The sequence below is a fragment of the Kitasatospora sp. NPDC001095 genome (assembly GCF_053598615.1).
Window position 1 is genome coordinate 322,162 of record NZ_JBSFKQ010000001.1, and the last position, 57,671, is coordinate 379,832.

The following is a 57,671-nucleotide window of genomic DNA, read 5'->3' on the forward strand; positions in this document are numbered from 1 at the left end:
TGGTGATGCGTTCGGCGAGCCCGCGCCGCACCAGGTCGTCCACGATGACGGTGGTGTACGGCGGGTCGGCGGTCAGCCGCTCGGCCAGCTCCCGCAGGGTGATCGGGCCGGCGGCGAGCCGGCGCAGCGCCCTGACCCGGCTGAAGCTCATGCCCAGGGCGTCGGCGACGGTCTTGCGGCGGTCGTCGCGCTCCAGCACGAGCGCGTACATCCCCTGCCAGACCCGGGCCGCCGTGGCGGCGTCGGCCCCGCTCCCCTTGGGGTGCCCGCCGGTGTCAAGGCGCTCCATCAGGCGTCCACCGTCTCCTTCGTCTCCTCGGTTCCCTCGGCCGGCTCCTGCTCGGCGAGCCGTCGCGCCACGCGCTCGGCCGTCGTCCGGGCCCAGCGGCCGGAAGTGAGCGTACCGGTGACCAGCACGGCCGCCCCGCAGCCGGCGATGATCCACCAGGCCGTCCGCGCGGCCCCGGTGAAGTCCGCCGGGTCCGCCAGGGCGGTCCCGGCCATCAGGGCGCCGGTCACCGCGACGCCCAGGGACTGGCCGACCTGCCGGCTGGTGGAGGCCACGGCCGCCGCCACCCCGGCCTGAGAGCGGGGCATCCCGGAGACGGCGGTGTTGGTGATGGGCGCGTTGACCAGGCCGAAGCCGGTGCCGAAGAGCAGGAAGGCGACGACCAGCAGCCCGGTCGGCAGGTGCTCGGAGTAGCCGACCGCCTGGAGCACGGCGCTCGCGGTGAGCGTCGTCCCGGCCAGCAGCAGCGGCGTGCGCGGCCCCCGAGTGGCCACCATCCGGCCGGACAGCGGCGCGGTGAGCAGCGACATGACGGCCATCGGCAGCATGACCAGCCCGGCGTGCAGCGGGTCGAGACCGCGGACGTCCTGGAGGTACAGGGAGCTGAGGAACAGGAAGCCGCCGAGGCCGGCGAAGGCGGCGACCGCGATCACGGTGGCACCGGAGAACGGTGCGGAGCGGAAGAACCGCAGGTCGATCAGCGGGTCGGTGCGCCGGGGTTCGTACCAGAGCAGGCCCAGCAAGGCGGCTGGCGCGGCCGCGGCGCAGCCGAGCACCACGGGCGAGGTCCAGCCGAGCTCCGGCGACTCGATGATCGCGTAGGTGAGGGCGGCGAGCAGCACGATGACCAGCAGCTGTCCGATCGGGTCCACCCGGCGGGTGCGGGCCGCCCGCGACTCCGGCACGTAGCGGGTGGTGAGGAAGAGTGCGGCCAGGCCGATCGGGACGTTGATCCAGAAGATCGCCCGCCAGCCGGCCGACTCGACCAGCGCGCCGCCGATGATCGGCCCGGCGGCCATGCTGATGCCCACCACGCCGCTCCAGACGCCGATCGCGCGGGCGCGCTGCCGGGAGTCGGTGAAGGTGTTGCTGATGATCGACATGGCGACGGGGTTCAGCATCGAGCCGCCGACCGCCTGCAGCATCCGCGCGGCGATCAGCCAGCCGAGCCCGGGGGCGAGGCTGCACAGCAGGGAGGCCCCGGTGAACACCACCAGCCCGATCCGGAACACCCGGCGGCGGCCGATCCGGTCGGCGGTGGAGCCGGAGAGCATCAGCAGGCTCGCCAGTACCAGGGTGTAGGCGTCGACCGTCCATTGCAGTCCGGACACCGAGGTGTCCAGGTCGCGCCGGATGGCGGGCAGGGCCACGTTCAGGATGGTGTTGTCGAGGCTGACGATCAGCAGGCTCATGCAGCAGATGGCGAGCACGAGCCAGGGCCGCGGTCGAGCGGCATCGGGCATGACGAACGCTCCATGATTATTTGTGTTGTTGTAATCATTGTGAGCATATAACTAACTCGGGCGACGGCTCCACCCCCGCCCCCGGAGAGGCCCCGGACGACGAAACGGCCGCGCCCCGCCGATCTCCTCGGCGGGGCGCGGCCGTTCAGGCGCGCGGGTCAGGCCTTCTTGACCACGCTGGACTTGAGCTGCATCGCGCCGAAGCCCTCGATCCGGCAGTCGATGTCGTGCCCGTCGACACCGTCCACCAGCCGGATGTTGCGCACCTTGGTGCCGGCCTTGATGCCGGAGACGCTGCCCTTGACCTTCAGCGCCTTGACCACCGTGACGGTGTCGCCGTCGTTCAGCACGTTGCCGACGGCGTCCTTGATCACACGCTCGCCGGCCGGCGCTCCGGCCTGGTCGCCACCGCCGGGCACCCACTCGTGGGCGCACTCGGGGCAGACCATGAGGGCGTTCATCTCATAGGTGTACTCGCTGGAGCACTGCGGGCACGGGGGGAGGTTGTCGCTCATGAGTTCAGATTATCCAGGGGTGTTCGAGGGTGGCCTGAGGGACGGGTGAGGAGGTCAGCGGGGGTGCCGGTGCCGGTGGGCACCGGCCCCGGCGGCCGTGCGGCCGTGGTCGGCGGGGGCCGTGCGGCCGTGGTCGGCGGGGGCCGACCGCTCGCGCAGGTGGGTGCGGGCGTGGGCGATGGCCTCGGGGGTCGTGGCGAAGACGTGCCCGTGGGCGCGCAGCCCGTCCAGCACGCCGAGGGCGTCCAGCGGGCGGTGGTGTTCGTCCCGCAGGCCGGAGACCAGCACCAGGGTGCCGCGCCGTCGGAGCGCGGAGATGGCGTCGCCGAGGACGGTCGCGCCGCTGGCGTCGATCGCGCTGACCCGCGACATCCGCAGGATCGCGACCTCGACCTCGGCGGACTCGGTGAGTTCGAGCAGGAAGCGGTGGGCGGCCGCGAACAGCAGCGGCCCGTCGATCCGGTAGGCGACGATGTGCTCGGCGAGCAGCGCCCGCTCCTCCTCGCCGTGGTCGCCGCGGTCGGGCCGGGGCCCGGGAACCTCCCGGCCGGAGGCCTCGGGAACCTCGGCGAGCAGCGGGACCTGTTCCACCCGGGCCGCCCGGGCGACGGCGGCGAGCGCCAGGACGCCGGAGACCAGCACACCGACCACCACGGCGGTGACCAGGTCGAAGGCCAGCGTGGCGACGGCCGTCAGGGCCAGCACGGCGGCCTCGCCGCGCCCGGTGCGGGCCAGCGCCCGCAGCGAGCCGACCTCGACCATCCGGACGGCGGTGGCGATCAGCACCCCGGCCAGCGCCGCCAACGGGATCCCCGCGACCACCGGCGCGGCGGCGAAGACGATCACCGCGAGCACCCCGGCGTGCACCAGGGCGGCGAGCCGGGAGGCGGCACCCGACCGTACGTTGACGGCGGTGCGCGCGATCGCGCCGGTCGCGGCGACGCCGCCGAACAGCGGGGCCGCAAGGTTCGCCAGCCCCTGGCCGAACAGCTCGCGGTCGCCGTCGTGCCGGCCCGACACGCTCATCGCGTCGGCGGCCGTCGCGGACATCAGGGACTCCAGCGCGGCCAGCGCGGCGACGGCGAACGCGGAGGGCAGCAGCGCGGGGACGGCGGAGAGGTCCAGGAAGCCGAGCGAGGGCGCCGGCAGCCCGCTGGGCAGGTGGCCGATGGTGGCGACGGGCAGGCCGGCCAGGTCGGCGGTGACGGTCGCGGCGACGACGGCGATCAGCGAGAACGGCAGCGCGGGCCGCAGTCGTACGCCGACCAGCATCACGGCGGCGACGGCGAGCGCCACGCCGACGGAGGCCCAGTGGGGCGCGGCGGCGAAGTCGCGCACCGCCCGGGCCGCGACCACGGCCGGGTTGTCGCCCTCGGGCTTGCGCACCCCGAGCGCGCCGGGCACCTGCTGGAGGGCGATGACCCCGGCGATGCCGACGGTGAAGCCCTCCACCACGGGCACCGGCACGTACGTCATCCAGCGCCCGGCACGGACCAGGGCGAGGACCACCAGGAGCACCCCGGCGAGCAGGCCGACGGTCAGCACGCCGTCGGTGCCGTAGCGGGCGACGATCGGGACGAGGACCACGGTCATGGCGCCGGTCGGCCCGGACACCTGGAGGTCGGAGCCGCCGAAGACGGCGGCCAGCGCCCCGGCCACGACGGCGGTGGCCAGTCCGGCCTCGGCGCCCGCACCGGAGGAGATGCCGAAGCCCAGGGCCAGCGGCAGTGCCACGATCGCCACCGTGAGGCCGGCGGGCAGGTCCCTGCGCGGGGCGCGGCCCATGGTGGCGAGGATCGCCCGGGTGGGCAGGACGGCCCGCACCCGGTCGCCCACGACGGTGGCGAGGCTCATTCCGCGCCCGCCCCCGACCGCCGGGCGGGCGGCCACTGTTCGCCGATTGCCGCGGTCACGACCGCCCCTTCCTGCGTCCGACGGCGCCCGGACGCGCCTTCCACCGGTTCAACGGCACGACAGCATGTATGAACTTGAAGAATTTTTCAAATCACTTGTTTCGCATGTGATGGATTCCGACAGTAGTGGCGTCCTGCGGTCGGTGGTGGCCACGGGAACGGCCGGCCCCGGTTGCCCGGGCGCTGCTGCTGCTCGCCCTGGCCTCCGGGGCCGGTCCGGCCGCCAGGTCCGGCCCGGCGGCGGTGAGCCGCGCTACGGCGCGTAGGTGAACACCACCGGGCCACTGGTGCCGCCCGCCGTGGTGACCGTGACGTCCACCGGCCCCGGCTGGTCGGCCGCCGGTGCGGTGGCGGTGCACAGCCGCGGGCCGCAGGAGTGCCGGGTGGCGGGCCGGCCGCCGAAGGAGACCGTGCCGCCGGCCAGGTCGTCGCCGGTCACGATGACCGCGGTGCCGCCGCCGACCGGGCCCGAGGGCGTGTTCAGGCCGGAGAGCGAGGGAGCCGGCGGGGGCGGCGGCGGGGCACCGGTGTAGTCGAAGGCCGCCGGGGCCGTGGTCTTCCCACCCGGTCCGACCACCGTGACGGCGGCGCTGCCCGAGCCGCCGGGCGTGGTCACCGTGCAGGCGGTGTCGGTGCAGGTGCCGGGCGCCGGGACGCCGCCGACCAGCACCATCGCGCCCTCCAGGCCGACGCCGGTGACGGTCACGGGGGTGCCGCCCGTGCCCGGTCCCCTGGTGGCGCTGACATCGTCGATCCGCGGCTGCGAGCCGATCAGCGGCGGCAGCAGGCCGATGCCGAGCAGGTAGGTGGAGACGTGCCCGGTCGGGATCGTGTCGTTGGCGTTGGCCACCCGCGCGGTGATCGCGCCGGTGACCGGTCCGGTCCCCTCCGCGACGACCGGGATCTTCATGAACTCCTCCGTCCCGGAGCGGCGGTTGCCGTACAGGACGGCCTCCAGGTGGCGGCCGTCGGGCGAGACGGTCTCGGTGAAGGTGTAGTCGTTCGGCGTGGAGTAGAACATCGCGCCGCCGGTGGTCACGCCCGGCGGCAGGTCGACGGTGAAGTGGGTCGGCCCGGCGAGGTCCTCGGTGCCGAACGCGTGCCAGGACACCGAGAAGACGCCGTACCGGTTCTGCTCGGTGGGGTAGTTCCCGGCCTGGGTGAGGACCACCCGCTGGGTGATGACGGTGGCGGTGCGCGCTTCGCCGGGCAGGTCGGTCGCCCCCGCCGGAGTCGCGGCGGCGGTCAGGGACAGGGCTGCGGCAAAACCGGCTCCCGCCAGTCTGATGATCGTAGGCATACGGAAATCCTCCCGGGCGCCCGGCAGTTCGGCGGCCGCTTTCCCGAATTGCCCGGAGCGGCAGCGCATTTGGCGCGATCCCGCACCCACCCGCGCTCCCGGCCCTTTCCGTCACCGGCCCTGCCGTCACTCGCCCTGCCGTCACTCGCCCTGCCGTCACCCTCCCAACGGCGCGGGCAGCGGCCGGGCGTGCAGGACGTCCAGCCGGGAGACCGCCCTGGTCACCACCACGTACAGCCGGTGCAGACCGCGCGGCTCGGCCTCCACGATGGCGGCCGGCTCCAGCACCACCACGTGGTCGTACTCCAGCCCCTTCACCAGGGAGGCCGGCAGCACCGTCACCCGCGCCGTGGTGCCGACCTGTTCGGCCGCCCCGGTCGGGATGCCCGCGGCGAGCAGCGCCTCGGCGGTCCGCGCCGCCGCGCCGTCGGCCGCGATCACCGCGATCGAGCCCTCGCGCTCCAGCGCGGCCCGCACCGCCGCGACGGCCGCCGCGTCCAGGCCGCCGTCGGCCACCCGCCGCACCGTCAGCTCACCGTCCCGGCGCAGCGACACGGCCGGCGGCACGTCCACGTCCAGCGCGCCCAGCAGGGTGTTGGCGAGCTCCGTCACGGCGGCCGGGACGCGGAAGCCGGTGGTCAGCGGCACCACCGCGGCCTGCGGCTTGCCCAGGTGGGCGAGCTGCTCGGACCAGCTGCGGGCGGCCCACGGGGCGGTCGCCTGGGCGAGGTCGCCGAGGACGGTCAGGGAGCCGAAGGCGCTCCTGCGGGCGATCGCCCGGCACTGCATCGGGGAGAGGTCCTGGGCCTCGTCCACCACGACGTGGCCGAAGCCGGCCGGGCGCTCGATCAGACCGGCCACCTCGTCCAGGAGCATCAGGTCGTGCTCGGACCACGCGGCGCTCCGCTCCGAGCGCGGCGGCCGGCGCCACAGGATCGCCGCCTGCTCCCCGGGGTGGAGCACCCCGTCGGCGGCCTCGGCCAGCACCGCGGGGTCGCCCAGCAGGGCGGCGACCACGGTCTCCGGCCGCAGCCGGGGCCAGGCGGCCTCCAGGAAGGCCGCGACCGGCTTGCAGCGGCCGACCTTCCGCGTCCAGGCGCCGGACCGCACGCCCGTCCGGCGCTCAGCCTGGTCCTGGAGCATCGCCACCACCCGGGTGCGCAGGCTCTCCCGGCCGACGGCGTACGGCGGCGCCTGCTCGCGCAGTTCGGCGACGACCCGGTCGAGCCGCTCCGGGGACACCCGCCACCGGTAGGAGCCGTCCGGCACGACCAGCGGCTCCGCGGCCGCCGCCCGGATCCGGCCGTACAGCGCCCGGCGCAGCACCGTCGCCATCCGCCCGTCCTGTTTGACGGCGGCGGCCCGCTCGTCGTCCACCGAGGTGACCGGCCGGGTGGCGACCAGGTCCTCCACGGTGCACTGGCCCACGTCGATCTCGCCGAGCGCGGGGAGCACCTCGGCGATGTAGCGCAGGAAGGTCCGGTTGGGGCCGATGACCAGCAGGCCGCCGCGCTGGATCCGCTGCGGGAAGGTGTAGAGCAGGTACGCGGCGCGGTGCAGCCCGACGGCGGTCTTGCCACTGCCGGGCGCGCCCTGTACGCACACCGACTCGCCCAGCCCGCCCCGCACCAGCGCGTCCTGCTCGGGCTGGATGGTGGCGACGATGTCCCGCATCGGGCCGGTCCGGGGCCGTTCGATCTCGGTGGCCAGGATGCCGTCCGCACCGCCCTCCCGGATCCCCGGCGCGCCGCCGTCCGCCGAGCCGACTCCGCCCGACCCGCCGGGCCCACCGGGCCCACCGAGGGGTTCGTCCTCCAGCCCGGTCAGCTCCTCCGGTGCGCCCAGGCTCCAGGGCGCCCAGCCGAACCGGCGGCGGCGCGCCAGCCCGAGCGGGGCGTGGGCGCTCGCCTGGTAGAACACCCGGGACACCGGGGCCCGCCAGTCGACCACCAGTGGCGGCACCGTCGGGTCCTCGGAGATCCTCCGGCGGCCGACGTAGTAGCGCTGCCGCCGGTGGTCCCCGGCCTCCGCGGTGTCGGCGAAGTCCAGGCGGCCGAAGAACGACGGGCTCTCCGGCAGCTCCTTCATCCGCTTGGCGCGGGTGCGCAGGTACCGGCCGAGCGCCTCCGCGCTGGCGCCGTCGCCGGAGACGTCCTCCGCGGCGACGACCTGGAGGTCCGCGTCCTCGACCTGCCGGGCCATCGCCGCCCGGCAGACCTCGACGCAGGCCCGCTCCCGCTCCAGTTCGCCGCCGAGGTTCCCGGCTTCCGAGGTCATCGTTCGCGTCCCTTCCTGCACCACGGGGCCCATCCGCCGCTCGACGTCCAGCATAACTTAACCAAATAAAAATACTGACTTGGTTAACGAGTGGGAGCGGGTCCGGCCCTGACACCTCAGGACACCAGGGGCGCCTCCTCCAGCTCGGTCAGCGTCACCGTGCACAGACCGCCGCGCTCGACCCGGACGTCCGTGACCTCCAGCTGCGTGCCGGGCAGCAGGATGAACTCCTCCTCACCGGTGAACGCCGAGAAGTTCTGGATGCCGGCGGCCCGCACCGGGCGCACCTCGAAGAGCGTCCGCTTGCCCCGGCTCCCCAGGAAGGACTGCGCCACCCCGAGCTTGGAGGTGCAGGAGGACACGCCCCACCACGTCACCGTCCTGCCGAGCGGGTACTGCCGCCGCAGGTCCAGCGACACCCCTCGCCACAGCGGCGCCGTCCGGACGGGCAGCCGCGACACCGCCGCGAACAGCAGCCGCAGGTACGGCAGGTACGGCACCAGCCGGCTGCGGTCCGGCGAGCGCAGCACCGCGTTGATCTCCCGGTAGAACGCGGACTCGCAGGTGTAGAGGTAGAGCGCGGCGATCTCGTCGGCGGACAGGCCCGTGGCCCCCTCGTCCGCCCGCCGCTTGCCGAAGTCGTGCGACAGCGAGACGTGCCGGTCCAGGCCGCGCAGCAGCTCGGCGACCGGCGACACCGCCTCCCGGAAGCCCGTCGGCGGGGCGTCGAACACCCCGGTGATGGCGGGCAGGACGAGGCCCTCGTCCTTCACTCCGGCGAGCCGGTCCAAGTAGAGCTGGTGCAGCTCCATGGTGGAGGCGATGAAGGCGCCCATCCGCTCGGCGACCCCGTCGCCCGCCCCGCCGCCCTGCGCCGACGCGGCGTTCCACCCGGTGCTGGGCAGCCAGTCGACCTCGTCGGCGCCGAGCGAGGCGAGCGCGGCGTTCACCGTGGCGAAGTGCTCGCCGTCGCAGAAGATGTCGCCCTGGGCCGCCGGGTTGGCGTGGTCGATGTGCCGGACCTCGACCTCGGGGTACTTCTTCTGCAGCCGCAGCACGACGTTCTTCAGGCTGCGCGCGTGCGCGCCCCACCAGGCGAAGACCACGTAGCGGTCCTCCTCGGCGGCCTGCTGCTTGGCACGGAGGATCTCCTCCACGATCCGCTCGGCGACCGGCCGCCAGAACGCGGTGTGCTGGTCCGGCCCCATCGCGCCGTCACTACTCGCGGTGAGCGCCGCGTTCAGCAGCAACACGCCCTGGGTGAGCATGGCCTGGAACCACTCCGGCGGCTGGACCGTCTCCTGCTTCTTCAGCAGCGCCCGTATGTCGGCGATCGGCGTCTTCTTGGGAATGCCGTACTTCCACATCGCCGCGGCCTTGATGAGGCAGCGGATGCTGATCACCCGGCCGAACTGGCTGTCCTTCCAGTCGTGGAAGGTGTTGTCGAACATCGCGATGCCGGTGGCGCTCTCCGGCCTCGGGTACGGGTTCTGGCCGAAGACGACGACCTTCCACTTGTGCGGCGCGTGCGGCTTGAGCGCCTGGAAGGTCAGCTCGCGGACCGGGACGACCTCCGGACCGCGACCGGGGCCGATGAACGAGACCGCGCCCGGCTGCGCCTCGATGACCGGCTTCAGCAGCGGCAGCCACGGCTCGCCGCCGGTGAAGAGCTCCGCGAGGGCGAGCGGGTCGTGCGGGTCGGGCTGGGTGGCGGGGGTGTCGACGGCGCTCATGGTGGTGCGACTCCGGCTGGTCGGGACCGTGCGAATGACAGGCGAACGGCAGGTGATGGACCGTCAGCTTTCCTGGCGGACAGCACAGTCCTACCAGCGGGGTCTGACAATCCCGGCCGCCCCGACCGGCCCACCGACCGGCCCCCGACCCGCGCGGACGGGACCGGACGGATTGTCAGTCCCGGGCGCTAGCGTCGTCGGCGTCACCAAGGAACCGGCCCGCAGGCCACACCCGACCGACAGGAGCCCCGCATGGCCACCGACCGCACCCAGTCGCCCCTCAAGGTGGTGCTGACGGACCTCAACGCGTCGGTCGTGGAGTCCTGGCGGGCGGCCTTCGCCGACGTCCCCGGGATCGAGATCCGGCACGCCTCCATCCTCACCGCGAAGGTCGACGCCTGGGTCAGCCCCACCAACTCCCACGGCCGGATGGACGGCGGCACGGACGCGGCGATCAAGCGCCACCTCGGCGCAGGCATCCAGCTGCGGGTCCAGAAGGCGATCCGCGAGCGGCACGCCGGCCACCTCCCGGTCGGCAGCGCGGTCTGCGTCCCGTCCGGCGCCGTCAACCCCGGGTTCCTGATCTCGGCCCCGACGATGCAGACCTCCTCGCAGAACGTCAGCGAGACGTTGAACGTGGCCCTGGCCTGCGCCGCCGCCTTCCAGGCCGTCCACCGGCAGAACCGGCTGCAGCCTGGCTCCATCCGCTCCGTCGCCCTGGTCGGCATGGGCGCGCAGACCGGCAAGGTGCCGCCCCGGGTCTGCGCCAATCTGATGTGGTCCGGCTACACCCTCTTCAACGACCACCACTTCGAGGACGACGACGACCTGCGCGCCACCGTCCTCGCCCAGCTGGACGGCCTCGAGCAGGCGCCCGCCACCGAGCGGGTGCGCATATCGCCTCCCGCGCGCCGGAGTTCGACCGCCCGGCGGGCCTGACGTCACCCCGGCCGGCCGCGGGCCCCAGGTCCGCAGCCCGCCGCCCGACGGCGCACGGCCCACGACTCGACGACACTCCGTCAGCCCGTCGTGGGCGCGAGGTCAGCCCGCCGTGAGCGCGAGCCGGATCCACCGCTCGGACTCCGCGACCGCCACCCCCACGTCGAAGGCCTCCGGGGCGGCCGCGGCCTGCACCACGAGCCCCTTCAGCAGCCCGACGAAGGCCAGTGCGAAGGCCCCCGGGTCCACCCCGGGGCCCAGCTCCCCGTCCCGCTGCCCCTGGCCGACCACCTCGGCCGTCCACGCCCGGGTCCTGGCGTCCAGCTCCGCCACCGCGGCGGTCAGCTCCGAGGCCCCGGCGAGCGCCTCGGCCCCCAGCACCACGAACGCCCGGCCCAGGTCGGTCGGATTGCGCACGCCCTCCAGGCAGCCGCGCGCGAACCCGCACAGCTCGTCCACCGCCCCCGCCCCGCTGCGCTCCGGCGCGGCCGCCGCCACCGCCTCGGCCAGCGCCGCCTCCTGGAGCCGGGCGAGCAGTGCGGCCTTGGAGCCGAAGTAGTGGGTGGCCAGCCCACGACTGAAGCCCGCCTCCTCCCCCACCCTGGCGAGCGTGACCCCGGTGCTGCCGTGCTCGGCGATCAGCCGGGCGGCGGCGGCGATCAGAGCGGACTCGGCCCGGGCCCGCCGTTCGGCCTGGGTGCGGCGGGCCGGCGCCTCCCGAAGCGTCCCGGTCCGGCCGCTTCCGTCCTCATCGTGCGTAGACATGACACCATGCTAGTGTGAACTTGCTTGTCAGATAACAAGTAACTTCCGGAGTGGCGGGCACTCCCCCGACCCGCCGCCCCCGCGAGAAGGGAAGTCCCGATGACCGCCACGATGCTGGCCGGCCGGCTCGACGTCGCGAAGGGCGCCTTCGCCGTGGAGGAGGTCCCCGTCCCGGTACCCGGTCCGGGCGAGGTGCTGATCAAGGTGGAGGCCGCCGGCGTCTGCCTCTCGGACGTCCACCTGATCGAGGGCATGCTCAAGCCGCTCTACCTCAGGGGCGACAAGGTCACCCTCGGCCACGAGGTCGCGGGCACCGTGCACGCCCTCGGCGAGGGCGTGACGACCGCGGCCGTCGGCGACCGGGTGCTGCTGCAGGCCGGCGAGACCCGCGACGGCGCCGTGCACACCCGCGGCGTGGACTACGACGGCGGCTGGGCCGAGTACGCGCTCGCCACCGCCACCACCCTGGTGCCGATCCCGGACGAGCTCCCCTTCGAGCAGGCCTGCTTCATCCCCGACGCGGTCTCCACCCCCTGGGCCGCCATCACCACCACCGGCGCCGTGCGCCCGGCCGAGGCAGTCGGCGTCTGGGGCGTCGGCGGGCTGGGTGCCCACGGCGTGCAGCTGCTGCGGTCCATCGGCGCCTTCCCGATCGTCGCCGTCGACCCGCTGCCGGCCGCCCGCGAACGCGCCCTGGCCTTCGGCGCCGACGCCGCCCTCGACCCGGCCGACCCCGGTTTCGCCGGACTGCTCCGCGAGGCCACCGGCGGCCGCCCGCTGTCCGCCGCCTTCGACTTCGCCGGGGTCGCCCCGGTGCGCGAGCAGGCCATGGCCTCCCTCGGCGAGCACGGCCGCCTGGTGCTGGTCGGCCTCACCGACAAGCCGCTGACCGTCACCAACGGCACCCTGGTCAGCTACCTGCGCCAGCAGATCCGCGGCCACTACGGCTCGGACGGCCAGGACGTCGTCGACCTGGTCAACCTGGTCCGCGGCGGCCGGCTGGAGTTCTCCCGCTCGGTGAGCGGCACCTTCCCGCTGGCCGAGGCCGCCCGCGCGGTCGAGGCGCTGGAGCGCAAGGAGGGCAACCCGATCCGCCTGGTGCTCAAGCCCTGACCTCGGCGCGAACCCTGACCTCGGCGCACCACCGACCCGGCGCCGCACCTCCGGACTGAGCCCGGCAGGTGCGGCGCCGCCTTCTTCCCGCGGCTACCGCACCTCCGTGACCCGCAGCGCCGGGCGCACCGCCTCGGTCGCCGCCTCGACGACCGAATCGCGGCCGCCGCCCCGCGGACCACCACCCCCTCAACTTCCCTGCCTCGCGCCGAAAATGGCATGCACGCCACTAGCCAACCGGCCAGTAGCGCCCCTACCGTCGACTCTTCCGTGAGACTTCGACGGAGGAGTCCGCCTTGCGTTCACGCCAACGCCAACGCCCCCACACCCGCTCCCTCCGACTCCCGGCCGCCGCACTCGCCTCGGCCCTGCTCGTCACCGCCGCCCTGACCACCACCCCCACCGCCACCGCCGCACCCACCTCCGCGACGACGGCCGCCGCCAACGACTACTGCGGCGGCCACTGCTCCGACATCCTGCCGCCCGGCGAGAACGGCAACGCCACCCTCGCCGACATCCTGCTCAACCGGGCCTTCGGCACCCGCCCCGCGCACACCGACGACCAGCTCGGTCCGTACGCCGCCCTGGCCTCCGGCTACCCCGGCCTGACCGAGGCCAAGCTGCGCGACTTCTTCAACGACGCCTCCTTCGGCGTCCCCGCCGACCAGGTGGCCAGTTCCACCAGCCCGCGCCCGGACGTCACCATCGTGCGTGACAAGGCCACCGGCGTCCCGCACATCACCGGCACCACCCGCTACGGCACCGAGTTCGGCGCGGGCTACGCCGCCGCCCAGGACCGGCTCTGGGTGATGGACCTCTTCCGGCACGTCGGCCGCGGCCAGCTGTCCGGCTTCGCGGGCGGCGCCGCCGCCAACCGCCAACTGGAGCAGACCTTCTGGCAGGCCGCGCCGTACACCGAGGCGGAGCTCCAGCAGCAGATCGACGCCATCGCCGCCCGCGGCGGCCGGGCCACCCAGGCGCTCGCCGATGCCAACGCCTACCTCGACGGCATCAACCAGTACGCCAAGGAGTCCTACAACGCCCGCACCTTCCCGGGCGAGTACGACCTCACCGGGCACATCGACCCGATCACCAACGCCGGTTCGATCGAGCCCTTCAAGCTGACCGACCTGGTCGCCCTCGCCTCCGTGGTCGGCGCGCTGTTCGGCTCCGGCGGCGGGGGCGAACTGGCCTCCGCCCAGGTCAAGTCGGCCGCCGAGGCCCGCTACGGCAAGGACGCCGGGGACGCGGTCTGGAAGTCACTGCGCGAGGCGGACGACCCGGAGGCCGTCCAGACCCTGCACGACGGCCAGAGCTTCCCGTACGCGACCGTCCCCGACCAGCCGCAGGGCGCGGCGCTGCCCGACCCCGGCTCGGTGGTGCCCGAGCGGGTGGTCTACGACGCCACCGGATCCGCGAACTCGCTCACCACCGGGGCGAACGGCGTCCTGCCCGGGAACCTGCTGACCGCCAAGCACGGCATGTCCAACGCCCTGCTGGTCTCCGGTGCCCACACCGACGACGGCCACCCGGTGGCCGTGTTCGGCCCGCAGACCGGCTACTTCGCCCCGCAGCTGCTGATGCTGGAGGAGATCCAGGGCCCCGGGATCAGCGCCCGTGGCGCCGCCTTCGCCGGCCTGAGCTTCTACGTCCAGCTCGGCCGCGGCCAGGACTACGCCTGGAGCGCGACCTCCGCCGGGCAGGACATCACCGACACCTACGCCGTCCCGCTCTGCACCACCGACGGCTCGCCGGTCACCACCGCCGCCAACTCCTACCTCTGGCACGGCCAGTGCCTGCCCTTCGACCGGCTGGAACGCAAGAACTCCTGGAACCCGACGACCGCCGACTCCACCCCCGCCGGCTCCTACACCCTGGTGATGTACCGCTCCAGGTACGGCCTGGTGAGCGCCCGCGGCACGGTCGGCGGCGCACCCGTCGCCTTCACCTCGCTGCGCTCCACCTACCGGCACGAGGCCGACTCCATCATCGGCTTCCAGGAGCTGAACGACCCCGCCACGGTGCGCGACGCCGCGGGATTCCAGCAGGCGGCGCAGGACATCAACTACACCTTCAACTGGTTCTACGCCGACTCGCGGGACATCGCCTACTACAACTCCGGCAGCAACCCGGTCCGCGCTCCCGGAGTGGACCCGGGACTCCCCGTCCAGGCCCAACCGGCCTACGAGTGGGCCGACTTCGACCCCGCCGCCAACACCGCCCGGTACACCCCGGCGGCCGAGCACCCGCAGTCAGTCAACCAGGACTACTACATCTCCTGGAACAACAAGCAGGCGAACGGCTACACCTCGGCCGGCTTCGGCAACGGCTCGGTGCACCGCGGCAACCTGCTGGACGACCGGGTCAAGTCCCTGCTCGGCAACGGCGGCAAGGCGAGCCGGGTCTCGCTCACCCAGGCCATGGAGAGCGCCGCCCTGGCCGACCTCCGGGCCGAGGACGTGCTGCCCGACCTGATCCGCGTGCTGCGCGGCGCGCCCGTCACCGACCAGGCCGCCCTCACGGCCCTGCAGCAGCTGGAGGCCTGGCTCGCCAACGGCGCCCAGCGGAAGGAGACTTCACCGGGCAGTCACAGCTACGCGGACGCCACCGCGATCCGGGTGATGGACGCCTGGTGGCCGCTGGTCGCCGACGGCGTCATGCGACCGGGCCTCGGCGACCCGCTGTTCGGCGCACTGACCGGCGCCCTCCAGATCAACGAGTCCCCCTCCGGCGGCCAGACCGGCGCCGCCGGCGGCCCGGTGAGCGCCAACGAGGCCATCCCGCACAAGGGTTCGGCCTTCCAGTACGGCTGGTGGAGCTACCTGGACAAGGACCTGCGCGCCGTCCTCGGCGACCGGGTGTCCGGCCCGCTCGCCCGCCCGTTCTGCGGCGGGGGCGACCTCGCGGCCTGCCGGACCGTCCTGCTGAACACCCTGAAGCAGGCCGCCGCCCAGACCGCCGCCCAGGTCTACCCGGGCGACGCGGACTGCGCGGCCGGCGACCAGTGGTGCGCCGACACGATCATCCAGCGCCCGCTGGGCGGCGTGACGGACGCCAAGACCACCTGGCAGAACCGCCCCACCTACCAGCAGGTGGTGCAGTTCCCCAGCCACCGCTGAACCGCCGCGGCCGGTGCCCCGCTCCGGGGCACCGGCCGTCGGTCACTCCGGTCCGCCCACCCGCTTCGCGATGACCGCCGCGCCCTCCCGCAAGTACCGGGGCTGGTCCCGCAGCCGCCGGACCACCTTGATGTACGCCTCGCGACTGTCGCCCGTGGTCATCCGGTCCGAGGCGGCCCGGGTCAGATCGACGAAGGCCTCCATCAGCCCGGCCATCGCCCCCATCAGCGCCGCCTCCTCCTTCTCCGGCACCTTCTCCCGACCGCTGTCCTGCGCCTTCGGCAGCGCGTTCTCCCTCAGCTGCCGCCGCGCCTCCTCGACCGCATCGACGATCGCCCGTATCCCGCTGTCCATCCAGGCCCCCTCGCCCTTCCGTCCTCCGACGTACCCCGCGAGCCTTCCCACCCCGTCTCCCGCTTAGGCCCAGCCCGGCGCGCGGACCGCCGGAACTGCCCCTAGCGTGGTCCGGAGCCCCGACCACCCCCGGGCCGAGACCCGGGCTCCGCACCAGGAGGCATGCCGACCATGACCATCCCCCTCTCCGAGCTCACCGGCGACTACGTCCTCGACCCCACGCACACCCGGATCGGCTTCGTCGCCCGGCACGCCATGGTGACCAAGGTCCGCGGCGCGTTCCACCAGTTCGAGGGCACGGCCCACCTCGACGGGAAGGAGCCGTCCCGCTCCTCCGTCCAAGTGGTGATCAAGGCCGCCAGCATCGACACCGGCGTGGAGCAGCGCGACCAGCACCTGCGCACCAACGACTTCCTGGACGCGCCGACCTACCCCGACATCACCTTCCGCTCCACCGCGGTCGAGGCCCGCTCCGACAGCGACTACCGGGTCACCGGCGACCTCACCATCAAGGACACCACCCGCCCGGTCACCATCGACTTCGAGTACACCGGCAACGCCGTCGACCCGTACGGCAACCTCCGGGTGGGCCTGGAGGGCTCGGTCACCATCAACCGCAAGGACTACGGCGTCACCTGGAACGCGGCCCTGGAGGGCGGCGGCGTCCTGGTCGGCGAGAAGGTCGTCCTGGAGTTCGACATCTCGGCGATCCGCCAGGGCACCTGAACCACCGCACCGCGCAACCACCGAACCGCGCGACCACCGAACCGCGCGACAACCGAACCGCGGAACCACCGGACCGCACCGCAACCGCCCGGCTAGTCTCCTGGCATGCCGACAGATGACTCCCTCGCGACCGGCCAGCGTTCCCTCGGCGACCCCGCCCTCGACTACCCGCTCTGGCCCCCGCTCACCGCCGGCTGCCCGCGCACCGGCACTGAGGACGTCTCCTACCCCGTCGAGGTCGACTACGCCTACGAGAAGGCCGACCCCGCCGCCCTGTTCGACACCGCCCCGGCGAACCCCGCCCCGGCCAACGGCACCCCGGCGCGCCGCGGCCTGGAGCGCTGGGCCCCGCTGCTGCCGCCGCTGCTCGCCCCGGGCCTGGGCGAGGGCTCCACCCCGCTGGTGGAGCTCGAGCCGGGGGTGTACGTCAAGGACGAGTCCCGCAACCCCACCTGGAGCCACAAGGACCGGCTGAACCGCTGCACCACCAGCGCCGCCGTGGGCGTCGGCGCGCCGGGTATCGCGGTCGCCTCCTCCGGCAACCACGGTGCCTCGGCAGCCGCCTACGCCGCCCGCGCCGGACTGCCCTGCGTGGTGTTCACCGGCCCGGACCTGCCGCCGAACGTCGACGCCTTCCTCAACGCGTACGGCGCGGTGGTGCTCCCGGTGCCGTGGGAGGCCCGCTGGCCGCTGCTGCGCCAGACGGTCGAGCGGCTGGGTCTGCACCCGGTCAGCAACCTGACCACCACCCACACCGGCCACGCGTACGGGCCCGAGGGCTACAAGACGGTGGCCTACGAGATCTTCCAGGACGTCGGCGTGCCGAGCGCGGTGTTCGTCCCGACCGGCTACGGCGAGCTGCTGTTCGGCGTCTGGAAGGGCTTCGCCGAGCTGCGGCGGCTGGGCCTGACCGACCGGGTGCCGCGCGTCCACTCCTGCGAGACCGCAGCCTCCGGGCCGCTGGCCCGGGCGATCGCCGAGGGTCTTCCGGCCGCCCGTGTGACGGTCGGCCCGAGCGCCGCGTACTCGATCACCTCCCCGGTCAGCGGCTACCGGGGCGCGCTCGCCGTCCGGGCGAGCGGCGGCCGGGCCCTGACCCTCGACGACACGCAACTCACCGCTGCACAGCGGGAGTTGGCCAGAGCGGGGCTGTGGACCGAGCTGTCCTCGGCCGCCGGCCTGGCCGGGCTGCGCAGCCTCGGCGCGCCGGACCTCTCCGAGGGCCCGGTGGTCTGCGTGTCGACCTCCAGCGGCTTCAAGGACCTGGGCGTCGGCACCCACCGCACCGAGCCGGTCGCCCCCGACTGGGACGCGGTCGGCCGCCGTCTGCGCGCGGCCGGCCTCACCGACTGAGGCCCGGGTCCTCCACCGCCGCGAGGCCTGCTGTTCGCCCGCCCGCCCACACTCGTAGGGTTGCCGTAGGATCGGTGTTCGCCGAACGCCACCAGGCTTGCACCCTCCGTCAACTCCCCCCGCCTGTCGAAGGGTAGCCACCGTGTCGCGTTCCCTCCGCCGCCTGCTGCCGCTCGCCGTCGCCGTCGCGGCGGTGCCCGTGCTCGCCCTGCCCGCCCTCCCGGCCGGCGCGGTCACGTACGGCACCCCGACGATCACCTTCTCGGCCGGGTACCTGTCCGGCGCGGTCGGCGCCACCGGCGACCCGACCGTGACGGTGACGGTCGCCCAGTCCGGCGCCTCCGCCTCGGCACTGACCGTCGCCGCCTCCGCCACCACCCGCAGCGCCGTGGCCCGCACCGGAGACGTCACCGTGAGCGGCACCGGCGGCACCCGCACCCTGGCAGTGGCCGCCCAGGGCGTCGGCTACGCCGACCTCACCATCAAGGTCACCGGCCTCGGCGGCAAGAGCGCCACCCGCACCCTGCACTACGCCGCCTCCCCCTCCGTCCAGTTCTCCGCCACCAGCCGCTACCTGACCGGCTCCAGCGACGCCTCGGCCGCCGTGGACGCGGGCGGCGGCTACCTCGTGGTCGGCGACGACGAGTCCAACACCCTGCGCCTGTACGACCGCGACAACTCCGGTGCGCCGGTCCGCACCTGGGACTTCAGCTCGGCCCTCGGCGTCTCCAAGGAGATCGACATCGAGGCCGCCACCCGGGTCGGCGACACCATCTACTGGACGGGCTCGCTCGGCAACAACAAGGACGGCGTGGTCAAGCCCGACCGGCACACCGTCTTCGCCACCACCGTCACCGGCTCCGGCGCCGACACCCAGCTCTCCCTGGCCGGCTCGTACCACGGCCTGCGCGACGACCTGATCACCTGGGACAACGCCCACGGCAAGCGCTACGGCTTCGCGGCCGGCGCCGCCGACGGCCAGGCGCCCAAGCAGATCGACGGGTTCAACGTCGAGGGCCTGGAGTTCGCCCCCGGCAGCACCAGCACCGCCTACGTCGGCTTCCGCGCGCCGCTCACCCCGGCCGTCACCGGCGGCCGGGCGCTGCTCGTCCCGGTCACCAACCTCCCGTCCCTGCTGAACGGTTCGGCCGCGCACGCGACCTTCGGCGACGCGATCGAGCTGGACCTCGGCGGGCTGTCCGTCCGCGACCTCCGCCGCAACGACCTCGGCCAGTACCTGATCGTGGCCGGCTCCTGGGCCGCCGAGGACAACTCCGCCCCGTACGCGCTCTACCGCTGGAACGGGCAGCCGGGCTCGCAGCCGACCAAGGTGATCGACCTGCCGACCAGCGACTACGGCGCCTGGGAGGCGATCGCGGACGTGCCGGACCTGGACGCCCCGGGCGCCCGTGCCCAGCTGATCACCGACGACGGCTCCGCCGACCTCTACGGCGACGCCACCGCCGCCAAGGACCTCACCCACCCCGAGTGGAAGAAGTCCCGCAGCACCTGGTTCACCCTGAACTGACCACGCGCCAGGGCCCTTCGGCGGATCCGCCGAAGGGCCCGAACGCGCGTCCGCTCCGTTCAGAGCTCGACCAGCACCTTCCCCCGGTTGGCCGAACGGTCGAGGTAGAGGCCGCGGTAGGCCCCCGGGATGCTGTCGAACCCCTGGTGCACGGTCTGCCGGTACGTCAGCTGGCCGCTGCGGACCAGCGGCCCGAGGTCCCGCCGCAGCGCGGCCCAGTTCTCCTCGGTGAACCACTCCAGCGAGAAGATGCCGCGGATCGTGGCACGCGGGAACATGATCATCGGCAGCAGCCGGGGTCCCGACCAGTTCCCGCCGACCTGGCTCCCCCACTGCCAGCAGACGGCGACCCTGCTCTCCACCGCGAGCATGCCGAAGACCACGTCGGTCAGCGTCCCGCCGAGGCTGTCGAAGTAGCGGTCGATGCCGTCCGGCGCGAACGCCGCCAGCTCCTTCTCCACCTGCTCCGGCGCGTCACCGTCGTGGTACAGCAGCACCCCGTCGAAGCCCAGCTGCCACAGCCACTCGACCTTCTCCGGCGTCGCCGTGGTACCGATCACCCGCGCGCCCCGGTGCTTGGCCAGCTGCCCGACCAGTGAACCGACCGCCCCGGACGCCCCGCTGACCAGCACCGTGGACCCGGGCCGCACGTCGAGGAACTTCTCGACCGTCCCCCAGGCCGTCATCCCCGGCCCGCCCAACACGCCGAGCGCGGTGGACAGCGGCAGGGCCTCGTCGTAGTCGGCCGGGTCCAGCCGGCGGAACGCCGGGAAGACCATCGGGAAGGTCCCGGTCTGCCAGAGCCGGGGCTCCCCGTCGCTGATCAGGTGGCTGCGCCAGCCGCCGAAGCCCTGCACCAGGTCGCCGACCGCGAAGCGCGCGGCCGGCCCGGCCTCCAGCACCTCCATGATCGAGTCCGCGCCCATGTGGTCGCCGATCGGCGTGTCCAGCGCGATGCCCTGGAGGTACGGGTCGACCGACACGTACCGGGTGCGCAGCAGCATCTCGTCCGCGGCGAGCCGGACGTCCACCTCCTCCACGACCTTCCGGTACACCCGCTCGACGTCCGGCACGCCGTCCTCGTGCTCCTGGACGACCCACTTCTCGAATCTCACGAGGTGACTCCAAACTGCCGGTCGGCGGGGCCGACCGGTTCGATGAGCAGAGTGGGAAGCGGGGCGCTGTCGTCCACCTCGGCGGTGAAGGGCCTGTCGTCGTCGCGGCAGATGAACTGGACGACGTGCCGGCCGGCCGCCGCCGCCCTGATCAGCCCGCCGGTGGTCGCCCAGACCCCGGAGAGGTAGAAGTTGGCCAGGCCGGGCAGCCCCGGGCCGTTGCGCTTGATCTCCTCCTCCAGGGTCTCGCCGCTCTCCACGAAGGGCTGCCAACCAAGCACCGTGCCGTTGTAGTTGCCGGTGTAGCGGACCTGGGTGAGCGGGGTGGAGACGTCCTTGACGGCCACCGTCTGCCGGAGCCCGGGGTGGTGGCCGTCCAGGAACTCCACGATGGCGTCGCGCACCCGGCGCTTCTCCCGCTGGTACTCCCGTCCCCGGCCGACCGGCAGGGTGTGCAGTTCCTCGCCGCGCCGCACCCGGGGCTCCTGCTCCGGACCGGTGCTCAGCTCGCGCCAGGGCTCGATGTCGCAGAAGTAGCTGGCGTACACCACGGTGGTGTCGGTCGGCGACAGCTCCGGGTAGTGGCGGCTGCGGAACTGGACGTTGATGCTCGGGTGCCGGATGCCGGTGAGCCGCTCGGCGACCTCGTCCTCCAGCAGGTAGGTGGTGCACGGGTCCCCCGCCGGGAAGGGTCTGCGCAGGCCGAGGAAGACGGTCACGTAGCCGGGGAAGACCATGCCCGGTTCGGTGATGGTCTGGGTGTACAGCCGGCGGTAGGTGTCGCTCAGGTAGCGGCCCTTGAGCAGGTCCATCATGGTGGTCCGGCCGTCGCAGGCGGCCACCACGATGTCCGCCCGCACCTCCCGGCCGTCGCTCAGCCGCACCCCCACCGCGCGGTCGTCCTCGATCAGGACCTCCGTCACCTTGGCGTTGTACGTGATCTCGCCGCCCAGCCGCCGGTAGCGCTGCTCGATCGAGTTTGCCAGCCCCAGCGAGCCGCCCTCCGGTACCCCGGCCGACTGCCCGGCATGGCAGGCGAGTTGGAAGTAGTTGGGCAGCACCGGGAAGTTGGGGTGCTTCTCGTACAGGATGAAGTTGAACGCCTCCCGCAGCAGCGGGCTCCTGAACCGCGCCGAGTAGTCGCTCATCAGCACCGTGATCGAGCGCCGGATCACGTTGAAGTACGGCAGGAAGGAGGCCAGCATCCGCATCCGCTCCCACCGGCCCATCAGCCCGACCGGCTTGAGGAAGGGGTAACGGGCCAGGGCCAGGCGGAACTTGCGCAGCCCGGCGCAGAACTGCCGGATCTGCCGGGCGTCCTCGGGGGCGAGGTCCAGCAGGTGGGCCTCCAGCCGGTCCGGGTCGGAGTAGAAGTAGACCGCCCGGCCGTCCCGGGTGCGCACCACGTTGAAGACGTCGAAGTTGCGCATCCGCTTGCCCTGCAGTGCGCCGAGTTCGAGCCAGATCTGGTGCATCTCGTTGCCCGGGCCGCTGCCCAGCAGCCAGCTGACGCAGCAGTCGAAGGTGAACTCGCCGCGGTCCCAGCCGGTGCAGCAGCCGCCGGGGATCTCGTGCATCTCCAGGATCCGGGTGCGGTAGCCGTTCATCTGCGCGTAGCAGCCGGTGGACAGGCCGCCGAGTCCTCCGCCGATGATGACCATGCTCCGCCGGCCGTCGGTCGTCGTCCCGCTCACTCCGCAACTCCCACTTCCGCCACTTCGGCCCCCGCCACTCCCGCGTCCGCCGCTCCCCGGCCCGGCAGTCCCACGGTGGCCCGGCCGAGTTGCGGCAGGCGGCCCCACTTGCCCGGGTGCCAGGGTTCCCGGTTGTCGCTCGGCCAGGCCCGGAACGGCCGACCGAGCTCCTCGCACAGGTACTGCGCGGCGAACCGCCCGCTGGTGGCCGCCCGGATCAGCCCCCCGAGCGAGGTCCACTGGCCCGCCATGGAGAAGCCGCTCAGTCCGGGCAGCCGCATCCGGTCCCGGTTGACCAGCCGGTTGGCGGCGTCCTCGGCCTCGGAGAACGCCTGCCAGGCGAGGATGCTGCCGTAAGTGTTCCCGGTGAACCGCTCGGTGGTCACCGGCGACGCCACGTCCACGAGTTCGATCCGCCGGCCGAGCTCGGGGTACGTCCGCTCCAGGAACGCCCGGACGAACGCGGCGACTTCCTGCTTGCGCGCCCGGTAGGCCCGGCGGTCACTGGTCCGCAGGTCCTTCCAGGAGCGGTAGTCGCTGAAGTAGGTGCAGTGCAGCACCGACTTGCCCGGCGGCGCGAAGCCGTCCGCGTAGGAGGAGCGCAGTTGCACCACCAGGCTGCGCTGGAGCGAGCCGGGCAGCCGCTCGCCGTCCTCGGGCGTCAGCAGGTAGGTGGTGCTGTGCGGCTCGCCCTCGGGCAGCGGGCCGTCGATGCCGACGAAGGCGGAGACCACGGACGGGTACAGGTTGCCCGGCTTGTCCAGCAGTTCGCCGTACAGCTTCTCGGTGGCGGGGCTGGAGTAACGGCCCTCGAGCAGCCGGTCGAGCACCGTCGGGCCGTCGCAGGCAGCCACCACATGGTCGGCGAAGTGCCGTGATCCGTCCTTGAGTTCCACCCCGATCGCGCGCCCGTCCTCGACCAGGACGCGCTCCACCCGACGGCGGTAGCCGATCACCCCGCCGAGCGAGGTGTAGCGCTCCTCCACCGATCGGGCCAGGCCGAGCGAACCGCCCTGCGGGAAGCCGGCGTTGCCGTTGTGGGCGGCCGCCAGGGTGTAGAGGTACGGCAGCAGCGGGAAGCCGGCGGGCTCCTGGAGGAACATGTTGGGGAAGGCCCGCCGCAGCAGCGGGTCCTGGAAGCGCTCCGCGAAGCCGCTCATCGGGGTGGTCGCGGTGCGCCAGAACAGCCGGAAGGCGGGCAGTACGGTGCGCAGGGTGCGCAGCCGTTCCGCCGTGGTGCGCAGCGGCGGCGGGGTGAGGTCCCATGGCAGCTCGATCGCGACGTAGCGGCGCAGGTCCCGGCAGAACTCCCGGATCGGCTTGGCGTCGCCGGGCGCGAGAGCCAGCAGGTGGGCCTCCAGCCGGTCCGGGTCACCGTAGAAGGTGACGGCCCGGCCGTGTTCGTCGACGACGCGGTTGAAGGTGTCGAAGAGGGTCACCGACTTGCCGTCCAGGGCGCCGAGTTCGCTCCAGACCTGGTGGGCTCCACTGCCCTCGGCGGTGCCGATCAGCCAGTCGATGCAGTAGTCGAACAGGTAGCCGTGCCGGGACCACGCGGTGCAGCAGCCACCGGGCAGCACGTGTTTCTCGAAGATCCGGGTCTCCAGGCCGCTCATCTGCGCGTAGCAGCCGGCGGCGAGGCCGGCCAGGCCGGCCCCGATCACGATGACCCTGGGCGGGCCGGCGTCGGCCCGCTCCCGGTCGGACCAGTCCGGTCCGCGGTCAGCCGAGGACATCGGCGGTGCCTCCGGTCAGGATGGCGCCCGCCAGTTCGGCGTTGCGGACGGCGAACTCCCCGTCGAGCATCTCGGCGTGGGCGCCGTGCCCGACGTACACCGCGGTGCCCGTGGTGGAGGCGCCGTGCCAGGAGCCCGGTTCGCCACCCAGGTGCACGGAGAGCCGTTCCTGCTCGCAGACCACGTCCAACTGGGCCTTCACCGTCCCGGCGTTGGGGGTTCGACTGCTGAACTCCAGGTATTCCCTGGCCTGTTCGAGGGTCTCCTGGGCGACGATCCGGGAGCCGGTGTGCCGGTGCAGGTGCTCGTGGAGTTCGCGTTCGAAGACGGCCAGGTGCTCCTCGCCGAGGTCGAAGGCCTCGGTGACCCGGTAGGCGTCCAGCAGCAGCACCGAGGCCACGGTGCGTCCGCGCCGCTCCAGCTCCTTGGCGACCTCGAAGGCGAGGTTGCCGCCGAGCGAGTAGCCGAGCAGGACGTACGGCCCATCGGCGTGCAGTTGCTCGACCAGGTCCGCGTAGCGGGCGGTCTTGTCGTCGCCGGTCAGGTAGTTGAAGGAGGCGATCCGGTGCTCCGGCAGGTGCGCGGCGAGCTGCCGGTAGACCAGCCCGTGGCCGCCGGCCGGCGGGAAGCAGAAGACCGTACGGTCCTCGGGCGCCCCGGCGTTGAACCAGAGGTAGGCCTCGCCGCCGGCCAGCTCGCCGGTGATGATCTGCTCCACGGTGCGGGCCATTCCGTGCAGGGTGGTGACCTTGAACAGCTGGCCCACCGGGATGCTGATGTTGAACTCGCTCTGGAGGTGGTGGATCAGCTCGATGAGCCGGATCGAGCTGCCGCCGAGTTCGAAGAAGTCGTGCTGGAGGCCGACCTCGTCCAGTCCGAGCAGGTTCTGCCAGTGTTCGGCGACCCTCGTCTCGTAGAGCGTGACGGGCGGTTCGTGCTGGGCGGCCGCGGTGTCGGCCTTCGGCTCGGGCAGGGCAGCGAGGTCCACCTTGCCGTTCGGGGTGAGCGGCAGGGCGGGCAGCTCGGTGAGGTAGGAGGGGATCATCACGGTGGGCAGGTGCTCGGCCAGGTGGCGGCGCAGTTCGCGGCGGTCCAGCACGGTGCCCTCGGCGGGCACCACGTAGGCGGCGAGGACGGCCTCGCCCCTGGCGTCCTGGCGGACCGCCACGCAGGCCTGGGCGAGCTCCGGGCGGGCGGTGAGGTGGGCCTCGATCTCGCCCAGCTCGATCCGGTGGCCGCGGACCTTGACCTGGTTGTCGATCCGGCCGAGCAGGTGCACGGTGCCGGCGGTGTCCCAGTGGCCGAGGTCGCCGGTGCGGTAGAGCCGTAGGGGCGTTCCGTCGAGGTCCAGGGTGCGGAAGCGCCGGGCGGTCTGCTCCGGGTCGTTGGGGTAGCCGGCCGCGACGCCCGCGCCGCCGATCCACAGCTCGCCGGGCACGCCCACCGGGACGGGCTCGCCGTACGGGTCCAGGACGTACACCGCGCTGTTCGGGAACGGCCGGCCGATCGGCACCATCCTGCCGGGTTCCAGCCCGTCGGTCGCACCCTCGTAGTAGGTGCTGTCGACGCTGGCCTCGGTCAGCCCGTAGGAGTTGACCAGCCTGGTGTGCGGACCGCACAGGGCGCGCACCCGCTGGTGCTCGGCGGCCTTCCAGGAGTCGGAGCCGACGATCAGCAGCCGCAGGAAGTCCAGCGTCAGGCCCTCGCGCTCGCAGTGGGCCAGCAGCGCGCGGGCCACGGCGGGCACGAACTCGCCGCCGTCCACGGCCTCCTCGCGCATCACCCGGTAGAGCCGGGCCGTGTCGAAGAGCAGCTCGCGGTCGACCAGGACGAGGGTGCCGCCGGTGCTGAGCGCCCGGGCGAGGTCGCCGGAGAAGACGTCGAAGGCGGTGCCGGCCATCTGGAGGTGCACCCGCACGTCGGTGTCGAGCCGGTACTCGGCGCGCCAGCCGGCGGTGACGGCGGCCAGGTTGCGGTGGTCGACCCGGACCCCCTTCGGGCGGCCGGTGGAGCCCGAGGTGTGGATCAGGTAGGCGGCCCGGTCCGGGTCGGCGGCGGGCAGCGGCACGGCGCCCCCCAGCACGGGCCGGTCCAGGGCCTCCAGGGTGACCAGTTCGGCTGGCAGTTCGGCCGCGAGCGGGCGCCGCTGGTCGACCACCACCAGCGCCGCTCCGGCGTCCGCCACCTGGTAGGCGAGCCGGTCGGCCGGGTGTCCGGGGTCGAGCGGGAGGTAGGCGGCGCCCGCCCGCCAGATCCCCAGCAGGGTGGTGATCAGCTCGGGTGACTTGTCCAGGCAGACCGCGACCACCGAGCCCTCGCCGACACCGAGTTCGCGCAGCCGTACGGCGGTGCGCTGGGCCTGCCGTTCCAGTTCGGCGTAGGTCAGCCTGCGGACGCCGTCCCGGCCGGGCGCGACCACCGCGACGGCCCCCGGCCGCTCGGCGGCGGCCTTGGCGATCAGCTCCGGAACCGGGGTGCCGTGCTCGATCCGGCGCTCGGCGCCGCTGAAGGCGGTGAGGATCCGCCGCCGTTCCGCCTGCCCCAGCATCCGCAGCCGACCGACCGGCTCGCTCTCGGCTGCGCGGGTCATGGCGTCCAGCAGGTTGCGGTAGTGCTCGGCCAGCCGCTGGACGGTGGCGGGGTCGAAGAGGTCGGAGTTGTACTTGAAGACGCAGTGGAAGCAGCCGTCCGTGCGGTCCTCGTAGGCGGACAGCGTGAGGTCGAACTGGCCCTCTTCCTCGGGGAGTTCGATGTAGTCCAGGCGGTAGCCGAAGCGCTCCACGGCGACCTTGTGGGTGAGCAGGATGAACATCGCCTGGAACACCGCGGAACGGCTCGGGTCGTGCTGGAGGCCCAGCTGCTCGACCAGCAGCGGGAAGGGGTACTCCTGGTTGTCCAGCCCGCCGAGCACGCTCTCCCGCACCCGGGCCAGCAGCTCGGCCACGGTCGGCTCCCCGGCCAGGCTCACGTGCAGCGGCAGCGGGTTGACGAAGTAGCCGTAGACGGAGGCGAACTCCTCCTGGGTGCGGCCGGTGACCGGGCTGCCGACCACGATGTCCTGCTGCCCGGACCACCGGTTCAGCAGCAGGTAGTAGGCACCGAGCAGCACCATGAACGGGGTGGCGCCGTTGGCGCGGGCCAACTCGTGGACCCGGGCCGTCAGTTCGACGTCCAGTCGGAAGAACTCGGAGGCGCCGTTGTGGGTCTGGACGGGCGGGCGCGGCCGGTCGGTGGGCAGTGCCAGCACCGGCATCTCGGCCGGCAGGTGGCCGCGCCAGTAGTCGAGCATCCGCCGGGCCTCGGGGCCGGCCAGGAAGCGGTTCTGGCGGTTGAGGAAGTCCAGGTAGCGGGCGGGCACCGGGGGCAGGTCCGGGGTGCGCCCCTGCCGCAGCGCCTCGTAGACCTCGAACAGCTCCTCGATGAAGGTGAAGGTGGAGATCGCGTCCGAGACGATGTGGTGGACGGCCTTCATCAGCACCCAGCGGTCCGGGCCGCGCCGGAACAGCCGCAGCCGCACCAGCGGGTCCTCGGCGAGGTCGTACGGCCGCCGGTACTCGCGGACGATCAGGTCGTGGATCTCCTCCCACGGCCGGCCCTCGACGTCGAACAGCCCGGTGTCGGCCTCGACCTCCGCCCGGATGCGCTGGACCGGCCGGCCCTGCTCAGCGGTGAAGGCCGCGCGCAGCTCGGGGTGCCGGGCCACGAGGTGGCGGAAGGCCTCGAACATCAGCTCCGGGTCGAGTTCGGCGCGGACCTCGACGGCGCCGCCGATGTTGTACGCGAAGCCGTCCGGGTGCAGCAGCCGCAGGAACCAGAGCGCCTGCTGGTTGTGGGTGAGCGGGAAGCGGGACTCGTCGGTGTACAGCTCCACCTCGGCCTCGGCCGGGCCGCCGTCGGCGGCGAGCCGCTCGGCCAGCCCTTCGGCGAGCAGGTCCACCAGGTCGCCGACTGTGCCGTTGCTGAGCAGGGCCACCACCGGCAGGGCGACGCCCAGTTCGCCGTGCACCCGGGCGCGCAGCTCCATCGCGAGCAGCGAGTCCAGGCCGTGCGCGCCGAGCCTGGTCTCCTCTTCGATCCGCTCGGCGCCGATCCGCAGCACGGCCGCGGCGGCGGCGGTGAACCGTTCGGTGACCAGTTCCCGGCGGGCCTGGGGGCCGGCCGCGCGGTAGGCGTCGAGAAAGCCGCCGGTCTCGGCCGGGGCCTGCTCGGCGGCGCTCGCCGCCAGGTCGGCGACCAGCGGCGGCGGCGCCGGGTACCAGGCGAGGAAGGTCGGCCAGTCGACCACGGTGGCGACCAGCAGTTGGGCGCGGTCCTGGCCGAGGACGCGCTCCAGGACGGCCGTTCCGGCGTCCGGCGGCAGGGAGCTCATGCCGCGGGCGTCGCGGTAGTGGGCGACCAGGCCCAGTTCCTCGATCATGCCGGTGGCCCACGGGCCCCAGTCCAGACTGAGCCCCGGCAGCCCCTCGGCCCTGCGGTGGTGGGCCAGGGCGTCCAGGAAGGCGTTGCCGGCCGCGTAGTTGGTCTGCCCCGCGGTGGTGAGCAGCGAGGCGACGGAGGCGAACAGCACGAAGTGGTCGAGCGGTTCGTCGCGCAGCAGCCGGTGCAGCAGGTGGCCGCCGATCACCTTGGGGGCGTAGCCGGCGTCGAAGGCCGTACGGTCCATCTGGGCGAGCAGGGTGTCCTTGACCTGCCCGGCGAGGTGGAACACGCCTCGGATGGGCGGGAGTTGGCGCTGCCGGTAGTCGGCGAGCCAGTCCGCGAGAGCGGTCTCGTCGGTGACGTCGACCTGGGCGAGCAGGGGTTCGGCGCCGAGCGCCTGGAGTTCACGCAGGAAGGCGATCCGCTCGCCGGCGGGGGTGTCCGGGTCGGTGTGCGCCCACGCGGAGCGCTCGGGCAGGGCGGTGCGGCCGACCAGGATCAGCCGCCGGGCACCGCGCCGGACGAGGGTGCGGCAGAGCAGTCGGCCGAGGGCACCGAAGGCGCCGGTGACCAGGTAGCTGCCGTCGGGGCGCAGGACCGGCGGCAGCGGGCGGGTGAGGCCCTCGGCCTGCCGCAGCCTGCTGGTGAGCCGGGTGCCGGCCCGCAGGGCGATCTCCTGCTCGTCCCGGGCGGCGAGTTCGGTGAGCAGCGCCTCGGCCTGGTCGGCGGCGTCGACGGCCGGGTCGAGGTCGATCAGGGTGCCGCGCTGGGCGACCAGTTCCTGCTGCCACAGCACCCGGCCGATGCCCCAGGCGGGGGCGCCGAGCGGCTCGACCCGGTCGCCGGGGGCGGCGGCCTGGGTGCCCCGGGTGACGATGTGCAGCCGGCCCTCGGGGCGGGCGGCGGGCAGGGCCTGGGCGAGGGTGATCAAGGAGTAGGCGCCGAGGGTGGCGAGCGGGCCGAGCCGGTCGGCGCCGGCGGTGGCCAGGGCGGGCTGGTCGAGGTTCCAGAGGTGGACGACGGTGCCGAAGCCTGGGTCGAGGTCGGCGAACAGCTTCCGGACGTCCTCGGCGGAGTCGGGCCGGACGGTCGAACGTCCCTCCCCGTGCCGGTATTCGTCGCCGGGCCGGACCAGATGGCAGCGGGCGCCGCGAGCGGCGGCCAGTGCGGCGAGCCGATCGCCGAGGCCGTCCTCGTCGGCGAAGAGCAGCAGGTCTCCGGGGGCCTCGTCGGCGGCCGGCCGGGCGGCTTCGACCCAGCCGACCTCGGTGAGCCAGCCGTCGATGGTGGCGAGCCCGACGGAGGCCGGGGCCTGGGCGACGTCGGCCACCCGGAAGCCGGTGACCCTGCCGACCGGGGTGCCGTCCTCGGTGTACAGCGCGAGGTCGCCGACGAGTTCCTCGCCGCTGTCCCGGGTGACGGTGGCGTGCACCCAGAGCGGGCGGTCGCCGATCTCGTCGAGCCGGACCTCGTCGATCGAGACCGGGAGCCGGACGCTGCCGTCCTCGGGCGTCTCCAGCCGGGTGGCCAGCAGGGTCTGGAAGCAGCCGTCCAGCAGCACCGGGTGCAGGTGGTGGTCGGCCGCGTCCGCACCGAGCTGCGCCGGAGGCCTGACCCGGGCCAGCGCCTCGCCGGGGCCCGTCCACACCTCGGCGATGGCCTGGAACGCGGGCCCGTAGTCGTAGCCGCGCCCGGCCAGCCGCCGGTAGCAGTCCGGGCCGTCGAGGTGCCGACCCCGGGTCCGCAGGGCGTCCACGTCCAGCGCGGGCCCGTAGGAGCGGCGCTGGCCGGTGCGGACCCGGCCGCTCGCGTGCACGCTCGGCTCGCCGCCGGCCGGGGTGGAGGCGACGGTGAAGCGGGCGTCCTCCGGTGCGTAGCCGAGCTGGACGGGGACGGGCTCGCTCTCGGAGAGGAACAGGGCCCGGTTCAGCTCGACCTCGGCCAGCGTCACCTCGGTGCCGCCGGTCAGGGTGCGGACGGCCTGGGCGGCCATCTCCAGGTATCCGGCGGCCGGGAAGACCACCTGGCCCTCGATCCGGTGGTCGGTCAGGTAGGGCAGCCGCTCGGGGTCGAGCGGGCTGGTCCAACCGGGCTGGGCGCTCGCGGTGCGGCGGCCGAGCAGCGGGTGGTCGAGCTGCCCGAGCCGGACCTGCTCGACCGGCTTGGGCTCCACCCAGTAGCGGTCGCGCCGCCACGGGTAGGTCGGCAGCGGCACCGGGCGGCCAGCCGGGTGCAGCGCGTCCCAGCTCAACTCGACGCCGAGGGTGTGCAGTTCGGCGAGGCTGCGGGCGAGGCGCTCGGGCTCGTCCTGCTGCCGGCGGATCGACGGCACGGTGTGCGCCTGCTCCGCGCACTCGCGGATCGCGTGGCCGAGCACCGGGTGCGGGCCGAGCTCCAGGAACAGCCGGTGGCCGTCCTCGGCCATCCGCTCGACGGCGGCCCGGAAGCGGACCGGGTTGCGGACGTTCTGCCACCAGTACTCGCCGTCCAGCTCCGGCCCGCGGGCGAGCCCCTCGCGGGCGGTAAGGTAGAGCGGTAGCCGCGCCTCCTGCGGCTTGATGGCGGCGAGCGCGGCCACCAGCTCGTCCCGGATCGGGTCCATCCGCACGCTGTGGTAAGGGACTTCGACGTCCAGCAGGCGGGCGAAGACGCCCTGCTGCCGCAGTTCCTCGGCCAGCGCGCCCAGCGCCTCGGCGTCCCCGGCCAGGGTCACCGCGGAGGGGCTGTTGACCGCTCCGAGCGAGACCTCGGAGCGGTACGGGCGGATCCGGCGCTCCACCTCGGCCTCCGGCAGGCCGACCGCGAGCATGGTGCCGGTGCCGGCCAGGCGCTGCTGGAGCCGGCTGCGGGCGAGCACCACCCGCACGGCGTCGGCCAGGTCGTACACCCCGGCCTCGTGGAACGCGGCGACCTCGCCGGTGCTGTGCCCGACGACCGCGTCGGGACGCAGGCCGTGGCTCCGCCAGAGCGCCGAAAGTCCCACCTGGACGGCGAAGTTGGCGGGCTGGGCCAGCCAGGTCTCGGCCATCCGGGAGTCCGCCTCGTCACGGCCCAGCTCGGTCAGCAGCGACCAGTCGGCCTGCGCCCGGATCTCCCGGTCGACGGCCTGCACGGCCTCCCGGTAGACCGGCTCGTGCTCGTACAGCCCCCGGCCCATCCCCCACCACTGCGGGCCCATGCCGGTGAACACCCAGGCCAGTCGGCGCTGCCCGCGCTCCCGGGCCCGGCCCTGGACCACCCGGGGGTGCTCCTCGCCGCGCCCGTACGCAGCCAGTGCCTCGTCCAGGTCCTCCCGGGTGGAGTAGACCACCCCGAGCCGCTCGGGGAGGTGCTGGCGACGGTGCGCCAGGGTGTGGCCGAGGTCGGCCAGGGACGCCCCGTCGGCGAGCTCCTGCCGTACGGCTGCGGCCAGTTCGGCCAGTCCGGCGGCGTCCTTGGTGCTCAGCGGCAGGACCGTGCGGGCCGGCTGGGCCGCCGGCGCGGCGGGGGCGGGCCGCGGCGGCTCCTCCAGCAGGACGTGGGCGTTGGTGCCGCCGAAGCCGAAGGAGTTGACGCCGGCGCGGGCCGGGCCCCGGTGCTCGGGCCAGTCCGTCGGGGCGGTCGGGATCTCGAACGGCAGCGCGTCCAGGTCGATGCCGGGGTTGGGCCGCTCCAGGTTGAGGTGCGGCGGGATGCGGCGGTGCTTGATCGCGAGCGCGGTCTTGATCAGCCCGGCGACGCCGGCCGCCGCCTCGGTGTGCCCGATGTTGGTCTTGACCGAGCCGACGTAGCAGCGGTCCCCGGCGCGCCGGCCGATGCCGAGCACCCGGCCTAGGGCGGCGGCCTCGATCGGGTCGCCGACCGGGGTGGAGGTGCCGTGGGCCTCGACGTACTGGAGGCTGCCGGGCTCCACCCCGGCCTCGGCGCAGACCCGCTCGATCAGGGTGACCTGGGCGTCCGCGCTGGGGACGGTGATGCCGTTGGTGCGGCCGTCCTGGTTGACGCCGGTGCCGAGGATGACGGCGTGCACCGGGTCCCCGTCGCGCAGCGCGTCGGAGAGCCGCTTGAGCACGACCACGCCGACGCCCTCGGCCCGGACGTAGCCGTCGGCGGAGGCGTCGAAGGCGCGTGAGCGGCCGTCCGCGGACAGGAAGCCGCCCTTGGTCTCGGCAATCGTGTACTGCGGCGCCATGTGCAGCAACGCCCCACCGGCCAGGGCGAGTTCGGTCTCGCCGCGGAGCAGGCTCTGGCAGGCGAGGTGGACCGCGACCAGCGAGGAGCTGCAGGCGGTGTCGATCGAGACGCTGGGCCCGCGGAAGTCGAAGCAGTGCGAGATCCGGTTGGACACCATCGTCATCATGGTGCCGGTGGCGGTGTGCGCCGCGATGGTGGCGAAGTCGAGGTCGGCGAACTGGAGGATCTTCCAGTCGAGGGTGAAGGCGCCCATGTAGACGCCGACTTCCCGGCCGGCCAGCTCGCCGGGGCGCAGCCCGCCGTCCTCCAGGGCCTCCCAGCTGACCTCCAGGAGCTTGCGCTGCTGCGGGTCCATGTGTTCGGCCTCACGCGGGCTGATCCCGAAGAAGTCGGGGTCGAAGGTGTCGAAGCCGTCGATGTAGCCGCCCCGGCCGCCGATCAGCCGTCCCGGCTTGGCCCGGTCCCGACTGCCCAGTGTTCCGGTGTCGTAGCGGTCGGCGGGCGTCTCGGTGAGACAGTCCCGGCCCTCGATCAGGTTGCGCCAGTAGGAGCGGTGGTCGTTGGCGTGTCCCGGCAGGCGGCAGCCGATACCGGTGATCGCGATGCGTTCGCGGGGCGCGGCGAAGGGCGAGGAGGTCATGATCCAATCCGGGGGTGACGGCGTGGCGCCGGGGACACGGGCAAGTGGGAAAGCGGCCTCTCGGGGGCCGGGTTCAGACGGACTGCTCGGTGGTCTTCGCCCGGCGCCAGGGGTGCAGCAGGGTGGCGCCGAGTTCACCGGTGGTGGGGAACGCGGCCGGGTCGGTGAGGCCGACGGCCTTCGGCACTCTGCCGGGCCGCCAGGTGAAGCTCCCGAACACGTGGTCCCAGAGCGAGAGGTCGGAGGCGTAGTGGCCGGCTTCGGCGAGGTCGGTGCTGTGGTGCAGGCGGTGGAGTTCCGGCCCGGCCAGGACGTGGCCGAGCGGGCCGATGCGGACTTCGATGTTGGCGTGGACGAAATACCCCTGAGCCAGGACGAATATTCCGACCACGAACACTGAATCCGGCGAGAATCCGATCAGCGCCAGCGACAGTTGGACCACGGACTGCGCGACGAACACGTCCAGGAAATGATTCACGCCGTTGTTCGCGACGTTCACCTTGTCCGGGACGTGGTGCACCCCGTGCAGCCGCCAGAGCCACCGGTTGCGGTGGGACCAGCGGTGCACGAGGTAGTCGCCGAGCGAGCCGACCAGCAGCGCGAGTGGGATCTCCATCGCGAACGGCAGCGCCGGATGGGCCGGGCCGAGTATCTCCACCAGCGCCGCCACCAGCCCCTGGGCCAGTGCCCCGCCGACCATGCTCAGCACGAAGTAGACGCTGTACCAGCCGAGTTCACGTCGACTCGGGTGCCAGTCGGTCCGGTACGGGATCACCCGTTCCAGGACCGCCAGATATCCGAGGACGGCGACCAGGAAGAGCGGGGAGACCCGGTCCGGCGCCCAGTGGAAGTGCAGGGTTGCGACGGCCGTGCACAGCACACCCAGGAGCAGTAGCGGATGGGCGAGCCGGCGGGCAATGGCTGACAGCACGCGCCCCCCGTTCTTCGCGGACTAACAACTGGAAACGTCAGAGACTCTAGCGGCAGACACGCGCCGTGACAGTCATTCGACGTGTTAACTCCATGAATGACCCGATCGGCGGACTATACGCTCACGAAGTTGACGTTTGTACGGCGCGAAAGGGGCGCATTTTCGAGAACGGCGGGAGTTGACGGTGTGACAGGACCGCTGTGCGGGGTGCCGGGCGCTGGCGCGCCCCCTCTCGCGCCGCCGCGCACGGCGCCCGATCCGGCCACATCGGACGACGGTCGCCGCCGGAGGGTCACGGAGCGCCGCCGGGTCAGGAGCGGGCCGGCTCCGCCAACCGGTGTGCGGCACGGGGCGCGTGCGCCGCGAGACGATCGCGCAGACCGCGCAGTTCGTACTCGACCAGCGCGGGCAGGGCCGTCGCGCCGGTCGCCTCCAGGGCCGGGCCGAGCAGGTCGACGGCCGCCGCCGGGTCGTGCGCGCAGACGTGGCAGTCCGCCGCCCGGACGGTGAAGAGGAGGCGACTGGAGGGAAGTTGGTCAGGACCGAGCAGGCCGAGGGCGGTCTCGGTGGCGTCCAGTGCCCGGCGGGCCAGCCGGGGGTCGTCGGTGGCCGCGGCGACGTCGCGCAGCGCGGCGGCCGCGGCGGACTCGACCCGCATCCGCATCGAGGCGATGGAGAGCCAGGGCACGTCGACCTCGTCCTGCGCGCCGATGTGGTCCAGGTGCGCCCGGGCCAGGCCGATCTGCCGGACGGTCGCCCGTACGTCGCCGGTGAGCGCGTACGCCCGGGCCCGGCTGATCCGTCCCATCGCCCCGGCCCAGTGCCGGCCCGGCGCGATCTGCTCCATCTCGCGGGCGTAGCCGAGGGCGGCGACCGGGTCCCCGTCCAGCCGGGCCAGGATGCTCATGTCGCTGAGCGTGCCGACCTGGGTGGCCTGGTCCGCGGCCAGTCCGGCCCAGGTGAGGGCGCGGTCGTAGCTGGCCATCGCGGTGGCGTTGCGGCCGTCCTGCATCCGCAGCGCGCCGGCCGCGTGGGCGTGCTCGGCGGCCAGCCGGACCAGCGGGCCGCGCTGCGCGGCGGGGGCGGTGGCGAGCCGGGCGAGCACGGCGCGCAGGGTGCGCTCGACGGCGGCGGCCAGGACCGGCCGGTCGCCGGTCTCACCGGAGCGCAGGTGGGCGGCGAGCAGCCCGGTCAGGGCGTGCGCGGTGACGGCGTCCAGCGGGCGGGCGGCGGCCCGGCCGCCGAGCGTCTCGGGGGCGCAGAACTCGGCGTGCAGATCGCCGAGTTCCCCGGGCTCCGGGACGGGACAGCCCTCGGCGCCGTGCAGCGGGCAGAGCAGGCCGTAGTCGGGCAGCCGCAGCGGAGCGGGGGCCGGCAGCGGGGCGGGCGGGCCGGACGGGGCCCCGCCCGGCAGCGGGGGCCGGAGCAGGGCGGGCGAGAAGGCGTTGACGTGGCAGAGTTCGGCGCTCTCGGCGCGCTGGCAGGCGGCGCTCAACTCACCGGCGGCACCGAGGAGGTCGTCGATCCGGTCGGCGGTCCTGGGGGTGACCCGGCGGGCACCGTGCTCGATCTTGCTGACCGCGGTGTGGTCGTAACCGATCCCGGCGCCGAGCTGCGCCTGGGTGAGGCCGGCCCGGCGCCGCCAGTGCCGCAGCCGGGCGCCGAACTCCCGCCAGGCCTCCTGGCCCCGGCCGGTCGGCGGTGCCGGCACCGCCGCCGCGGGGGCCACACGGTTGCGCTGCACGGCTGCCTCCCCGGGCGCGTCGTCCCCGGCCGCTCGCACGGCCGCCGACGATTCCAGTGGTTCCGACGACTCCGATGACGAGGACGGTACTCGATCGACACCCGCGCCGTACATGACGTGGTCTCAACCACGTGAGAAAAACCCCAGCTTGACGCAAAGAAGGGCCTGCCGCCTTGACGAAATTCGCCAAGTCCTTGCCTCGAGCGCACCAGGCATTGACCTGAGCATGACGTCGTGTGAGGGTTCGGGCACCCGAGCGCGGACGGCCCGCACGGCCGTCCCCCGGACGCGGCCCTGCGGTGCGCCACCAGTCCTGGTCGTCCGCGGTCGAGGACCCCCACATGCGAGGAGCCTCGATGCAACGCAGAGTTTCCGCACGCCGGCTGCTGACCACGGCGACCACCCTGACCGTACTGGCCGGCATGATCGCCGCCACCGCGGGCCCGGCCGGCGCCGCACCCGCCCCCTCCCCGACACCGCCCAGCGCCCTGGCCGCCGCGGTGAACGCGGCCGACGCCGCGGCCGCGGCCGGCCTGGACGCCCTGGCCAAGGGCCCCGACGAGACCTACGAACGCAAGGCCGTCACCCCGTGGGTGGGCGGTCTGTACTCGGTGGCGTACGAGCGCAGCTACCGCGGCCTGCCGGTGGTCGGCGGTGACGCGGTGGTCCTGGCCGACGGGCAGGGCAAGGTCCGCGCCCTGCAGTCGGCCGCCCCCGGCCCCGTCGGCGGCTCGGTCACCCCGCAGGTCGGCGCCGACCAGGCGGAGCGGACCGCCCGCACCGAGTTGCCCGCCGTGGACTCGGTGGAGTCCCGTCGCCTGGTCGTCCGGGTCAAGGACGGCAGCAGCCGCCTCGCCTGGGAGACCGTCCTCACCGGCCACCGGGGCAGCGCACCCAGCCGCCTGCACGTCTTCGTCGACGCGGCGACCGGCGAGGTCGTCGACCGCTACGACGACGTGCGCGCGGGCACCGTCAACAGCGAGTGGAACGGCCCCTCCCCGGTCACCATCAGCACCACCGGCTCCGGCGGCTCGTACTCGCTGCGCGACCCCAACCGGCCCGGCCTTTCCTGCTCCGACTACGGCACCGGTCAGGTGTTCTCCAAGTCGGGCGACTCCTGGGGCACCGGCAGCGCCTCCAGCAAGGAGACCGGCTGCGGGGACGCCATGTTCGCGGCCCAGAAGGAATGGGACATGCTCCGCGACTGGCTGGGGCGCAACGGGCACAACGGCAACGGCGGCAGCTGGCCGGTCAAGGTCGGCCTCAGCGACGTCAACGCCTACTGGGACGGCTCGACGATATCCATCGGCCACAGCCAGGCCAACAAGTGGATCGCCGCCATCGACGTCGTCGGCCACGAGTTCGGCCACGGCATCGACCAGTACACCCCCGGCGGCGCCAACAACGAGTCCGGCCTGGGCGAGGCCACCGGCGACATCATGGGCGCGCTCACCGAGGCCTACGCCAACGAGCCCGCCCCCTACGACTCCCCGGACTACACCGTCGGCGAGATGATCAACCTGGTCGGAAACGGCCCGATCCGCAACATGTACAACCCCTCCCTGGTGAGCAACAACCCCAACTGCTACTCGGCGTCGATCCCGCAGACCGAGGAGCACGCGGCGGCCGGCCCGCTGAACCACTGGTTCTACCTGCTCGCCGAGGGCTCCAACCCCGGCGGCGGCAAGCCCACCAGCCCCACCTGCAACAACTCCTCCGTCACCGGCATCGGGATCAAGGACGCCGGCCGGGTCTTCTACGGCGGCATGCTGCTCAAGACCAGCGGCATGACCTACAAGCGCTACCGCACCGCCACCCTGACGGCGGCGAAGAGCCTGGACGCGAGCTGCACCTTCTTCAACCGGGCCAAGGCCGCCTGGGACGCCGTCAGCGTCCCCGCGCAGAGCGGCGACCCGTCCTGCACGCCGTCCGGCACCAACGACTTCTCGCTCTCGCTCGGCCCGGCCTCCGGCTCCGTCCAGCCCGGCACCTCGACCTCGTCGACCGTGAGCACCGCCGTCACCTCCGGCACCGCCCAGACCGTCGGCCTGGCCGCCTCCGGCCTGCCCTCGGGCGTCACCGCGAGCTTCAACCCCTCGTCGGTGCAGGCCGGTTCGTCCTCGACACTGACCCTGTCCGCCTCTGCGGCGGCCGTGGCCGGGACGTACCAGATCACCGTCACCGGCACCGCAGGCGCCACCACCCACACCGCCCAGTACGGCCTGACCGTCGGCGGCGGGGGCAACCCCGGCGGGCCCGCGCCCGACATCGACGTCGCCAGGATCCAGGCCCACCTGTCCCAGCTGAACACCATCGCCAACCAGAACGGCGGCCACCGCCGGGCGGGCAGCGCCGGACACAGCCAGTCGCTGGCGTACATCAAGGGCAAGCTCCAGGCCGCCGGCTACAGCGTCACCGAGCAGACCTGCACCTCCTGCACGTACCAGTCCGACAACCTGATCGCCGACTGGCCCGGCGGCCCGTCCGACCAGGTCACCATGTTCGGCGCCCACCTGGACAGCGTCTCGGCCGGGCCCGGCATCAACGACAACGGCTCCGGCTCGGCGACCCTGCTGGAGAACGCGCTCGTGCTCGCCCAGCAGAACCCCAGCCTGACCCGGCACGTCCGGTTCGCCTGGTGGACCGGCGAGGAGCAGGGCATGCAGGGCTCGCAGTCCTACGTCGGCCGGCTGAGCTCCGCCCAGCGCTCCGCGATCAAGGCGTACTACAACTTCGACATGATCGGCTCGACCAACGCCGGCTACTTCATCAACAACCTCGACTCCACCGCCGCCGCGCCGATGAAGGCCTACTGGGACTCGCTGAACCTCAAGCCGGAGGAGAACGTCGAGGGCCAGGGCCGCTCGGACGACTACTCCTTCCAGCAGGCCGGCATCCCGACCTCGGGCTACGCGGCCGGCGCCAGCGACACCAAGACCTCTGCGCAGGCGGCCAAGTGGGGCGGCACCGCGGGCCGTTCCTACGACTCCTGCTACCACTCGTCCTGCGACACCACCGGCAACGTCGACGCGACGGTGCTCAACCGCAACGCCGACGGCGTGGCGTACACCATCTGGAAGACCTCGGTCGGCGGCAGCACGCCCACCAACGACTTCTCCGTCTCGGTGAACCCGACCACCGCCACCGTCAAGCCCGGTGAGACCGCCACCGCGACGGTCGCCACCTCGACCACCTCCGGCACGGCCCAGACGGTCAACCTGACCGCCTCGGGCGCCCCGGCCGGCGTGACGGTCGCCTTCAACCCGTCCTCGGTGCAGTCCGGCGGCTCGGCGACGCTCACCGTCGCCACCTCCGCCTCGACCGCCGCCGGCACCTACAGCATCACCCTGACCGGGACCGGCTCGGCCACCCACAGCACCAGCTTCTCCCTGGTGGTGGGCAACGGCCCGACCGACCCGGGCGGTACCTGGACCCCCGGCACCACCTACCAGGCGGGTGACGTGGTGACCTACGACGGGGTCGGCTACCGCTGCCTCCAGGGCCACACCGCCCAGGTCGGCTGGGAGCCGCCGATCGTGCCCGCGCTCTGGCAGCAGGTGTGATCAAGGTGTTCTGACACCCGGTGAAGCCGCTGCGCCGCGGTCCGTCGAGGGGACGGGCCGCGGCGCAGCCGTGTTGGGTCGGGGCGGGCACTCAGCCGGCGTGGAAGGCCACCCGGACACCGGCATCGACCGGGAGGACCAGCACGTTGCCGGTCTCCCAGAGCCATCGCCGCGGGATCAGGAACATCCGGTTGTCGGACTGCGCCAGCAGCCGCAGGCCCTCGTAGCGGTAGTGGAAGTGCGACCCGGCCCCCGCGTCCGGCAGTGGCGTCTCCCGCACCCCGGGCCAGTCCAGCGCGAGCGGCTCCGAGGTGTCGAGCAGGACGGCCGGCCGCACCTGGAGGTTGTGGGAGAGCGCTTCGGCGTCGGCCGCCCCCTTCTGCTGGGCGTAGCTGCCGACCGCCCAGTACGCGCACAGCGCGAGGATCGCCACCGTGACGCCCAGCGCCACCCGCTCGCCCGCCGCGGGGAACGGCGCGCCGGTGCCCCGCACGTACAGCAGCCGCGCCAGGAGGGCGAACAGCAGCCCGCCGCCGATCAGCAGTGGGGTGCCCATCGGGCCGGCGTCGATGACCTCGAACCCCGCCGCCAGGCCGAGCGCCAGCAGCGCGACCACCGGCAGGACGGCGGTGACGCACACCCGGCGCAGCACCCGGGAAGCGTCCGCACCGCGGCGGGCGGCGCCGGACACCAGCGGGAACGCCAGGGCCGCCACCAGCACCCCGCTGAGCGCGACCCCGACGGGCATGTAGAGCGCCGGGGAACTGCGCAGGAGCAGTTCCTGGGTGGATAAGCCGATCGTCTCGGCGTCGATGCCGAAGTAGCCGTAGAGCGCGTCGGTGTAGGCGTAGCCGAAGAAGAAGAGCAGTGCGGTGACGAAGGTGGTCGGGGCGATCCAGCCCGCGAGCGTGCTGATCCAGCCGCGCCACGGGCTCGCGGCCGGCCGCTCCTCGGCGTCGGCGGGCCGGTCCTCCGCTTCAGCGGGCCGGTCCTCGGCATCGGCGGGCCGGTCCTCCCCGGCAGGGCTCAGGGGGTGCTCCCGGTCCCGGTCCCGGTCCCCCCGTTGCCCTGGTACGGGGTTCCGCTCCCGCCGGGGCTCGTCGATCCGCCGGTCGGACCGGTCTTGCCGGTGGTGGGCACGCCCGGGCTGGGAGACGCCGTACCGGTGATCTCCCCCACGGCCTTGAGCTCCCGGCTCTCCCCTCCGATGGCCACCGTGTAGCAGATCGGTCGACTCGCTCCGCTCGACGTCGGGAGGGTGAACTCCAGCGGTTCGCTGCCGTGGTCGGTCACGGTCACCGCGGCCTGACTCGGGGTGGCGTGCTCGGCGTTGTGCGTGCAGTCGGTGACGTCACTGACGAGGGCCTGGACCGGTTTGGGCGAGGAGCTCCTCAACGTGACGACGGCCCTCTTGCCGGAACCCCGCGCACTGGCGGACACCGCGCCGGCGTCCTGGAAGCTCGCCTCGGTCTCGCGGGCCTTGGTCCGCTGGTCGTCGGGCTGGGGGCTGGAGGTCTGCCCGTTGCCGTTCTGGCCGTTGCCGTTCTGACCGGAGCCGCCGCCACAGGCCGCCAGGGCCGGTACGAGCAGGGCGGCCACCAGCCACCGGGCCGCTCGGCCGGTCGGGCCGCCTCCGAAGTGCCGGTTCCCGGGCATGCGTTCTCCCATCCGCGCAGCGATCAGGGCCGTTCGGCCCCGCCGCACGGTACTCGGACGGGTGCCGTGCGGCGGGGTGCCGCGCTGCCCGGGCCGCCGCCCGCCGCCCGGTCGGCGCAACCCGGGCCGGGGGCGCCCTGGCATAGAGTCGGTCGGCACGGACGAACCGTCAGCAGACCGGAAGGAAACACCCCGTGAGCACGGACACCCGCCCGGTACCGGAACTGGCCGCCGAGGTCGTCGAGCAGTGGCGGGCCGAGGAGGCCGAGCTCGTCGACCTGCTGGCCCGCACCCAGCGCGGCGTCGGTGGCGTCGCCGCCTTCCGGCTCGGCCCGACGCCGACCGTCCTGGTCACGGACCCGGCCGCCGTGCAGCACGTCCTGGGCCGCCATCCGGACCGGTACGTCAAGCGCTCGCACCGCGCCCGGATGCTGGTCGGGGACGGCGTGCTGTCCGCCGCCGGGGACGCCTGGAAGCGTCAACGGCGGCTGCTGCAGTCGCAGTTCACCGGCACCGGGATGCGCCGCTACGAGCAACGGATCGCCGCGGCGGCACAGCGCACCGCCGAGCGCTGGGCGGGGTACCGGCGCACCGGGGAGACCTTCGACCTCGGCGAGGAGATGCGCCGCTTCGCCCTGGACACCGTCTGGCGGGCGCTCACCGGGCTGCCGCTGGACGACCGGACGGACCACGAACTCCGGTCGGTGGAGCGGGTGGTGGCCGCGATGCCGAAACTGCCGACCGACGCGGCGGACGCCCGGGACGCCGTCGCCGGGGACCTCGCCCGGATCGACGCGGTGGCCCACGCGGCGATCGACGCGGCACGCTCGGCCGGCCCGACCGACGAGCCCGGAGTGCTCCGGGTGCTGGTCGAGGCGGGCGAGCGGTACCCCGAGTACACCGACCGGCTGATCCGCGACGAGCTGGTCACCCTGCTCGTCGCCGGCCACGAGACCACGGCCACCACGCTCACCTGGCTCTTCCTGCTGCTCGACCGCCACCCCGGGGCCCGGACGGCCGATCCGCAGGCGCTGGTGAGCGAGACCCTGCGGCTCTACCCCTCCGCCTGGCTGCTCCCCCGGCACGCCGTCGAGGACGACGTCATCGCCGGGCACCGCGTCGCCGCCGGGACGGACGTGCTGGTCTGCCCGTACCTCACCCACCGCGACCCGGCGCTGTGGCCCGACCCGGAGCGCTTCGACCCGGACCGCTTCGCCCCCGGCGCGGACCGCCCCGGGCAGCTCGGCGCGTACTTCCCGTTCGGCCTCGGCGCCCGCGCCTGCCTGGGCACCCAGTTCGCGCTGCGCGAGACCACGGCGCTGCTGGAACTCCTGCTGCCGATGGGGCCCCTGGCATTCCGCTCGCGGCCGGCGGGGGCGGCGTACAGCATCACGGTGCGGCCGGACGGGCCGACGCCGGCGGTGCTGGGCTGAGGCGGGCCCGAAGACGTGTGCAACCTTCCGGGCCCGCGCCGCATTGATCGGGTGGACCGGCCCGGCTGTCGACCGACCATCCGTCTCGGCATAGGCTGATCCGCGCCCGAACGGACTCTCGTCCGGCCTCGGGCCCGCGGGCCGATCCGCCGAATGGGACAGGCCCGCGGCAGACGAAGGATCGCAGGGGGGACGGAAGCGTGTTCGAGGAACACCGGGACAACAGGCACGAAGGTCATCAGGAGTACGACCAACTCGCCGCCGACGACGTCGACTACGACCTCGACGACCTCGACGGCCCGGACCGCGACGAGGACGGTGGCGGTGGGGGCCGGCGCGGCTCGACCGCGCGCCGGGTCGTGATGGTGACGGCCGGCGGGGTGTTCGCCGCCCTGCTGGCGGTCGGCGGCTACGGCGCCTACAACGTGCTGAACGCCGTGACGGACAACGACCCCTCCGGCGGCGGCCACCAGGGCTCCGCCACCGTGGCGAAGGCCCCGCAGGACCCGCCGACCGCCGAGCAGGCCGAGGCGGCGGCCAAGGAGTTCCTGGCGGCCTGGAGCCGCGGCGACATCGCCGCCGCGGCCGGCCTGACGGACCACCCGGAGAGCGCCCGCGCCGCGCTGGCCACGTTCCACGAGCAGGTGGGCGCCCGCTCGCTCGCGCTGACCGGGACGGGCCGCGCGCCGGCCGACACCCCGAGCGAGCCGGCCCTCGGCTTCCGGGTGAAGGCGGAGTTCGAGGGCATCCCGGACGCCTGGGAGTACGACAGCGTGCTGAGCTTCGTCCGATCCCAGGACGGGCGGCCCGTGGTGCGCTGGAAGCCCTCGGTGATCCACCCCCAGCTCGCCCCGGGCCGGACCATCGCGGTGAAGGCGCTGCCCAACGCCGTGTCCAAGCCCACCGACCGCAAGGGCCGGCCGCTCGACGCCTTCCCCTCGCTGCGCGCCGTCCTCCCCCAGATCACCCCGCCGGAGGGCAGCACCACCGCGCCCGGCCAGGCCGTGGTGCTCTCGGGCGCGGGCGGCGGCGCGGAGGCGGAGCAGCTGTTCGTGCTGACCCCGCCGACCGCCCCGAAGGTCAGGCTCACCCTGGACGCCGACCTCCAGCAGGCGGCCGAGGAGGCGGTCAAGCAGCAGTCGGCGAACGGCAATCCGGCCTCACTGGTGGCCATCGAGCCGAGCACCGGCTTCATCCTGGCGATGGCGTACGCCCCGCAGGGCGGCTTCAACCGCGCGCTCGCCGGCGGCCAGGCGCCCGGCTCGACGATGAAGGTGATCACCTCGGCCGCCCTGCTGGAGGCCGGGGTGAGCCCGGACACCGCGGTGCCGTGCAAGGCCACCACCAACTCCCCGCGCGCCTGGCACAACGACGAGCCCGGCGACTTCCCGTCCTACACGCTCGCCGACGACTTCTCCCACTCCTGCAACACCGGCTTCATCGACAAGGGCCTGGAGAAGCTCCAGCCCGGCACGCTGGCCTCGGTGGCCCGCGAGCAGTTCGGCCTCGGTCTGGAGTGGCACATCGGCGTCCCGAGCCGGGACGTCACCATCCCGCCGCCGGGGAACAAGGACGAGGCCGCGGCCGCGTACATCGGCCAGGGCCGGATCCAGGCCAACTCACTGGCGATGGCCTCGGTCGCCGCCACCGTGCAGAGCGGAACATTCCGCCAGCCCGTGCTGCGCGAGGACGTGAAGCGGGTGACGGCGCCCGGCAAGCTCCCCGCCGACGTCGCCCGGGACCTGCGCGCCATGATGGCCAAGACCGCCACCCAGGGCACCGCCCGCACCCCGATGGCCGGGCTGTCCGGGCAGATCGGCGCCAAGACCGGCACCGTCGAGGCCGGCGGCCAGGCGAACAACAGCTGGTTCATCGCCTACCGCGGCGACCTCGCCGTCGCGGCCGAGGTCGAGGGCGGCGGGCACGGCTTCAGCGCGGCGGGAGTGGCGGCGGCGCAGGTGCTGAAGGCGGGCAACAAGGGCTGACGGCCCGCGGCCGCCTTCCCAGGCGGTCCGGCCGGCCGCCGACCTACGCTCCGGCGGGGGTCGGCGGCCGGTAGTCCGCCCCCAGGCCCATCCGGTCCATCAGGTCCCGCATCAGCATCTCGAACATCGGCTCCTGGTCGACGATCAGGGGCGCGAAGTGCGCGAACACCTCCAGCGCCACCTGGCCGTAGATCGAACGCCAGCTGGAGAGCATCACGACCACCGCGCCGAGCGGCATCTCCACTCCGGTCGCCGCACGGTACGCCGCCATCTGCTGCCGCAGCAGCGGCTCCAGTTCGTCGTCGGCCGGCACCGGGTAGGGGCGGGCGTTCCAGAGCTGCACGAACACCGGGCCCCAGACCTCGGAGAGCCGGCGGACCCAGTCGCTGCTCATGTCCGTCTGGGCGCCCGCCGCCGTGGCCGTCGGCGTGCCGAACAGCAGGTTGAACTCCTCGCGGTGGGCGAGCGCCCACTGGCGGAAGATCCGGGTGGGGGCGATCAGCCGGGCCGCGAAGTCGGTCTCGGCCTGCGCGTCGACCGCAGCCTGGAGTTCCAGCGCGAGGTCGGCGACGATGTCTCGGGCGGCGTGCCGGACGATGTCCGCCAGGTTCTCGAAGTGCCGGTAGAGCGCCGCGGGGGTCACCTGCACCCGCCGGGCGATCTCGGCGAGACTCAGGGCCTCCACCCCGCGCGCCGCGATGATGTCCCGTGCGACGGCCCGCACGTCCTCCGACATCTGGAGACGGAGTCGGTCGCGTCGCGTCAGCGTGTTCATCTTCCCGCTCTTCCCAGGCCCCGACGATCGCACGTTCGAATGCGTCGTATCCTACCGACCCCCGGGTCTGACCCGGCGTCGGGGCGGCACCGACGCCGGGCCGGACATGTCGCGGCGCTGCCCGGCCCCCTGTTTCACCGTCAGGCCAGGCTCACCGCCACGGCACCGGCGGTGAGGTAGAAGAGCAGGAACAGCACCGGGATCCACAGCTCCACCAGCGTGAGCGGGAGGTACCGCCGGATCGTCTTGCCGTCCCCGAGCTCCACCCACTCGGCATCGTACGCGCGCGCCGGAAGCCGCTGCTCCAGTGCGTTGATCACCCGGTACTTGGCCCGGTTGAGCTGCCGGTAGGACGCGATCAGCAGGAACCAGGCCGCGCACTGCCCCACCGCCACCAGGCCGGCCACCACCAGCCCCCAGGTCGGCAGCCCCTCCAGCGCGCCGCCCCGGACCGCGCCGACCCCGGCCAGCAGGGCGGCGTTGACGGTCAGGAAGAAGGTGTTGGTCAGGCTGCGGCGGGCGCTGACCCGGTCCGCCATCTCCACGTACAGCTTGTACTGCTCCAGGACGGCCGCCTGGTACTTCTCGCCCGCCTCGTACTCCCGCGCGCCGACCAGGCCGTTCCACAGCCTCGCGTCGAGCGGGGTCGGTGGGTTCGGCGGGGCGGGCGGCGAGGCCGACTGGGTGGGCGGCGCGACGGCCTGCGGGACGGACGGCGGGACGGACGGTGCGACGGACGGCGGGACGGACGGTGCCTGGCCGGGGCTCACCACGCGGGCACCTCCGCAACCGACCCGCCCTGCGGCGGCAGTTCGCCCTCGACCTCGCGCACCCGGATGTCGACCCGGCCCGGCTTGGTCCGCGAGGGGCCGACCTCCTCGACGTCGACCAGGACCCGCCGGCCCTCCGCCAGCCTGCCCGCCTCCAGCTCCTCGCGGAGCGCGGGCAGCATGCGCCGCGCGTGCAGCAGCGCCGGCGTGGGCAGCTCGGGGTGGTCGTCCAACCTCACCAGGACGAAGGACTCGTTGACGACGGTGACGGTGGCCCCCTGCCGCTCCCCCGGCCGCGGGTAGTCCTCCAGCGACAGGGCCTGCAACGGAACGGCCGGGAATGCGGCGGAGGTTCCGGCCGGCGGGTTCGCGGCACCGATCTCGATCCGCTGGCGCACCCGGTCGATCCACCGGATCACCACCTGCACCTCGTCGTTCTCCTTCAGCCCCGCCGCCTCGTGCGCCCGCATCCGGGAGCGGCCGCCCCCGGGCAGCTCGACCCAGACGCCCGCGTTGTTCACCTGGTAGACCCGCGCGGTGAACACGGCGCCGCGCTGGTAGGTCCGCTCCCAGCCGTCCCAGGGGTCCTCGCCCTCCTGCTGGGTGAAGACCAGCACGTTGTCCCGGTACACGAAGAAGCCGGGGTAGTCCCGACCGACGTGGAAGCGCTGCGACATGTGGTCCGGGATGGTCTCGTGGTAGCCGATGTCGCGCTTGTGCATCTCGGCGATCCGGCGCGGGTTGCGGAGGTCACGGACCCGGATGTGGTCCTCGCTGACCTCCTCCACCCTGGCTCTGGCGCGCTGGCGATCCTCCGGCGTGTACGGCCGCAGGTCCATCTCCGGCGCGCGGGGCTGCCGGCGCAGGGCCTCGATCTCCGCCTGCAGGCTCCTGCGCAGCTCGAACAGGCCCCGCACGCTCCACTCGTACCACACCACCCGGAACTGTCCCAGGGCGTTGCTGGGCACCTGGGCGCCCTTGTGCGCGATCACCACCAGCCGCTTGCGCAGGCACAGCGCCCAGGCCAGCTCCATGGCCACGGACGTCGACGGGACGGAGAGGTCGGCGACCACGATCCCGGCCCGGTCGATCCCGGCCCAGGCGACGTCCATCGCGCTCTCGGTGGTGCCGGGGACCTTGTCAGCGCGCTCGGCGCGCAGGTCCCAGTTCCTGATCCAGTCCTCGAAGTGTCCCTCGTACAGGTCGTCGAAGTTCTCCGTCCTGCCGTTCGGCAACTCCTTGTCCTCGTACGGCATCGCGAAGAAGACCATGTCCTCCTCGACCGACCCCTGTCGCCGCAGATCCAGCGTCAACTTCCCCTCCGGCTCCCCTGATGGTTCGTTACAAAGTAACGGGTGTTTACACCCTGGGGCAGGGGCAGCGCAACGCGGAGGGCGGCACTCCGGTGCGGCGCGACGCCCCAAGGCCGCCGCGGGGCCAACTCCCGTACACCGACGGTCCACTCGACACCACGTCGGCTCTTGGTAGCGTCGGCGGTGCCGCCGCGTCACCCCGGCGCAGCTCCACCGCCGAACGAGAGGGCGTCACATGGCCCCCAGGACGATCCGCCGAGCCGTCATCCCCGCCGCAGGACTCGGCTCCCGCCTCCTGCCGCTGACCAAGGCCACGCCGAAGGAGATGCTGCCGGTCGGCGACAAGCCGGTGATCGAGCACACCGTGCGCGAGCTGGTCGAGAGCGGCATCACCGACATCACCATCGTCGTGAACGGCGACAAGGGCCTGATCCAGGAGCACTTCCGCCCCAACCCCGTCCTGGTCGAGCAGCTGCGCCGGGACGGCAAGGCGGCCTTCGCCGCGGCGGTCGAGGAGGTCGGCGAGCTGTCCCGCAAGGGCCACATCAGCTACCTCTACCAGCACGGTCCTTACGGCAACGGCACCCCGGTGCTGAACGCCGCCCGCCACTTCGGCGACGAGCCCTGCCTGGTGCTCTGGCCCGACGACGTCTTCGTGGCGGAGGTCCCCCGCGCACAGCAGCTGATCCGGGCGTACGAGCAGACCAACGCGCCGGTGCTCGCGCTGATGCCGATGGCTCCCGAGGACTCCTACCGCTACGGCGTGCCGGTGGTGAAGGAGGACCTGGGCGGCGGCTCACTGCGGATCACCGGCCTGGTCGAGAAGCCGAAGCCGGCCGACGCGCCCTCCTCGTACGCGGCGATCGGCGGCTACGTGATCACCCCCGGCATCGTCGACGAACTGCGCGAACTCACCCTCCGGTGGCACGAGAAGCCCGAGGACGAGGTCTACCTGACCGACGCCATCAACGCCTACGCGGCCCGGCGGGCGGTGTACGGGCAGGTCATCGCCGGCACCTGGTACGACACCGGCAACCCCGCCGCTTACCTGCGCGCCCAGTTCGCCGCCGCGCTGGCCAACCCCGAGTACGGGCCCGAGCTGCGCCGGCTCGCCGCGGAGCTCTCCCCGGCGGCCGCCCGGTAGGGTCCGGGGCACGACCGTCGGCGCGCTGACAGGACAGCGGGGCCGCCACCGTGGTGGTGGCGGCCCCGCTCCGGTGGTGCTCGGTGTCACGAATGGAATCGGACGCGGACGATGAGGGCGTCGTCCGGCAGTTCGCGGAGGTACCGGTCCGCGAAGTCGAAGTACGCGTCGGCGGCGATCGGCTGCTGCGGCGTGGGGGCGTACTCGAAGCAGTCGGTCCACCGGCCGTCGAGGGTGACCAGGACGTTCGTGGTCCGGACCCGTACGGCGGCTCGATGTGCGTACTGCTCGCGGCTCTCGCCGAAGCGCCAGACGGGATCCGAGTCCCTGGTCCATGTCGGGGCGTTCGGGTCGGACTGCCGCCAGGCGACAAGAGCGCGCATGAGCGGTTGTTCCCTGAACGCCTGATAGGGCGAGCCGTCGGCGGGGGGAGCCGACGGGCCGCGTTCGGACATCGCCCGAAGGGAGCGCGCGGGCGGGAACCGCGCGGCGAACGCCGACCAGTCGTCCCACTCCCGGGCAGCGGCGACGGCTGCGGCCGTGCGCTCGGTGTCGAGGTCGAGGAGGCCTCGAGGTCCGCCGTCACACCGGTGCGCCGGCGGCGCCGGGCGCGGGGAGCCGTCCAGCCAGACGGGGCTGCGGATCAGTCGCGGGTCGCTCTCATGACCGGAGCGGACGGCCAGGCCGTGCTCACCGTCTCCCCCGTAGACGTGCCACCAGTCCCATTCGCCCTGCCAGCGGCCGTCCACCGGCTGGGCATCGTGCGCGAAGGGGGCGAGGGCCTCGGTGAGGGCGGCCGTCACATCGTCGGCGGCCGTCCCGTCCAGGCAGACCGTGGCGATGTCCCTGGGGTGCTACGGCGGCCGCTGCCCGCCGCCGAAGCGGCGGGCAGCGGCCTGAGTGCGGATCAGGTCATCGGACCGTCCGGCAGCGGACAGTCCCAGCAAACATCGAAGTGGGAAGGGTGGTGGTGCCGACCGTGGTGCGGCTGGTGGTGTTCCCCTGCGCGTCGTACTGCGGGGTCAGGGTGCTGGTGTAGGACGGGCCGCTGGGCGCGTTCGCGCTGGAGGACCAGTGCTGGTTGGCCGCGTTGGCGCCGTTGCAGTAGTACAGCGCCAACTGGGCGCCGAGGTTGCCGTTCCACCCCGGGATGTCCAGGCAGAGCGAGGAGGCGCTGTGCACGAGGGCACCGTCTGCCCCGTCCTGCCACTTCTGGTTGTCGCTGCCGTCGCAGGTGGCGCGCTCGATGCCCCAGCCGACGAGACCGGCGGCGGGCCGCATGCACTTGCCGAGCGCATCGATGCCCGACCCGTCGAGCGGGGGCGGTTCCCCGTACGGGCCGGGCGAGGTGATCGTTACTGCTTGACAGGGTGCGTAATACTGTAACGCGCTGGCACCGGTACGCCCCCGGATCCCGGCCCGCGGGCCGCCCCGGATCCCTCTCCCCGCAGCTCGGAGCACCACATGCACCCCTTCCTCGACCACCCCGGGCCGCTCGCCTTCGCACATCGGGGCGGTGACCTCGGGCGCCCCGAGAACTCGCTCGCCGCCTTCGAAGCCGCCGTCGCGCTCGGGTACCGCTACCTGGAGACGGACGTGCACGCGACGGCCGACGGTGTGCTGGTGGCCTTCCACGACTCGCGGCTCGACCGGGTCACCGACCGCACCGGAACGGTGGCGGAGCTGCCCTGGGAGGACGTCAGGCGGGCCCGGATCGGCGGGACCGAGCCGGTGCCGCTGCTGGAGGACCTGCTCGGCGCGTTCCCGGAGGCCCGGTTCAACATCGACGTCAAGGCGGCGCCGGCCGTCGGCCCGCTGGTCGAGGCGATCCGCCGGACCGACGCCTGGGACCGGGTCTGCGTCGGCGGCTTCTCCGACACCCGGCTGGCCGCCGTCCGCGCCGCCGCCGGCCCCCGGCTGGCCACCTCGCTCGGCCCGCGCGAGGTGGCCCGGCTGCGGCTGCGCTCGCTGGCGGAATCGTTCCTGCAGCCGTTCCTGTCCCAACGCCCCGGAGCGACGTTCGCCGGGCTGTGCGCCCAGGTGCCGGAGCGGCACCGGGGCGTGCGGGTCGTCGACCGGGCCTTCGTCCGCACCGCCCACCGGCTCGGCCTCCAGGTGCACGTCTGGACTGTGGACGATCCCACACGGATCAGGGCTCTCCTCGACCTGGGTGTGGATGGCATCATGGCCGATCGCATCGACGTCCTGCGGGACGTCCTCGGCGAGCGCGGCTGCTGGACGGACGGCAGTACCGGCTCCAGCACGGTGATGGGAACCCCATGAGCACCACGAACTCGGCGACGCCCCTGCCGGACGACCCACCGACCGACCCGGCCACGGCTGCCGCTGCCAGCACTGCCACCGCTGCCACCGCTGCCACCACCACTGCCACCGACGACGGACGGTCCCTGCGCCGGATGCAGTTCGGCTGGTACGTCAACGACTGGGCCAACGCCGCCTTCTCGGCCACCGTCCTGACGGTGTTCCTCGGCCCGTACCTGACCTCCGTCGCCAAGGACGCCGCCGACGCGGCCGGCAACGTGCACCCGCTCGGCCTGACGATCCGCGCAGGATCGTTCTTCCCGTACACGGTCTCGTTCTCCGTGCTGCTCTCGGTCGCCGTGATGCTGCTGACCGGCACCCTCGCCGACCGCACCGGGCGGCACAAGGAGCTGATGTGCGGCTTCGCGTACCTCGGCTCGCTCGCCACGATGGGGATGTTCTTCCTCCAGGGCGACCGCTACCTCCTCGGCGGCGCGCTGCTCGTCGTCGCCAACATCTCGTACGCGGTCTCGGTCGCGCTCTCCTACGCCTACCTGCCCGGCCTGGCCTCCCCCGACGAGCGGGACAAGGTCTCCTCCAAGGGCTGGGCCTACGGCTACGCCGGCGGCGGACTGCTGCTGATCGCCAACCTGGCGCTGTTCCAGGGCCACGACGCGTTCGGCCTGGACTCCGGCACCGCCGTCCGGATCTGCCTCGCCTCGGCCGGCCTGTGGTGGGCGCTGTTCACCGTCGTCCCCCTGCTCCGGCTGCCCTCCCGCGCCGGCGTCGCCCCGGTCGTGGCCACGGCGACGGCGACCGAGGACGGCAAGCCCACCGCCGGCAGCCTGCGCGAACTCGCCCGCACCCTGCGCGGCATGCGCGAGCACCCGCTCACCCTGCTCTACCTCGCCGCCTTCCTCTGCTACAACGACGGCATCCAGACCGTCGTCTCCCAGGCCTCGCTCTACGGCAGCGAGGAACTCGGCATGGAGCAGACCTCGCTGGTCACCGCCGTGCTCCTGGTCCAGGTCGTGGCGATCGGCGGCGCCCTGCTGCTCGGCCGGATAGCCCACCGCTACGGCGCCAAGCGGACCATCCTCGGCTCCCTGGTCGGCTGGGTCGTCACCCTCGCCCTCGGCTACTTCATGCCCGCCCACCAGCCCGCCTGGTTCTACGTCCTGGCCTGCATGATCGGCCTGGTCCTCGGCGGCAGCCAGGCCCTCTCCCGCTCCCTCTTCTCCCACCTCATCCCGCCCGGCCGGGAAGCCGAGTACTTCAGCTTCTACAAGGTCAGCGACCGCGGCACCAGCTGGATGGGGCCGCTCGTCTTCGGCCTCGCCTACCAGCTCACCGGCAGCTACCGCTCGGCGATCATCTCCCTGCTGGTCTTCTTCGTCATCGGTTTCGCCGTGCTGCTCAAGGTGCCGGTCCGCCGCGCCATCGAGGCCGTCGGCAACCCGGTGCCCGAGCGGCTCTGACGGCGCGACGGCGACACACGACGGCACGCACGACGGCACGGGCCCGGCTGCTCCCCCGATCGATCGGAGGAGCGGCCGGGCCCGGTCCGTGCACGGCCTCGTCAGCCGGTGATCATGGTCTTGCCGCCGATCGTCTTCCAGCCGCCCCAGGTCTGGCCCGGACCGGCCTTGTACGACGCGTAGTTCAGGGCGCCGTCGTCCCGGCCGGTGGCGAAGAGGTTCATGACTCCGGCCGTGGCGTTGAACGTCGCGGCCGGGAACCGGCCGGCGGTGAACTTCCAGTCCCCCATGGAGGTCCAGGGCCGCCACGGCTTGCCGTCGGGCACCCACTCCGTGCGGGCGAGGATGCCGCCGCCGTCGACCGCGAACAGCTCGAAGCCGCCGGTCGCGGGGTCGAAGACGGCGGTCGGCGAGCCGGCGAACTGCTTGCCCGGGATCTCGTACCAGCCGCTCCACTCGCCCATGCCCGGCGTGAAGTAGGAGTGCGCGACCACCCCGTTGTCCTTGGTGGCGAAGACCTCCGCGGTCCTGGTCACCGGGTTGTAGGCGGCGGTCGGGCTGCCGGTGAACTTCACCTCGGAGTGCAGCGTGCTCCAGCCGCGCCAGGGCTTGCCGTCGGGCAGCCAGTAGGTCTGGGACAGCACGCCGTTGCCGCCGATCACGAACAGCTCGATGCCGCCGGTGGCGGGGTTGTAGACGGCGGTCGGGCTGCTCGCGAACTGCCAGTCGTTGATGTCGTACCAGCCGCTCCACGCCGTCATGCCCGGCTTGTAGTACGAGTGCGCGACCACCCCGTTGGCCCTGGTGGCGAAGACCTCCGCGGTCTTCGTCGCCGGGTTGTAGACGGCGGTGGGGCTGCCGGTGAACTTCCGGTCGGGGGTGGGCTTGAGGTCCTGGGCGTACCACCCGCGCCAGCCCTTGCCGTCCGGCATCCAGTACGTCTGGCTGAGCACGCCGTCGGTGCCGACGGCGAACAGCTCGGTGCCGCCGGTGGCGGGGTTGTACAGCGCGGCGGGGACGCTCGCGAACTCCCAGTTGTCGGCGACCTGCTCCCAACCGCTCCAGGTCGTGCCGTCCGCGCTGGAGGAGGACACCACGTGGCGGTTGCCGTCGACGGCGAAGACCGTCGTGATCTTCCGGACCGGGTCGTAGACCGAGCTGCGGGCCGGCGGGTTGGCGGTGACGCTCTCCCACCAGCCGTCGCGGACCTGCTGGATCCACCCGCCGAGGTCGTCGACGCGCGTGTCGTACGCGCCGGTGCGGGTCTCGGTGGCGGGCACGCCCAGGCAGCCGCCCTGCCAGGAGCGGGACGCGACGGCGACCAGCTCGGCCTTGCCGTTGACCTCGCGGATCGCCGGGGCGCCGGTGTCGCCCTTGCAGATCGCCGCGCCACCCGTGCCGGTGGTGCCGACGCCGGTCGGGCTCACGGTGTCGAGGCTGAAGGAGCCGGCGTGCAGCTTGGCCGGGACCCACTCGTCCTTGGTCCGCCCGAAGCCGGGCACCCGCAGCGTCTCCCCGGCACTGGGGGCGGTGGTGGCGACCGCGACCGGGGCGACGCCGTTGACGGGCGCGGCAAGGCGGGCCAGCACCAGGTCGCGGTCCTGACGCGGCGCCAGCTCGGCGATCTCCACCGACCTGTCGCCGACGGTGGCGGTGGTCTTCCACTTCGGCACGCCGGCCGCCAGCGCCTGCGGCTGCGCGGGGTCGTCGGCGAAGCAGGAGGCGGCGGTGAGCACCCAGTAGCGGTCCACCAGCGCACCCGTGCAGGCACGCACGTTGTCACCGATCACCAGGCGCGCGGTGAAGGCGTAGGAGCCGTCGGCGGCCGCGTCGCCGACCACGGCGCCGGCCGGGGAGAAGGTGCTCAGCGTGCCGGCGGTCGCGGCAGCGACCAGCACACCGGCCCGCCAGGAACGGGGCTGGGACTTGCGGGACATGAGGGTTCTCCTGAAACTTTCGGAACCGACGGCGCCCCGCGAGTACGCGGGGCGCCGCTCGGTTTCTCCGGCGGCAGGGGCGCCCGGAGCGCCGCCTGCTGCTCTCGCTAGAGGGAGCTGGTGATCACGGTTCCGGTGTGGTTGCCGGGGATCGCGGTGAGGTTGAGGTCCTCGGAGGCGCTCCAGCCGCCGTCGGCGTGGCGGGCGGTGAGCAGGACCTTGTTGTCGTTGGTGGTGACGGCGAACACGGCGTCGGTGTCGACGGTGGCGGCGCTGATGCCGGTACCGGTGACGTTCCCGACGACGCTGCCGAGCGACCTGACCGGCTGCCAGCTGCCGCTGGCGTAGCGCATGGTGTGGTACTGGCCGTCGCTCGCGATCAGGGCGAGGTTGAGGTCGTCGTTCTGCCGGGTGACGGCGACGGCGCTGACCGGCGCGGTGGCACCGGCGGCCTCGGCGACCGAGCCCCAGCGGGACCAGCTTCCGGAGGCGAAACGGGCCGTGTGGTAGACCTTCCCGCCCGACACGGCGGCGATGTGCAGCTCCCCGCCGACAGCGCCGGCGGCGGAGATGGACGTGATCCCGGTGAGCGGACCGGTCGCGTCGGTGACCAGCTTGAACGACGTCCACTGCCCGTTCGCGGAGCGGACGTTGTGGAACAGGTAGCCGTCCGCGACGACGACCACGTGCAGGTCACCACCGACGGAGGCGATGGTCACCTGGGTGATGTTGCCCAGGTCGGACACCGTCGTGTTCAGGTCCACGAACTTCTGGCCCCAGCCGCCGTCGAGGTTGTGCACGGCGTAGTGCAGGTGCCCGTCACCACCGAGCGCGACCACATGGGTGTCACCGTTGATGCCGACCGAGGAAGCGGCCCGCACACCGCCGATGTTCCCGGCCACGGCCTGGACGTCCTCGAACGGGGTCCACGAACCGTCGTACAGCCGGGACGCGAAGAACAGGTTCGCGTCGCTGCGCACCAGGGCCTGGGTCTTCCAGCCCACCGCCGTCGCGCGGACCTGCTGCACCCAGCCGGCGACGTCGTCGGTGCGGGAGTTGACGGCGCCGGTGCGGGTCTCGGTGGCGGGCACGCCCAGGCAGCCGCCCTGCCAGGAGCGGGAGGCGACGGCCACCAGCTCGGCCTTGCCGTTCACCTCACGGACCACCGGTGCGCCGGTGTCGCCCTTGCAGATCGCCGCACCGCCGGTGCCGGTGGTGGCGACGGTGGTCGCGCTCACCGAGTCCAGGCTGAACGCGCCGCTGTGCAGCTTGTTCGGCACCCACTCGTCCTTGGTCCGCCCGTAGGCGGGCACCCGCAGCGTCTGCCCGGCGACGGGCGCGGCGGTGGCGACCGGCAGCGTGGCGACGCCGTCGACGGGCGTGGCCAGACGGGCCATCACCAGGTCACGGTCGGCACGCGGAACCAGCGCGGAGACCTCCGCCGACTTGCCGCCGACGGTCACGGTCGTCTTCCACTTCGGCGCACCCGCCGCCAGCACCTGCGGCTGCGCCGGGTCGTCGGCGAAGCAGGACGCGGCGGTGAGCACCCACGACCGGTCCACCAGCGCACCCGTGCAGGCACGCACGTTGTCACCGATCACCAGGCGCGCGGTGAAGGCGTAGGAGCCGTCGGCGGCCGCACCGCCGACCACGGCACCGGCCGGGGAGAAGGTGCTCAGCGTGCCGGCGGTCGCGGCAGCGACCAGCACACCGGCCCGCCAGGAACGGGGCTGGGACTTGCGGGACATGAGGATTCCTCTTCGAGTCAGTAAGGAGCAGCCCGCGGGAGCGGCCGGCATCGTGCCGGCACGCCCCCGCGGGGAACGGCGGGTCGGGCCCGGGATCAGCTGGTGGTGGCGGTGATGGACTGGATGCCCTTGCTGGTGACGGCGTAGAAGGTGGTCCAGCTGCCGTCGGCCTTCTTGTCGGCGGTCCAGATCTGGTCGTCGGTGCCGATGGCGAACAGGCGGACGGTGTCGCCGATGGTGGTGGTGGCCACCTGCTTGGCGCCGCGGACGCCGGGGACCGGGTCGAAGGTGGACCAGGGGCCGCCGGCGGTGCTGTCGGTGGTCCAGATCAGGCTGTCGCCGCCGACGGCGAACACGCGCACGGTGTTGCCGACGGTGGTGGCGGCGATGTGCTGGATGCCGGTGCTGGGGAGGGCCTCGAAGGTGGTCCACGTGCCAGCGGTGTAGTCGCCGGTGGTGGTCCAGATCTTGTTGTCGCCGCCGATCGCGAACAGGCGCACCGTGTTGCCGACGGCGACGGCCGTCACCTGCTTGATGCCGGTGCTGGGCATCTCCACGAACGGGGTCCAGGTTCCGGCGGTGTAGTCGCCGGTGGTGGTCCAGATCTTGTCGTCGCCGCCGATCGCGAACAGGCGGACCTTGTCGCCCATGGCGACGGCGGTCACCTGCTTGACGCCGTTGGTGTTGGGCACAAGGCCGAACGGGGTCCAGACCCCGGTGGCGGCGTCCCTGGCCGCGGTGCGGATCCGCCCGTCGGTGTCGGCCGCGAACAGGCGGACCTTGTCGCCCATCGTGACGACACTGGCCTGACGGATGCCGCCGCTCGCGGGAACGGCCTCGAAGGTGCCCCACACGTTCGTGGCGTACGAGCCGTCGTTCATCCAGACCTGGTTGTCGCCGCCGACCGCGAACAGCCGGCTGCCCGCACGGGACGCCTTCACCTGCTGCACCCAGCCGCCGAGGTCGTCGACCCGGGAGCTGGAGGCGCCGGTACGGGTCTCCGTGGCCGGGGTGCCCAGGCAGCCACCCTGCCACGAGCGGGACGCGACGGCGACCAGCTCGGCCTTCCCGTTCACCTCACGAATCGCCGGAGCACCGGTGTCGCCCTTGCAGATCGCCGCACCACCCGTACCGGTGATGCCGATGCCGGTCGCGCTCACCGAGTCGAGGCTGAACACGCCGGTGTGCAGCTTGCTCGGCACCCACTCGTCCTTGGTCCGGCCGAAACCGGGCACCCGCAGGCTCTGCCCGGCCGCCGGAGCCGTGGTCGCCAGCGACAGCGGCGCGACACCCTCGACGGGAGTGGCCAGGCGGGCCATCACCAGATCGCGGTCCTGACGCGGCACCAACTCGGCCACCTGGACCAACGTGGCACCCACCGTGACGGTCGTCTTCCACTTCGGCGCACCCGCCGCGAGCGCCTGCGGCTGCGCCGGGTCGTCGGAGAAGCACGACGCCGCGGTCAGCACCCAACTGCGCTCCACCAGCGCGCCGGTGCAGGCCCGCAGGTTGTCACCGATCACCAGGCGCGCGGTGAAGGCGTAGGAACCGTCGGCGGCCGCGTCGCCCATCACGGCGTGGGCCGAGGGGATCGAAAGGGTGGCCAGCACGCCGGAGGCCGCGGCGGCCACCAACGCGCCCGTCCGCCGGGAACGGAACTTGTCGGACATCAGGATTCCCCCCTGGAGCTGTACGTGACGGTGACGTCCCGCCGGACCGGCGACCGGGCGGCTGCCGGGTGACGACCGGTCCGGCGGGACGGGAAACG

At 73.3% G+C, this 57,671-nt stretch carries 37 protein-coding genes (1 of these 37 running past the window's edge); 12 read left to right on the forward strand and 25 right to left on the reverse strand.

Annotation, left to right across the window (positions count from 1 at the left end):
• The 7 genes from ACWDBB_RS01330 to ACWDBB_RS01360 all read right to left on the reverse strand — a co-directional run.
• Positions 1–289, reverse strand: the 5' portion of a protein-coding gene (locus ACWDBB_RS01330; protein WP_449787656.1) for a MarR family winged helix-turn-helix transcriptional regulator. The gene continues 164 nt to the left of window position 1, outside the view; 289 of the gene's 453 nt are visible here — the first part of the coding sequence; it begins with the start codon at positions 287–289; the stop codon falls past the left edge of the window.
• A complete protein-coding gene (locus tag ACWDBB_RS01335; RefSeq protein ID WP_449787657.1) occupies positions 289–1,752 on the reverse strand; it encodes an MFS transporter in 1,464 nt (487 codons plus the stop codon). The genes ACWDBB_RS01330 and ACWDBB_RS01335 overlap by 1 nt, the downstream gene beginning before the upstream one ends.
• A 158-nt stretch (positions 1,753–1,910) precedes the next feature.
• Entirely contained in the window at positions 1,911–2,267 is a 357-nt protein-coding gene (locus ACWDBB_RS01340) for a zinc ribbon domain-containing protein YjdM (RefSeq protein WP_392876696.1), read from the reverse strand.
• Positions 2,268–2,321: 54 nt separating this feature from the next.
• Positions 2,322–4,121 carry a SulP family inorganic anion transporter gene (locus ACWDBB_RS01345; RefSeq protein ID WP_449787658.1) on the reverse strand — a complete coding sequence of 600 codons (1,800 nt, stop codon included), beginning with the start codon at positions 4,119–4,121 and terminating at the stop codon, positions 2,322–2,324.
• A gap of 312 nt (positions 4,122–4,433) precedes the next feature.
• The gene (locus ACWDBB_RS01350; protein WP_449787659.1) at positions 4,434–5,480 is read right to left on the reverse strand and encodes an IPT/TIG domain-containing protein; all 1,047 of its coding nucleotides are present in this window, start codon (positions 5,478–5,480) and stop codon (positions 4,434–4,436) included.
• A gap of 156 nt (positions 5,481–5,636) precedes the next feature.
• Complete coding sequence (locus tag ACWDBB_RS01355; RefSeq protein WP_449787660.1) at positions 5,637–7,757, reverse strand: HelD family protein; 2,121 nt, start codon at positions 7,755–7,757, stop codon at positions 5,637–5,639.
• A 116-nt stretch (positions 7,758–7,873) separates the two neighbouring features.
• Positions 7,874–9,490, reverse strand: coding sequence for an ADP-ribosyltransferase domain-containing protein (locus tag ACWDBB_RS01360; protein ID WP_449787661.1), 1,617 nt, complete (start codon positions 9,488–9,490; stop codon positions 7,874–7,876).
• 252 nt (positions 9,491–9,742) lie between these two features.
• Here ACWDBB_RS01360 and ACWDBB_RS01365 point away from each other — a divergent pair, with 252 nt between their 5' ends.
• Complete coding sequence (locus tag ACWDBB_RS01365; protein ID WP_449787662.1) at positions 9,743–10,429, forward strand: macro domain-containing protein; 687 nt, start codon at positions 9,743–9,745, stop codon at positions 10,427–10,429.
• A 102-nt stretch (positions 10,430–10,531) separates the two neighbouring features.
• Here ACWDBB_RS01365 and ACWDBB_RS01370 read toward each other — a convergent pair whose 3' ends face one another.
• Complete coding sequence (locus ACWDBB_RS01370) at positions 10,532–11,194, reverse strand: TetR/AcrR family transcriptional regulator (protein ID WP_449787663.1); 663 nt, start codon at positions 11,192–11,194, stop codon at positions 10,532–10,534.
• Between the two features lie 99 nt (positions 11,195–11,293).
• Between ACWDBB_RS01370 and ACWDBB_RS01375 the strand changes: the two genes are divergently transcribed.
• The gene (locus tag ACWDBB_RS01375) at positions 11,294–12,307 is read left to right on the forward strand and encodes a zinc-binding dehydrogenase (RefSeq protein WP_449787664.1); all 1,014 of its coding nucleotides are present in this window, start codon (positions 11,294–11,296) and stop codon (positions 12,305–12,307) included.
• Positions 12,308–12,603: 296 nt separating this feature from the next.
• The gene (locus tag ACWDBB_RS01380; RefSeq protein WP_449787665.1) at positions 12,604–15,426 is read left to right on the forward strand and encodes a penicillin acylase family protein; all 2,823 of its coding nucleotides are present in this window, start codon (positions 12,604–12,606) and stop codon (positions 15,424–15,426) included.
• Between the two features lie 42 nt (positions 15,427–15,468).
• Here the strand turns inward: ACWDBB_RS01380 and ACWDBB_RS01385 are convergent, their stop codons facing one another.
• On the reverse strand, positions 15,469–15,780 hold the full coding sequence (locus ACWDBB_RS01385; RefSeq protein ID WP_449787666.1) for a hypothetical protein: 312 nt from the start codon (positions 15,778–15,780) through the stop codon (positions 15,469–15,471).
• 171 nt (positions 15,781–15,951) lie between these two features.
• Between ACWDBB_RS01385 and ACWDBB_RS01390 the strand changes: the two genes are divergently transcribed.
• The 3 genes from ACWDBB_RS01390 to ACWDBB_RS01400 all read left to right on the forward strand — a co-directional run bounded on the left by ACWDBB_RS01390 (position 15,952) and on the right by ACWDBB_RS01400 (position 19,387).
• A complete protein-coding gene (locus ACWDBB_RS01390) occupies positions 15,952–16,506 on the forward strand; it encodes a YceI family protein (protein WP_449787667.1) in 555 nt (184 codons plus the stop codon).
• A gap of 105 nt (positions 16,507–16,611) precedes the next feature.
• Complete coding sequence (locus tag ACWDBB_RS01395; protein ID WP_449787668.1) at positions 16,612–17,859, forward strand: threonine synthase; 1,248 nt, start codon at positions 16,612–16,614, stop codon at positions 17,857–17,859.
• A gap of 142 nt (positions 17,860–18,001) precedes the next feature.
• Entirely contained in the window at positions 18,002–19,387 is a 1,386-nt protein-coding gene (locus ACWDBB_RS01400; protein ID WP_449787669.1) for a hypothetical protein, read from the forward strand.
• Positions 19,388–19,446: 59 nt separating this feature from the next.
• Here the strand turns inward: ACWDBB_RS01400 and ACWDBB_RS01405 are convergent, their stop codons facing one another.
• From ACWDBB_RS01405 to ACWDBB_RS01430, 6 genes are all read right to left on the reverse strand, one after another.
• Positions 19,447–20,502 (reverse strand): MDR family NADP-dependent oxidoreductase, encoded by a 1,056-nt coding sequence (locus ACWDBB_RS01405; protein ID WP_449787670.1) that lies wholly within the window; start codon positions 20,500–20,502, stop codon positions 19,447–19,449.
• On the reverse strand, positions 20,499–22,163 hold the full coding sequence (locus ACWDBB_RS01410) for a phytoene desaturase family protein (protein ID WP_449787769.1): 1,665 nt from the start codon (positions 22,161–22,163) through the stop codon (positions 20,499–20,501). Before ACWDBB_RS01410 ends, ACWDBB_RS01405 begins: the two co-directional genes overlap by 4 nt.
• A 29-nt stretch (positions 22,164–22,192) precedes the next feature.
• Positions 22,193–23,932 carry a phytoene desaturase family protein gene (locus ACWDBB_RS01415; RefSeq protein WP_449787671.1) on the reverse strand — a complete coding sequence of 580 codons (1,740 nt, stop codon included), beginning with the start codon at positions 23,930–23,932 and terminating at the stop codon, positions 22,193–22,195.
• Positions 23,919–33,164 (reverse strand): non-ribosomal peptide synthetase/type I polyketide synthase, encoded by a 9,246-nt coding sequence (locus ACWDBB_RS01420; protein WP_449787672.1) that lies wholly within the window; start codon positions 33,162–33,164, stop codon positions 23,919–23,921. The genes ACWDBB_RS01415 and ACWDBB_RS01420 overlap by 14 nt, the downstream gene beginning before the upstream one ends.
• Before the next feature lie 73 nt (positions 33,165–33,237).
• Positions 33,238–34,095 (reverse strand): sterol desaturase family protein, encoded by an 858-nt coding sequence (locus ACWDBB_RS01425; protein WP_449787673.1) that lies wholly within the window; start codon positions 34,093–34,095, stop codon positions 33,238–33,240.
• A gap of 310 nt (positions 34,096–34,405) precedes the next feature.
• Complete coding sequence (locus tag ACWDBB_RS01430; RefSeq protein ID WP_449787674.1) at positions 34,406–35,839, reverse strand: helix-turn-helix domain-containing protein; 1,434 nt, start codon at positions 35,837–35,839, stop codon at positions 34,406–34,408.
• Positions 35,840–36,195: 356 nt separating this feature from the next.
• On the opposite strand from ACWDBB_RS01430, the gene ACWDBB_RS01435 reads away from it, so the two are divergent.
• A complete protein-coding gene (locus ACWDBB_RS01435; protein ID WP_449787675.1) occupies positions 36,196–39,402 on the forward strand; it encodes a M28 family peptidase in 3,207 nt (1,068 codons plus the stop codon).
• A 91-nt stretch (positions 39,403–39,493) separates the two neighbouring features.
• On the opposite strand, the gene ACWDBB_RS01440 is transcribed toward ACWDBB_RS01435, so the two are convergent.
• The gene (locus ACWDBB_RS01440; RefSeq protein WP_449787676.1) at positions 39,494–40,150 is read right to left on the reverse strand and encodes a hypothetical protein; all 657 of its coding nucleotides are present in this window, start codon (positions 40,148–40,150) and stop codon (positions 39,494–39,496) included.
• A gap of 278 nt (positions 40,151–40,428) precedes the next feature.
• Complete coding sequence (locus ACWDBB_RS01445; RefSeq protein WP_449787677.1) at positions 40,429–41,058, reverse strand: hypothetical protein; 630 nt, start codon at positions 41,056–41,058, stop codon at positions 40,429–40,431.
• Between the two features lie 194 nt (positions 41,059–41,252).
• Between ACWDBB_RS01445 and ACWDBB_RS01450 the strand changes: the two genes are divergently transcribed.
• On the forward strand, positions 41,253–42,491 hold the full coding sequence (locus tag ACWDBB_RS01450; RefSeq protein ID WP_449787678.1) for a cytochrome P450: 1,239 nt from the start codon (positions 41,253–41,255) through the stop codon (positions 42,489–42,491).
• 200 nt (positions 42,492–42,691) lie between these two features.
• Positions 42,692–44,476, forward strand: coding sequence for a penicillin-binding transpeptidase domain-containing protein (locus ACWDBB_RS01455; protein ID WP_449787679.1), 1,785 nt, complete (start codon positions 42,692–42,694; stop codon positions 44,474–44,476).
• Positions 44,477–44,519: 43 nt separating this feature from the next.
• On the opposite strand, the gene ACWDBB_RS01460 is transcribed toward ACWDBB_RS01455, so the two are convergent.
• From ACWDBB_RS01460 to ACWDBB_RS01470, 3 genes are all read right to left on the reverse strand, one after another.
• Positions 44,520–45,251, reverse strand: a complete 732-nt coding sequence (locus tag ACWDBB_RS01460) for a TetR/AcrR family transcriptional regulator (protein WP_449787680.1) — start codon at positions 45,249–45,251, stop codon at positions 44,520–44,522.
• A 140-nt stretch (positions 45,252–45,391) separates the two neighbouring features.
• Positions 45,392–46,024 (reverse strand): RipA family octameric membrane protein, encoded by a 633-nt coding sequence (locus ACWDBB_RS01465; RefSeq protein ID WP_449787681.1) that lies wholly within the window; start codon positions 46,022–46,024, stop codon positions 45,392–45,394.
• Complete coding sequence (locus ACWDBB_RS01470) at positions 46,018–47,334, reverse strand: hypothetical protein (protein WP_449787682.1); 1,317 nt, start codon at positions 47,332–47,334, stop codon at positions 46,018–46,020. The genes ACWDBB_RS01465 and ACWDBB_RS01470 overlap by 7 nt, the downstream gene beginning before the upstream one ends.
• A 235-nt stretch (positions 47,335–47,569) precedes the next feature.
• Between ACWDBB_RS01470 and ACWDBB_RS01475 the strand changes: the two genes are divergently transcribed.
• Positions 47,570–48,478 (forward strand): UTP--glucose-1-phosphate uridylyltransferase, encoded by a 909-nt coding sequence (locus ACWDBB_RS01475; RefSeq protein ID WP_402399100.1) that lies wholly within the window; start codon positions 47,570–47,572, stop codon positions 48,476–48,478.
• A gap of 86 nt (positions 48,479–48,564) precedes the next feature.
• Here the strand turns inward: ACWDBB_RS01475 and ACWDBB_RS01480 are convergent, their stop codons facing one another.
• Positions 48,565–49,281: a hypothetical protein gene (locus tag ACWDBB_RS01480; RefSeq protein ID WP_449787683.1), complete on the reverse strand. Its 717-nt coding sequence runs from the start codon at positions 49,279–49,281 to the stop codon at positions 48,565–48,567.
• A gap of 109 nt (positions 49,282–49,390) precedes the next feature.
• Positions 49,391–49,759, reverse strand: coding sequence for a ricin-type beta-trefoil lectin domain protein (locus ACWDBB_RS01485; RefSeq protein WP_449787684.1), 369 nt, complete (start codon positions 49,757–49,759; stop codon positions 49,391–49,393).
• Positions 49,760–49,942: 183 nt separating this feature from the next.
• On the opposite strand from ACWDBB_RS01485, the gene ACWDBB_RS01490 reads away from it, so the two are divergent.
• Entirely contained in the window at positions 49,943–50,761 is an 819-nt protein-coding gene (locus tag ACWDBB_RS01490; protein ID WP_449787685.1) for a glycerophosphodiester phosphodiesterase, read from the forward strand.
• Complete coding sequence (locus ACWDBB_RS01495) at positions 50,758–52,218, forward strand: MFS transporter (RefSeq protein ID WP_449787686.1); 1,461 nt, start codon at positions 50,758–50,760, stop codon at positions 52,216–52,218. The genes ACWDBB_RS01490 and ACWDBB_RS01495 overlap by 4 nt, the downstream gene beginning before the upstream one ends.
• A gap of 101 nt (positions 52,219–52,319) precedes the next feature.
• On the opposite strand, the gene ACWDBB_RS01500 is transcribed toward ACWDBB_RS01495, so the two are convergent.
• From ACWDBB_RS01500 to ACWDBB_RS01510, 3 genes are all read right to left on the reverse strand, one after another.
• Positions 52,320–54,155 carry a trypsin-like serine protease gene (locus ACWDBB_RS01500; RefSeq protein ID WP_449787687.1) on the reverse strand — a complete coding sequence of 612 codons (1,836 nt, stop codon included), beginning with the start codon at positions 54,153–54,155 and terminating at the stop codon, positions 52,320–52,322.
• A gap of 107 nt (positions 54,156–54,262) precedes the next feature.
• A complete protein-coding gene (locus tag ACWDBB_RS01505) occupies positions 54,263–55,903 on the reverse strand; it encodes a trypsin-like serine protease (protein WP_449787688.1) in 1,641 nt (546 codons plus the stop codon).
• Positions 55,904–55,998: 95 nt separating this feature from the next.
• Positions 55,999–57,573, reverse strand: coding sequence for a trypsin-like serine protease (locus ACWDBB_RS01510; RefSeq protein WP_449787689.1), 1,575 nt, complete (start codon positions 57,571–57,573; stop codon positions 55,999–56,001).
• Positions 57,574–57,671: the final 98 nt, after the last annotated feature.

Coding starts and splice junctions, on each gene's coding strand:
- ACWDBB_RS01370 (WP_449787663.1), bottom strand. CDS start 11,194: ATGTCTACGCACGATGAGGACGGAAGCGGCCGGACCGGGACGCTTCGG.
- ACWDBB_RS01385 (WP_449787666.1), bottom strand. CDS start 15,780: ATGGACAGCGGGATACGGGCGATCGTCGATGCGGTCGAGGAGGCGCGG.
- ACWDBB_RS01445 (WP_449787677.1), bottom strand. CDS start 41,058: ATGCCCGGGAACCGGCACTTCGGAGGCGGCCCGACCGGCCGAGCGGCC.
- ACWDBB_RS01355 (WP_449787660.1), bottom strand. CDS start 7,757: ATGACCTCGGAAGCCGGGAACCTCGGCGGCGAACTGGAGCGGGAGCGG.
- ACWDBB_RS01485 (WP_449787684.1), bottom strand. CDS start 49,759: ATGCGGCCCGCCGCCGGTCTCGTCGGCTGGGGCATCGAGCGCGCCACC.
- ACWDBB_RS01345 (WP_449787658.1), bottom strand. CDS start 4,121: ATGAGCCTCGCCACCGTCGTGGGCGACCGGGTGCGGGCCGTCCTGCCC.
- ACWDBB_RS01495 (WP_449787686.1), top strand. CDS start 50,758: ATGAGCACCACGAACTCGGCGACGCCCCTGCCGGACGACCCACCGACC.
- ACWDBB_RS01390 (WP_449787667.1), top strand. CDS start 15,952: ATGACCATCCCCCTCTCCGAGCTCACCGGCGACTACGTCCTCGACCCC.
- ACWDBB_RS01350 (WP_449787659.1), bottom strand. CDS start 5,480: ATGCCTACGATCATCAGACTGGCGGGAGCCGGTTTTGCCGCAGCCCTG.
- ACWDBB_RS01395 (WP_449787668.1), top strand. CDS start 16,612: ATGCCGACAGATGACTCCCTCGCGACCGGCCAGCGTTCCCTCGGCGAC.
- ACWDBB_RS01335 (WP_449787657.1), bottom strand. CDS start 1,752: ATGCCCGATGCCGCTCGACCGCGGCCCTGGCTCGTGCTCGCCATCTGC.
- ACWDBB_RS01440 (WP_449787676.1), bottom strand. CDS start 40,150: ATGCCCGTCGGGGTCGCGCTCAGCGGGGTGCTGGTGGCGGCCCTGGCG.
- ACWDBB_RS01505 (WP_449787688.1), bottom strand. CDS start 55,903: ATGTCCCGCAAGTCCCAGCCCCGTTCCTGGCGGGCCGGTGTGCTGGTC.
- ACWDBB_RS01500 (WP_449787687.1), bottom strand. CDS start 54,155: ATGTCCCGCAAGTCCCAGCCCCGTTCCTGGCGGGCCGGTGTGCTGGTC.
- ACWDBB_RS01460 (WP_449787680.1), bottom strand. CDS start 45,251: ATGAACACGCTGACGCGACGCGACCGACTCCGTCTCCAGATGTCGGAG.
- ACWDBB_RS01490 (WP_449787685.1), top strand. CDS start 49,943: ATGCACCCCTTCCTCGACCACCCCGGGCCGCTCGCCTTCGCACATCGG.
- ACWDBB_RS01415 (WP_449787671.1), bottom strand. CDS start 23,932: ATGTCCTCGGCTGACCGCGGACCGGACTGGTCCGACCGGGAGCGGGCC.
- ACWDBB_RS01435 (WP_449787675.1), top strand. CDS start 36,196: ATGCAACGCAGAGTTTCCGCACGCCGGCTGCTGACCACGGCGACCACC.
- ACWDBB_RS01340 (WP_392876696.1), bottom strand. CDS start 2,267: ATGAGCGACAACCTCCCCCCGTGCCCGCAGTGCTCCAGCGAGTACACC.
- ACWDBB_RS01420 (WP_449787672.1), bottom strand. CDS start 33,164: ATGACCTCCTCGCCCTTCGCCGCGCCCCGCGAACGCATCGCGATCACC.
- ACWDBB_RS01375 (WP_449787664.1), top strand. CDS start 11,294: ATGACCGCCACGATGCTGGCCGGCCGGCTCGACGTCGCGAAGGGCGCC.
- ACWDBB_RS01360 (WP_449787661.1), bottom strand. CDS start 9,490: ATGAGCGCCGTCGACACCCCCGCCACCCAGCCCGACCCGCACGACCCG.
- ACWDBB_RS01510 (WP_449787689.1), bottom strand. CDS start 57,573: ATGTCCGACAAGTTCCGTTCCCGGCGGACGGGCGCGTTGGTGGCCGCC.
- ACWDBB_RS01410 (WP_449787769.1), bottom strand. CDS start 22,163: ATGGTCATCATCGGCGGAGGACTCGGCGGCCTGTCCACCGGCTGCTAC.
- ACWDBB_RS01475 (WP_402399100.1), top strand. CDS start 47,570: ATGGCCCCCAGGACGATCCGCCGAGCCGTCATCCCCGCCGCAGGACTC.
- ACWDBB_RS01365 (WP_449787662.1), top strand. CDS start 9,743: ATGGCCACCGACCGCACCCAGTCGCCCCTCAAGGTGGTGCTGACGGAC.